This is a genomic window from Sphingobacterium multivorum, assembly GCF_900457465.1.
GTDB lineage: Bacteria > Bacteroidota > Bacteroidia > Sphingobacteriales > Sphingobacteriaceae > Sphingobacterium > Sphingobacterium multivorum.
On sequence record NZ_UAUU01000002.1, the window covers coordinates 634,386 to 692,056 of the forward strand.

At 39.4% G+C, this 57,671-nt stretch carries 52 protein-coding genes and 1 pseudogene (2 of these 53 cut by a window edge); 32 read left to right on the forward strand and 21 right to left on the reverse strand.

The window, feature by feature from the left end:
• From DTA23_RS02865 to DTA23_RS02940, 17 genes are all read left to right on the forward strand, one after another.
• A protein-coding gene (locus tag DTA23_RS02865; protein ID WP_112373777.1) for a c-type cytochrome crosses the window boundary here: on the forward strand, window positions 1-931 show its 3' portion. 50 nt of this gene lie to the left of the window's left edge; 931 of the gene's 981 nt are visible here — the last part of the coding sequence; the start codon falls outside the window, past its left edge; the stop codon is at window positions 929-931.
• 31 nt (window positions 932-962) lie between these two features.
• A complete protein-coding gene (locus DTA23_RS02870; RefSeq protein ID WP_070562276.1) occupies window positions 963-1,433 on the forward strand; it encodes a DsrE family protein in 471 nt (156 codons plus the stop codon).
• Between the two features lie 4 nt (window positions 1,434-1,437).
• Window positions 1,438-2,352 carry a substrate-binding domain-containing protein gene (locus DTA23_RS02875; protein ID WP_112373778.1) on the forward strand — a complete coding sequence of 305 codons (915 nt, stop codon included), beginning with the start codon at window positions 1,438-1,440 and terminating at the stop codon, window positions 2,350-2,352.
• A gap of 66 nt (window positions 2,353-2,418) precedes the next feature.
• On the forward strand, window positions 2,419-3,210 hold the full coding sequence (locus DTA23_RS02880) for a lysophospholipid acyltransferase family protein (protein ID WP_112373779.1): 792 nt from the start codon (window positions 2,419-2,421) through the stop codon (window positions 3,208-3,210).
• Window positions 3,192-3,950, forward strand: coding sequence for an ABC transporter ATP-binding protein (locus DTA23_RS02885; protein ID WP_112373780.1), 759 nt, complete (start codon window positions 3,192-3,194; stop codon window positions 3,948-3,950). The genes DTA23_RS02880 and DTA23_RS02885 overlap by 19 nt, the downstream gene beginning before the upstream one ends.
• Before the next feature lie 122 nt (window positions 3,951-4,072).
• Window positions 4,073-4,294 (forward strand): DUF2795 domain-containing protein, encoded by a 222-nt coding sequence (locus DTA23_RS02890; RefSeq protein ID WP_028072584.1) that lies wholly within the window; start codon window positions 4,073-4,075, stop codon window positions 4,292-4,294.
• A gap of 151 nt (window positions 4,295-4,445) precedes the next feature.
• Window positions 4,446-4,913, forward strand: coding sequence for a hypothetical protein (locus tag DTA23_RS02895; protein WP_146752998.1), 468 nt, complete (start codon window positions 4,446-4,448; stop codon window positions 4,911-4,913).
• Window positions 4,914-5,274: 361 nt separating this feature from the next.
• Window positions 5,275-6,264 carry an anthranilate phosphoribosyltransferase gene (trpD, locus tag DTA23_RS02900; protein WP_070562080.1) on the forward strand — a complete coding sequence of 330 codons (990 nt, stop codon included), beginning with the start codon at window positions 5,275-5,277 and terminating at the stop codon, window positions 6,262-6,264.
• Window position 6,265: 1 nt separating this feature from the next.
• Window positions 6,266-6,892, forward strand: a complete 627-nt coding sequence (locus tag DTA23_RS02905) for a phosphoribosylanthranilate isomerase (RefSeq protein WP_112373782.1) — start codon at window positions 6,266-6,268, stop codon at window positions 6,890-6,892.
• The gene (trpB, locus tag DTA23_RS02910) at window positions 6,889-8,073 is read left to right on the forward strand and encodes a tryptophan synthase subunit beta (protein ID WP_070562076.1); all 1,185 of its coding nucleotides are present in this window, start codon (window positions 6,889-6,891) and stop codon (window positions 8,071-8,073) included. Before DTA23_RS02905 ends, trpB begins: the two co-directional genes overlap by 4 nt.
• Window positions 8,074-8,076: 3 nt before the next feature.
• Window positions 8,077-8,838 (forward strand): tryptophan synthase subunit alpha, encoded by a 762-nt coding sequence (gene trpA, locus DTA23_RS02915; RefSeq protein WP_112373783.1) that lies wholly within the window; start codon window positions 8,077-8,079, stop codon window positions 8,836-8,838.
• 250 nt (window positions 8,839-9,088) lie between these two features.
• Window positions 9,089-10,435 carry an IS5 family transposase gene (locus DTA23_RS02920; protein WP_112373584.1) on the forward strand — a complete coding sequence of 449 codons (1,347 nt, stop codon included), beginning with the start codon at window positions 9,089-9,091 and terminating at the stop codon, window positions 10,433-10,435.
• Between the two features lie 56 nt (window positions 10,436-10,491).
• Window positions 10,492-10,593, forward strand: a complete 102-nt coding sequence (locus DTA23_RS28390; protein ID WP_256602678.1) for a twin-arginine translocation signal domain-containing protein — start codon at window positions 10,492-10,494, stop codon at window positions 10,591-10,593.
• On the forward strand, window positions 10,583-11,329 hold the full coding sequence (locus DTA23_RS28395) for an alkaline phosphatase family protein (RefSeq protein ID WP_256602679.1): 747 nt from the start codon (window positions 10,583-10,585) through the stop codon (window positions 11,327-11,329). The genes DTA23_RS28390 and DTA23_RS28395 overlap by 11 nt, the downstream gene beginning before the upstream one ends.
• 196 nt (window positions 11,330-11,525) lie before the next feature.
• Window positions 11,526-12,953, forward strand: coding sequence for an alkaline phosphatase family protein (locus DTA23_RS28400; RefSeq protein ID WP_112373784.1), 1,428 nt, complete (start codon window positions 11,526-11,528; stop codon window positions 12,951-12,953).
• Between the two features lie 169 nt (window positions 12,954-13,122).
• Complete coding sequence (locus DTA23_RS02935; RefSeq protein WP_146752999.1) at window positions 13,123-13,722, forward strand: HYC_CC_PP family protein; 600 nt, start codon at window positions 13,123-13,125, stop codon at window positions 13,720-13,722.
• A 263-nt stretch (window positions 13,723-13,985) separates the two neighbouring features.
• Window positions 13,986-16,571: a TonB-dependent receptor domain-containing protein gene (locus DTA23_RS02940; RefSeq protein WP_112373786.1), complete on the forward strand. Its 2,586-nt coding sequence runs from the start codon at window positions 13,986-13,988 to the stop codon at window positions 16,569-16,571.
• A 55-nt stretch (window positions 16,572-16,626) separates the two neighbouring features.
• On the opposite strand, the gene DTA23_RS02945 is transcribed toward DTA23_RS02940, so the two are convergent.
• Together DTA23_RS02945 and DTA23_RS02950 are read right to left on the reverse strand one after the other, a co-directional pair.
• Entirely contained in the window at window positions 16,627-17,205 is a 579-nt protein-coding gene (locus DTA23_RS02945; RefSeq protein ID WP_112373787.1) for a Maf family protein, read from the reverse strand.
• Between the two features lie 2 nt (window positions 17,206-17,207).
• Window positions 17,208-17,726, reverse strand: a complete 519-nt coding sequence (locus DTA23_RS02950) for a KdsC family phosphatase (protein WP_070562067.1) — start codon at window positions 17,724-17,726, stop codon at window positions 17,208-17,210.
• Between the two features lie 924 nt (window positions 17,727-18,650).
• Between DTA23_RS02950 and DTA23_RS02955 the strand changes: the two genes are divergently transcribed.
• The 7 genes from DTA23_RS02955 to DTA23_RS02985 all read left to right on the forward strand — a co-directional run bounded on the left by DTA23_RS02955 (window position 18,651) and on the right by DTA23_RS02985 (window position 27,897).
• The gene (locus DTA23_RS02955) at window positions 18,651-22,076 is read left to right on the forward strand and encodes a hybrid sensor histidine kinase/response regulator (protein WP_112373788.1); all 3,426 of its coding nucleotides are present in this window, start codon (window positions 18,651-18,653) and stop codon (window positions 22,074-22,076) included.
• The gene (locus DTA23_RS02960) at window positions 22,064-22,903 is read left to right on the forward strand and encodes a CheR family methyltransferase (RefSeq protein ID WP_236560115.1); all 840 of its coding nucleotides are present in this window, start codon (window positions 22,064-22,066) and stop codon (window positions 22,901-22,903) included. Before DTA23_RS02955 ends, DTA23_RS02960 begins: the two co-directional genes overlap by 13 nt.
• Before the next feature lie 6 nt (window positions 22,904-22,909).
• On the forward strand, window positions 22,910-23,470 hold the full coding sequence (locus DTA23_RS02965) for a chemotaxis protein CheB (RefSeq protein ID WP_070562064.1): 561 nt from the start codon (window positions 22,910-22,912) through the stop codon (window positions 23,468-23,470).
• 22 nt (window positions 23,471-23,492) lie between these two features.
• The gene (locus DTA23_RS02970; RefSeq protein WP_112373789.1) at window positions 23,493-25,094 is read left to right on the forward strand and encodes a hybrid sensor histidine kinase/response regulator; all 1,602 of its coding nucleotides are present in this window, start codon (window positions 23,493-23,495) and stop codon (window positions 25,092-25,094) included.
• Between the two features lie 176 nt (window positions 25,095-25,270).
• Window positions 25,271-25,804: a plastocyanin/azurin family copper-binding protein gene (locus DTA23_RS02975; protein WP_070562060.1), complete on the forward strand. Its 534-nt coding sequence runs from the start codon at window positions 25,271-25,273 to the stop codon at window positions 25,802-25,804.
• 215 nt (window positions 25,805-26,019) lie between these two features.
• Complete coding sequence (lpdA, locus tag DTA23_RS02980; protein ID WP_070560648.1) at window positions 26,020-27,426, forward strand: dihydrolipoyl dehydrogenase; 1,407 nt, start codon at window positions 26,020-26,022, stop codon at window positions 27,424-27,426.
• Window positions 27,427-27,492: 66 nt separating this feature from the next.
• On the forward strand, window positions 27,493-27,897 hold the full coding sequence (locus DTA23_RS02985) for an acyl-CoA thioesterase (protein WP_046674085.1): 405 nt from the start codon (window positions 27,493-27,495) through the stop codon (window positions 27,895-27,897).
• Between the two features lie 168 nt (window positions 27,898-28,065).
• Here DTA23_RS02985 and DTA23_RS02990 read toward each other — a convergent pair whose 3' ends face one another.
• On the reverse strand, window positions 28,066-28,365 hold the full coding sequence (locus tag DTA23_RS02990; protein ID WP_046674086.1) for a DUF3817 domain-containing protein: 300 nt from the start codon (window positions 28,363-28,365) through the stop codon (window positions 28,066-28,068).
• A gap of 245 nt (window positions 28,366-28,610) precedes the next feature.
• On the opposite strand from DTA23_RS02990, the gene lpdA (DTA23_RS02995) reads away from it, so the two are divergent.
• A complete protein-coding gene (gene lpdA, locus DTA23_RS02995) occupies window positions 28,611-29,999 on the forward strand; it encodes a dihydrolipoyl dehydrogenase (RefSeq protein ID WP_070560650.1) in 1,389 nt (462 codons plus the stop codon).
• Between the two features lie 81 nt (window positions 30,000-30,080).
• Here the strand turns inward: lpdA (DTA23_RS02995) and DTA23_RS03000 are convergent, their stop codons facing one another.
• The 4 genes from DTA23_RS03000 to DTA23_RS03015 all read right to left on the reverse strand — a co-directional run bounded on the left by DTA23_RS03000 (window position 30,081) and on the right by DTA23_RS03015 (window position 32,980).
• Complete coding sequence (locus tag DTA23_RS03000; protein ID WP_070560710.1) at window positions 30,081-31,085, reverse strand: LacI family DNA-binding transcriptional regulator; 1,005 nt, start codon at window positions 31,083-31,085, stop codon at window positions 30,081-30,083.
• 127 nt (window positions 31,086-31,212) lie between these two features.
• A complete protein-coding gene (locus DTA23_RS03005) occupies window positions 31,213-31,743 on the reverse strand; it encodes a hypothetical protein (protein ID WP_070560652.1) in 531 nt (176 codons plus the stop codon).
• Between the two features lie 77 nt (window positions 31,744-31,820).
• Entirely contained in the window at window positions 31,821-32,300 is a 480-nt protein-coding gene (locus DTA23_RS03010; protein WP_070560653.1) for a hypothetical protein, read from the reverse strand.
• Between the two features lie 29 nt (window positions 32,301-32,329).
• Complete coding sequence (locus tag DTA23_RS03015) at window positions 32,330-32,980, reverse strand: ABC transporter ATP-binding protein (RefSeq protein ID WP_172462322.1); 651 nt, start codon at window positions 32,978-32,980, stop codon at window positions 32,330-32,332.
• A 172-nt stretch (window positions 32,981-33,152) separates the two neighbouring features.
• Between DTA23_RS03015 and sucC the strand changes: the two genes are divergently transcribed.
• The 3 genes from sucC (at window position 33,153) to DTA23_RS03030 (ending at window position 36,884) form a co-directional block, all read left to right on the forward strand.
• Window positions 33,153-34,346 (forward strand): ADP-forming succinate--CoA ligase subunit beta, encoded by a 1,194-nt coding sequence (sucC, locus tag DTA23_RS03020; protein WP_046674091.1) that lies wholly within the window; start codon window positions 33,153-33,155, stop codon window positions 34,344-34,346.
• Window positions 34,347-34,669: 323 nt separating this feature from the next.
• Complete coding sequence (asnS, locus tag DTA23_RS03025; protein WP_112373791.1) at window positions 34,670-36,115, forward strand: asparagine--tRNA ligase; 1,446 nt, start codon at window positions 34,670-34,672, stop codon at window positions 36,113-36,115.
• Window positions 36,116-36,263: 148 nt separating this feature from the next.
• Window positions 36,264-36,884, forward strand: coding sequence for an L-threonylcarbamoyladenylate synthase (locus tag DTA23_RS03030; protein WP_070560659.1), 621 nt, complete (start codon window positions 36,264-36,266; stop codon window positions 36,882-36,884).
• Between the two features lie 678 nt (window positions 36,885-37,562).
• On the opposite strand, the gene DTA23_RS03035 is transcribed toward DTA23_RS03030, so the two are convergent.
• From DTA23_RS03035 to tilS, 5 genes and pseudogenes are all read right to left on the reverse strand, one after another.
• On the reverse strand, window positions 37,563-37,889 hold the full coding sequence (locus DTA23_RS03035) for a DciA family protein (protein ID WP_070560660.1): 327 nt from the start codon (window positions 37,887-37,889) through the stop codon (window positions 37,563-37,565).
• Window positions 37,882-38,985: a DNA replication/repair protein RecF gene (recF, locus tag DTA23_RS03040; RefSeq protein ID WP_070560661.1), complete on the reverse strand. Its 1,104-nt coding sequence runs from the start codon at window positions 38,983-38,985 to the stop codon at window positions 37,882-37,884. Before recF ends, DTA23_RS03035 begins: the two co-directional genes overlap by 8 nt.
• Window positions 38,986-39,018: 33 nt before the next feature.
• Window positions 39,019-39,138, reverse strand: a pseudogene (locus DTA23_RS31025) (DUF4834 domain-containing protein); the annotation flags it as partial.
• A 289-nt stretch (window positions 39,139-39,427) separates the two neighbouring features.
• Window positions 39,428-39,922, reverse strand: coding sequence for a hypothetical protein (locus tag DTA23_RS03050; RefSeq protein WP_070560665.1), 495 nt, complete (start codon window positions 39,920-39,922; stop codon window positions 39,428-39,430).
• Between the two features lie 192 nt (window positions 39,923-40,114).
• Window positions 40,115-41,446 carry a tRNA lysidine(34) synthetase TilS gene (gene tilS / locus DTA23_RS03055; protein ID WP_112373792.1) on the reverse strand — a complete coding sequence of 444 codons (1,332 nt, stop codon included), beginning with the start codon at window positions 41,444-41,446 and terminating at the stop codon, window positions 40,115-40,117.
• A gap of 54 nt (window positions 41,447-41,500) precedes the next feature.
• Between tilS and DTA23_RS28405 the strand changes: the two genes are divergently transcribed.
• Together DTA23_RS28405 and DTA23_RS03060 are read left to right on the forward strand one after the other, a co-directional pair.
• The gene (locus DTA23_RS28405; protein ID WP_256602689.1) at window positions 41,501-42,409 is read left to right on the forward strand and encodes an OstA-like protein; all 909 of its coding nucleotides are present in this window, start codon (window positions 41,501-41,503) and stop codon (window positions 42,407-42,409) included.
• A gap of 8 nt (window positions 42,410-42,417) precedes the next feature.
• Window positions 42,418-44,073 (forward strand): hypothetical protein, encoded by a 1,656-nt coding sequence (locus tag DTA23_RS03060; RefSeq protein ID WP_256602690.1) that lies wholly within the window; start codon window positions 42,418-42,420, stop codon window positions 44,071-44,073.
• 158 nt (window positions 44,074-44,231) lie between these two features.
• Here the strand turns inward: DTA23_RS03060 and DTA23_RS03065 are convergent, their stop codons facing one another.
• From DTA23_RS03065 to DTA23_RS03100, 8 genes are all read right to left on the reverse strand, one after another.
• Window positions 44,232-44,807 carry a non-canonical purine NTP diphosphatase gene (locus tag DTA23_RS03065; protein WP_112374049.1) on the reverse strand — a complete coding sequence of 192 codons (576 nt, stop codon included), beginning with the start codon at window positions 44,805-44,807 and terminating at the stop codon, window positions 44,232-44,234.
• 147 nt (window positions 44,808-44,954) lie between these two features.
• Window positions 44,955-45,614 (reverse strand): hypothetical protein, encoded by a 660-nt coding sequence (locus DTA23_RS28410; protein ID WP_236560113.1) that lies wholly within the window; start codon window positions 45,612-45,614, stop codon window positions 44,955-44,957.
• 91 nt (window positions 45,615-45,705) lie between these two features.
• Window positions 45,706-46,686, reverse strand: coding sequence for a deoxyhypusine synthase family protein (locus tag DTA23_RS03075; protein ID WP_046674101.1), 981 nt, complete (start codon window positions 46,684-46,686; stop codon window positions 45,706-45,708).
• A 196-nt stretch (window positions 46,687-46,882) separates the two neighbouring features.
• Window positions 46,883-47,128, reverse strand: coding sequence for a hypothetical protein (locus tag DTA23_RS03080; protein ID WP_146753000.1), 246 nt, complete (start codon window positions 47,126-47,128; stop codon window positions 46,883-46,885).
• A 7-nt stretch (window positions 47,129-47,135) separates the two neighbouring features.
• Window positions 47,136-47,588 (reverse strand): TonB-dependent receptor, encoded by a 453-nt coding sequence (locus DTA23_RS03085; protein WP_146753001.1) that lies wholly within the window; start codon window positions 47,586-47,588, stop codon window positions 47,136-47,138.
• Window positions 47,589-47,764: 176 nt separating this feature from the next.
• Window positions 47,765-49,183: an N-acetylmuramoyl-L-alanine amidase gene (locus tag DTA23_RS03090; RefSeq protein WP_112373795.1), complete on the reverse strand. Its 1,419-nt coding sequence runs from the start codon at window positions 49,181-49,183 to the stop codon at window positions 47,765-47,767.
• Window positions 49,176-49,547 (reverse strand): BlaI/MecI/CopY family transcriptional regulator, encoded by a 372-nt coding sequence (locus DTA23_RS03095; protein WP_070560671.1) that lies wholly within the window; start codon window positions 49,545-49,547, stop codon window positions 49,176-49,178. Before DTA23_RS03095 ends, DTA23_RS03090 begins: the two co-directional genes overlap by 8 nt.
• Before the next feature lie 251 nt (window positions 49,548-49,798).
• Entirely contained in the window at window positions 49,799-50,896 is a 1,098-nt protein-coding gene (locus tag DTA23_RS03100) for a mandelate racemase/muconate lactonizing enzyme family protein (RefSeq protein WP_112373796.1), read from the reverse strand.
• Between the two features lie 303 nt (window positions 50,897-51,199).
• Here DTA23_RS03100 and gltB point away from each other — a divergent pair, with 303 nt between their 5' ends.
• Together gltB and DTA23_RS03110 are read left to right on the forward strand one after the other, a co-directional pair.
• Window positions 51,200-55,714, forward strand: coding sequence for a glutamate synthase large subunit (gltB, locus tag DTA23_RS03105; protein ID WP_046674106.1), 4,515 nt, complete (start codon window positions 51,200-51,202; stop codon window positions 55,712-55,714).
• Window positions 55,715-55,731: 17 nt separating this feature from the next.
• Window positions 55,732-57,192, forward strand: coding sequence for a glutamate synthase subunit beta (locus tag DTA23_RS03110; protein WP_112373797.1), 1,461 nt, complete (start codon window positions 55,732-55,734; stop codon window positions 57,190-57,192).
• 148 nt (window positions 57,193-57,340) lie between these two features.
• On the opposite strand, the gene DTA23_RS03115 is transcribed toward DTA23_RS03110, so the two are convergent.
• A protein-coding gene (locus tag DTA23_RS03115; protein ID WP_112373798.1) for an esterase-like activity of phytase family protein crosses the window boundary here: on the reverse strand, window positions 57,341-57,671 show its 3' portion. 959 nt of this gene lie beyond the right edge of the window; only the last 331 of its 1,290 coding nucleotides appear in the window; the start codon falls outside the window, past its right edge; it ends in the stop codon at window positions 57,341-57,343.

Here is a 57,671-nt window from a genome sequence, read left to right on the forward strand (position 1 = left end):
CGTCGCATTGGTCATTACTTGTACAACTTTATGTGTGTTTCCACTCAAACATGAGAATCGGAAAAACCAAGCAGATGCTATTGATATACACAACGACTCCCTTATTACACACGTTTCCCAATTTAAGGAAATCTCCTTCAAAGATAGCCCCGAAGGTGAAATGGCCAGTTATGGTGAAAAGCTAATTAAAAACACATACGATTATTTTTATGATGGTGAGGTCAAGATTGGAAACAAGCTGGCCTGTAGCAGCTGCCATCTCAATGGCGGCACAAAGGCTTTTGCTGCTCCTTACGTCGGGCTCACCAATGTCTTTCCAACCTATATTGGACGAGAAAATAAGATTGAATCACTTGAAGAGCGCATCAATGGTTGTTTTGAGCGGAGTATGAATGGTCGAGCTATTCCCGAAAACGGCAAGGAAATGAGGGCTATTGTCACCTATATCAAGAACATCAGCGTGAATACAGTTAATAAAGGTCGGTTGGCAGGCCAAGGATTTATAAAAATGGATATTCCCAACCGTGCGGCGGACCTGAAACATGGTCAAGTGGTCTTTGAGAACAAATGTGCCAGTTGTCATGGACGCGACGGACAGGGGCTGCCTCAAACAGCTGGCAAAGGATATCAATATCCACCCTTATGGGGTAAAGACAGCTACAATGATGGCGCGGGGATGGCACGATTGCTTACCGCGGCCCGTTTTATCAAAGCGAATATGCCTTTAGGCGCAACTTATGATGCACCTCAGTTGAAAGACGACGAAGCCTATGATGTGGCGGCGTATATCAATTCTTTCGATAGACCTCAAAAAACAGATAAGCAATTGGACTATCCTAATCTAAGCAAAAAGCCCAAAGATAGCCCCTATCCACCTTATGCCGATAACATTAGTATAGAACAACATAAACTCGGACCTTTTAATTTTTAAACATACATATCCCTTTAAATCAATAATAAATATGAAAAAACAATTTACAATCGCTTGTATTTTATTAGCGATAATGACTATTCAAGCGAAAGCACAGGACAATAAATTGTTGCTCGATAACCATCAATACAGCGGTGCCGTTGCGAAGAAAAAAGCGTATAAAGCTATCTATCAACTGGACAGCAATGATCCAAAAACAATTGAAAAAGCAATTCGCAATATTAACAATGTCTTGAAGGACCCGCGATTAAAAGGGCGTTTACAAATTGAATTGGTTGCATTTTCTGGCGGTACCGAAGCTTACCTAAAGAAGAACAGCCAATACGAGAAACCCTTGAAAGATCTCGTCGAGAAAGGCGTTATCGTAGCGCAATGCCTGAATACGTTGGAAGAGAAACATATTGCCAAAGAAGAGCTATTTGATTTTATAGGTTATGTTCCTAGCGGAAATGGTGAATTAATCTTACGCGCAAATGAAGGTTGGGTTATCGTTAAACCATAGTATAATGAGAAATTTTCTACTGCTTGGTCTAACAATAGCATTATTGGGTGTCCAGGAAATTAAGGCACAAGAACATCGTTTTGATCCGCCCTGGAATACTCCACCAGAATCGGCGCTAAATTTTACGGTACCTGGGATAGACAATATTCCAGATTTATATGGTGATATCGAGAATCCGCAGCTTACCGTTTTTTTCGCTGGCAATCAATTTATGGTCGTCGATGATCTACTCGCATCATTCAAACAAGAATACCCACAATACGAACGTATTTTTGTTGAAACACTGCCACCAGGCATTTTAGCCAAGCAGATTAAAGGCGGTTCAATTACGATAGGCAATCTCCGCATTACGCATAAACCCGATATTTACACGGCGAGTAAACGGGCGATCAACGAAATGGCAGACTATTTTAGCCATACGCAGGTGTATTGCTATAACAATATCTGTTTGATGGTTCCAAAAGGAAATCCCGCTAATATCAGCACATTGAATGATCTGGGGAATGACAAAGTTCGTATCAGCATGCCTAATCCCCAATGGGAAGGAATTGGGGAGCAGATCAAAGCATCCTATAGAAAAGCCGGGGGCGAACAACTCGTCAAAAAAATCATGGAAGATAAGGTCAATGACGGCAGCACTTATCTGACTAAGATCCACCATCGCGAAAGCCCCATGCGTGTATTGTATGGACAGGCTGATGCGGCTCCAGTTTGGGCTTCTGAAGTCGTTTATCAAAAACTAATTGGCCATCCTGTCGAAGGGATTACCATTCCTGATGCGCAAAATACAACCGCAACTTACGTTGCTGCAAAATTGAAAAACGCACCGCATACGCAGGCTGCAGATGACTTTTTAAAATTCATGGACTCGCCAACAGCCAAGCGTATTTACAAGAAGTATGGTTTTACAGTAGACTAAAAAAGAAAATGGATAATTAATTATCCATTTTCTTTTTTTACTTTAGGTCAAAATTAGTTGACTTGTATGATCCTATTGCTCAAAAAACTCCATCGGTATTGGTATTTTATCAGCGTTCTACTTGTTTTTCTTCTGTTTTTCCCTTACATCTATTTTTTAGCACGACGTCCCGAAAAAAATTATGCTCGGATTGCCCGTATGCGACGCTGGGTATCAGTTGGTGGTTCGGCCTTAGCTGGTGTATTTTTTAAGGTGAGCTATGAATCAAAAATAGATTGGAACCGTTCCATGGTATTGTGTCCCAATCATACTTCGGTCTTGGATATAACAGCCCTTACCTACTTGTGCCCAGCTCCTTTTTCATTTATTGGAAAAGCTTCCCTGCTTAAAAACCCGGTTACACGCATTTTTTTCAAAACAATAGATATCCCGGTCACAAGAAGAAGTAAAGTATCTTCTTTCAAGGCTTTTCAACGTGCCAATGAACTCGTCCGAAGCGGAAGAAGTGTGGTTATCTTCCCAGAAGGAAAAATCGACGATGGTTTCCCCCCAAAGATTCACGCATTTAAATCCGGAGCCTTTCGAATTGCTATTCAGAATGACGTTCCCACAGTACCCATTATTATAGAAAATGCCTGGGATATCTTTTTCGATGACGGCTCGAAAAGAGGGTCTCGGCCGGGAATAGTTAAAATACATGTATTCAAGCCGATAGAGACTAAAGATTTTAACGATGATAATGCATCGGAACTAGAAAAAGTTGTATATGACAAAATGCATTCCTATTGGATTATGAAGAATAAATCGTATTTTCATAACCTAGAGAACCTCCAAAAAATATGTCAGGAAAGATCTTAATCGAAATCAAGGATATTGCCAGAGAGTACCAAATTGGTGCAGAAACAATTCATGCCTTAAGCTCCGTTACACTCAACATCAATAAAGGAGAATTTGTTGCCTTAATGGGGCCTTCAGGATCAGGCAAGTCCACGTTAATGAACATTCTCGGTTGTTTGGATACCCCTAGCCGGGGAGAATATATCCTCAACGGGATTAATGTGAGTGACATGACTGACGATGAACTCGCCGAAGTAAGAAACAAAGAAATTGGTTTTGTCTTTCAAACGTTTAACCTATTACCAAAGAATACAGCACTTGAAAATGTTGCACTTCCCCTAATTTATGCGGGCTATAATAAAGTTAAACGTGAGGAAAAAGCTACTGCAGCATTGGAAAGTGTCGGCTTAGGACATCGTATGGATCATAGGCCGAACGAGCTCTCAGGAGGACAACGACAACGTGTGGCTGTTGCAAGAGCGTTGATCAACGATCCATCCATTATACTTGCCGATGAGCCAACAGGAAACCTTGATACCAAAACGTCTATTGAAATTATGGGTCTACTGGAAGAAATTCACTCCAAGGGCAATACCATTATCCTAGTGACTCATGAAGAGGATATCGCATTACATGCACACCGTATTGTACGCATGCGAGATGGCTTGATCGAAAATGATTATCCAAATCCTGATATTAAATCCGTGTCCCCAAGACTTAATGCGTTAAACGAAAAGGGAAGTGATTTTGAGAATATCTAAAAATATTATAACGTTAAAAATCAACTACTTACATTAAAACCACAAAAATAACACGTGATTTACTTGCTTAAGTTAAATTAAATCATAGTTTTGCGAAAATAGAGAACTTAAATTGTTTTTATATGTATTGGACATTAGAATTAGCTTCGCATCTAGAAGATGCACCATGGCCAGCAACAAAAGATGAATTAATCGATTACGCTATTCGTTCGGGTGCACCTGTTGAGGTGATTGAAAACTTACAATCTCTTGAGGACGATGGTGAGCCATATGAAAATATCGAAGAAATTTGGCCCGACTATCCAACAAAAGACGATTTCTTCTTCAATGAAGATGAATACTAAAAAATAAAAAACGCCTTTTTAATAAAGGCGTTTTTTATTGAAAACATCCCCCTCTTTTCGGAGACACCTCAGTATGGTGTATACCGATTAGCTCCCGAGTTTTTTTATTCCCTGGTTTTAATCCATTTAGATGAAGCTAAGTCTTACAGATATGAAGATAAAATTAAAGCTGTTGTTGTTTCTATTGATTAGCTGTATGGTCAGCCAAAGCTTATTTGCTCAGGAACAACAAACATCCAATGAATATATTGTTGTTTTAAAAAGGTTTGTCCAACGTTTACATGATCCTAGTCTAGCTACTGATATTATACTAAGTCAAGATCTAATCACATCAAAAAAACTAAACGAAGACCTGCAAGAATACTTATTGGCAAGCATCGATGAAATCAGGATAAATGTACAGAGCAAAAATATCAACCAACTGGAATATCTTAGCTTTGCTCAAGCGGGAAGAAAAGAAACAAGTGATATCGATCTCGAAGGTATTGATCCACAACAAGTCTACTTTGTCAAATACCTCAAGCGTTTTGTATTTGCTGCCGTTATTCGTGATAGAAAAATAGCTTCTTTTACATTAGTCTCTAAAGGTAACAATAAGGCTCATTTTGTATTCTATTAATTTTCATCTTGTTTTCATCGCCCCCATTTTATCAGATACCTGCTCTTATAACCCTTAAATATCACGCTCAGGCTTACATAAATGCGCGCTTATCAGGTTTTATTTTACAGCATATTTGTGAGCAATATTAAGCCAATGATGCTTTCTTAAAAATTTTTCAATAAAAACACTTGCATTTTATAATTCTATCAACCATATTTGTATTAATAAAAACAACAATGATAACAACTGTCTCAAATAAAGCTTGGTGGTGGCACAACGAATAACGTTGTGGCAAATTCCTATTGCATTATTTGATTAATACGTCAAGATATGATGGGCTTGCCTAAATAAGGTAAGCCCTTTTTTTATTTAAATTACCATGAAAGAAATTTTAGCGCATTTATTTGAATACAAGACATTTTCTCGGCAAGAGGCCTACGAGATTCTAACCAACATTGCCATGGGCAAATATGACAGCCACCAAATTGCGGCATTTATGACCGCTTATGGTATGCGCAGCATTCGCGTTGAAGAGCTTGGAGGGTTTAGGGATGCGATGTATGATTTATGTCTCAAACTGGATTTTGATGGTTATGATTTAATTGACCTTTGCGGTACAGGTGGGGATGGTAAAAATACCTTTAATATCTCGACAATAGCATCTTTTATCACAGCTGGGGCTGGTTACCATGTCGCAAAACACGGTAATATCGGGGTATCTTCGAGCTGTGGTTCTTCCAATGTCATGGAATATTTAGGCTATCAATTCAGCAACGATAAGGCTGAACTACAACGCCAGCTTGATGAAGCCAACATCTGTTTTCTCCATGCACCATTGTTTCACCCTGCAATGAAAACTGTTGCCCCGATACGTCGTGCATTGGGTGTTAAGACTTTCTTTAACATGTTAGGGCCATTGACAAATCCTTCCAATCCTAGATTTCAGTCTGTTGGTGTATTTAGTTTAGAATTGGCAAGACTATATGGTTATTTATACCAAAACACCAACAAACAATATTCCATTATTCATGCTTTGGACGGTTATGACGAGATATCCATGACCGGTGATTTTAAGTTAATCAACAACCAAGGGGAAAATTACTACAACATGGAAGAGCTTGGTTTCACCCCAGTCTCAGCCCAGGAGCTGACAGGAGGTGAAACGATAGCGGATGCCGCCCACACATTCTTATCGATATTGAACAATCAGGGTACAGATGTGCAGAACAATGTTGTTTTGACCAATGCCGCATTTGCGATCAAGACCTTTAACCCCGAAAAATCTTTTGGCGACTGTTTTTATGAAGCAGAAGGTTCATTGATGGGAGGTAAAGCTTTACGAAGTTTCCAAAAACTAATCAAAAAATAAAATGGCGGTCAAAGTAAAAGTTTGTGGTATGAAATATCCCGACAATATAACCGCTGTAGCTTCCTTGGGCATCGATTATATGGGATTTATATTTTATGATCAATCCAAACGTTATGTTGGTCAAAGCTCCTCCGCATACATTAAGGAGCTTGACGGTCTAAGCAAAGTCGGCGTTTTCGTCAATGCTAGCCTCTCAGCAATTCTAGATAAAATAACTGAATTCCAACTAAATGTAATTCAATTGCATGGCGATGAATCTGTCGAATTCTGTCTTGAATTGAAAGAAAAATCAGGGGTTATCATCTTGAAAGCCTTCGGAGTTGATCAAAACTTTGACTGGATACAGCTTGATCCTTACGCTAAAGTTGTGGACTACTTTTTATTTGATACCAAAAGTAGTTCCTATGGTGGTACAGGAGTACAATTTGACTGGTCCCTATTGGACCAATACAAACTTACTACCCCCTATTTTCTCAGCGGTGGTTTAGATCCCGAAAATATCAAAACAGCGCTAGAAAGAAATGATCCACGACTATATGCCCTGGATTTAAATTCAAAATTTGAAGTAGAACCCGGCTTAAAAGATATTGCGCTATTAAGCCACAGTATAAATACAATTAAAAAATGAGTATATATCAAGTCAATGAAAAAGGATATTATGGTCCCTTTGGAGGAGCCTATATCCCTGAGATGCTCTATCCAAATGTGAAAGAGCTACGTGAAGAATATCTCAAAATTATCGAAGAAGAGAGCTTTCAGGAGGAATTTAACCAACTGCTCAGCGATTATGTCGGACGTCCTTCTCCATTATATCATGCCAAGCGTCTATCTGAAAAATATGGAACTACGATTTACTTAAAACGGGAGGATCTTAACCATACCGGAGCGCATAAAATCAACAATACCATTGGCCAAATTCTATTAGCGGAACGCCTGGGCAAAAAGCGCATCATTGCGGAGACAGGCGCAGGACAGCATGGCGTAGCCACAGCGACCGTCTGTGCGCTCAAAGGTATACAATGTGCAGTGTACATGGGAGAAGTTGATATTCAACGTCAGGCTCCAAATGTAGCACGGATGAAAATGATGGGTGCCGAAGTTATTCCGGCAACATCAGGGTCCAAAACGCTAAAGGATGCTACCAATGAAGCTTTGCGAGATTGGATCAACAATCCTGTCGACACCCATTATATCATTGGGTCTGTTGTGGGACCACATCCTTATCCCGATATGGTTGCTCGCTTTCAGTCTATTATTTCTGCCGAAACGAAAAAACAGCTCTTGACAAAAACAGGAAGAGAAAATCCAGATATTGTATTGGCCTGTGTCGGTGGAGGCTCCAATGCGGCAGGTATGTTCTATCATTACCTCGATGAAGAATCGGTTCAATTGTATGCCGTAGAGGCCGCTGGCCACGGTGTTGATTCAGGCGAATCCGCTGCTACAACAGCATTAGGAAAAGAGGGAGTTTTACATGGAAGCCGATCTATACTTATGCAAACAGCGGATGGCCAGGTCATCGAACCTTACTCCATATCGGCGGGACTCGATTATCCCGGTATTGGCCCCCAACACGCTTGGTTATTCAAATCCGGTAGAGGTAACTATGTCAGCGTAACTGACGACGAAGCGATGCGTGCAGGTCTTGAGCTTACGCGATTAGAAGGTATCATACCGGCTATTGAGAGTTCTCATGCGCTGGCTTATCTGGAAAAAATACCTTTTAAAGGCGATGAGACTGTCGTTGTCTGTCTTTCTGGACGTGGTGACAAGGATCTAGATAATTATATGAAATACTTTGATTTTTAAGGCATGAATACAATTGAGAAAAAAGAAGGTACCCCCCTTTTATCGATATATTTTACAGCTGGGTATCCAACATTGGACAGCACAATCCATATTGCAAAGAAATTGGAAGATGCCGGCGCGGACTTTCTGGAAATCGGTTTCCCTTATTCCGATCCAGTGGCAGATGGACCTGTCATTCAGCACAGTTCTGAAATTGCCTTGGCAAATGGTATGACTGTAGAAAAGTTATTTAATCAGTTGAATGACCTGCGTAAGCATGTCAGTATCCCCGTATTTTTGATGGGCTACTTTAATCCTGTACTTCAATTTGGTGTGGAAAGATTCTGTGAAGCATGTAAAAATGTAGGCGTTAATGGTGTCATTATACCCGACCTACCAATGGATGAATACGAAGAACTTTACAAAGAGACTTTCGAGAAAAATGGGATCGCCAATATATTCATCGTAACACCGCAGACTTCTGAAGAACGCGTCAGAAAAATAGACAGCCTTTCTAGGAGCTTTATTTATTTACTTTCTTCCAATGCAACGACGGGTAAAACACTTGATGTTGGAGACGATACAGCAGCTTACTTTAAGCGGATACATGATCTCCAATTAAAAAATCCATTGATCGTTGGCTTCGGTATCTCCGATAAACCGACCTTTCAAAAAGCAAGCAAGCATACGGCGGGTGCCATTATAGGTACTGCATTTGTAAAACGGTTAAAGGAACCGGATTATCTCGACCAAATCCCAGCATTTATCTCGTCTATCAAAGCTTAACCTACAGGCTAAAAATTAGCAAAGCCTTATTTTTTTAATAAGAGTTCGATCTAAAGTCTTTTTTCTTGGATCGAACTCTTATTTTTAAGACGGTTTTGAAAATGTATTTTTTCAAAGAGAATATCTTTGCTGCCTTAATTAGTCTCTCCTTAAACCACCTATAATTTACTGATTATTAGTATTTTGGGTTTAAAATAGCTTGTTTTTTATTGCAAGAATTTGTATCTTCGAGCTTTAAAACCTTGCAAATATGTTGGGGAAAAATCCAGAAAAGAAGCCAGAATTATTCCGCCCAATGTTGGTGGATTTTATTGACCACGAGCATGAACTTGTTCTACTTTCAGAAAAAATAGATTGGAATTATTTTGAGAAAGAATTTTCGCCCTTGTATTCCAAAGTGGGCAATCCGAGCCATCCGATTCGGTTTATGGTGGGTTGTTTGCTACTGAAACATTTGTATAATTTGGGCGATGAGACGTTGGAAAAAGCCTGGATCATGAATCCTTATATGCAGCATTTTTGTGGCAGGGTTTTCTTTGAACACGAATTTCCTTGTGACCCGAGTAATTTTGTTCATTTCCGAAAAAGAATTGGCGAAAAAGGTATCGAAAAAATCTTTGCCTACAGCGTAAGAATGCACGATGCCAAGACGAACACCTCAAATTTTGTTTTGTCCGATACTACCGTTCAGGAGAATAATACCTCTTTTCCTACCGATGCAAAATTGTGCAAAAAAGTGATCGATTATTGCAACAAAATAGCCGGAAATGAAGGCATAAAACAAAGACAACGCTACACAAAAGTCAGCAAACAAATGGTGCGCAACACCTACAACGGAAAACATCCCAAGCGGGCAAAAGCGGCAAGGAAATCTCAAAGACAGCTCAAAACCATCGCCATGAGACTGATTCGTGAATTGCAACGGAATTTTAATGCAGAACAGCAAGAATTTTATAAAGATTTAATGACATTGTACACCAAGGTTGTCACACAAAAAAGAAACGATGCCGATAAAATTTACAGCATTCACAAGCCTTTTACCCGATGTATTGCCAAAGGAAAAGCGCATAGCCAGTATGAATTTGGGAATAAGGTAGGTTTGATAACCACCGCCAACAAAGGCAAGAAAATCATTCTCGGGATTAAAGCATTTTTGCAAACTCCTTACGATGGTCACACCATAGAACCACTTTTGGAACAGATGGAAACCGGTGGTCAAAAGCTCCCAAAAGAACTCCTTTACGATAGAGGTGGCAGAGGAAAATCAGAAATAAAGGGCGTGAAAATCTCCATCCCAAGCACTCCAAGAAAAAAAGACACTGCTTATCAAAAGCAGACAAAGCGCAAAAAATTTAGAACCAGAGCGGCAATAGAACCTATCATCGGACATTTAAAAACCGATTTTAGGCTGGCAAAAAATTACTTCATGGGAGAAACGGGACCACAAATCAATGCATTACTAGCTGCAACCGCTTGGAACATGAAGAAAATGATGGAACTACTGAAACAGAAAATTATTTTCTTATTTTATAAGATACAAATTATGCTGTTTTCTAATCCTGTTTTTAAAAATAAATTAAATAGTGGGTTTTGTTAAGGAACGACTAATTAACCAAGCAATAGGCGGCCCGTCAAATCTATACTGATATAACCATGGATACACGAAGAGATTTTTTAAAGAAAGCGGCTATGCTTGCCGGGGAGCATCTCTCTCCCATGTTATTCCATCCGCTATGCGAAGGCGATGGCTATTAATCCAGCATTGGGCAGCACCTTTTATGATGCCGAGCACGTCGTTTTATTAATGCAGGAAAACCGTTCATTTGATCATGCCTTTGGAACACTACGTGGTGTAAGAGGCTTCAATGACCCAAGAGCTATCCGTCAACCCAATCGAAATAAAGTATGGTTTCAGACGCAAAAATCCGGAGAAACATTTGCCCCCTTCCGATTGGATATCAAAGATTCAAAAGTTACCTGGATGGGCTGTCTTCCGCACAACTGGACCGATCAAACCGACGCAAGGAATAAGGGTAAAATGAACAGATGGTTGGATGTAAAACATTCTGGATTTAAAGAATTTGCCGATCTACCGTTGACTATGGGACATTATACCCGTGAAGACATTCCTTTTTACTATTCTCTGGCAGACTCTTTCACAATCTGTGACCAACACTTTTGTTCGAGCATCACCGGCACGAATCCAAACCGGCTTTATTTCTGGACGGCCAATATCCGGGAAAATCTGACAGGAAAAGCCTTAGTTTGGAATGGAGACTCCGAGTTTAGCGGGAAAGCAACATGGACCACTTTTCCCGAACGCCTTTCGGAATTAGGCGTAGACTGGAAAATCTATCAAAATGAAATTTCTTCAAGCAGTGCTGGTTATAGTGGAGAGGCAACAGCTGGCTCGCCAATTTTGGTTGTAATCCGATGGAGTACTTCCCACAATATCAAGTCAAATATCATCCCCGCTATCGTCAGCTCCTAACTCTAAAAAAGAAGATCTCGAGCGCAAAATTAGCGAAACACCAGCTGCCGATGCACTTGAAGATTTAAAGAAAAATCTCAAGCATATTCAAGAAGAATTACAGCGATATACAGCCGATAACTTTGAAAAGCTCGACGAGCGGACAAAAGATATTCATCGCCGTGCCTTTGTTAACAACAGTGCGCAGCCAGATTATATGGAATTGGAAACAATGCATTATCAAGAAGGAGGGCAACAGCGCGAGTTACAGATCCCTAAAGGAGATGTCCTGTATCAATTCAGAAAAGATGTTGAGGAGGGTAAACTTCCAACCGTATCTTGGTTAGCTCCGCCCCAGCTTTTTTCTGACCACCCCGATTCTCCTTGGTTCGGCGCATGGTATGTCAGCGAAATTATGGACATTCTCACCCAAAATCCAGAAGTTTGGAAAAAGACAATTTTTATACTTACCTATGATGAGAATGATGGGTATTTCGATCACTTTGCACCCTTTACAGCACCAAACCCTGATGATACAGAAAGTGGAAAAGTATCCGAAGGAATAAACCCTGCGTTGGAATTTGTACGCCGCGATGAGCAATATTATCCTGAAAGCGGCAGAGAAAGCAATATCGGTCTTGGCTATCGTGTACCGATGATTATTGCTTCTCCGTGGACCAGAGGCGGTTGGGTCAATTCACAAGTGTTTGACCATACCTCCAGTTTACAATTCCTGGAGAAGTTTATTAATCACAAAATCAATAAAAATATAAAAGAAACTAACATCAGCACTTGGCGGCGTACCGTATGTGGAGACTTAACTTCAGCATTTAGACCCTATCATGGCGAAACCATGAACAAACCTATTGTGCTGGAGCGGGAACCTTTTATCCAAGAGATTCACCAAGCCAAGTTCAAAGGTCTTCCCATGGGGTTCAAAGCGCTTAGCGCAATGGAGATCAAACAAATAGAGCAAGACCCCGGCAGTTCACCCTATTTCCCAAAACAAGAAAAAGGGCTTCGGGATTCATGTATCCTTCCTTATGAACTTTATGTGCATGGCGAATACCAATCCAAAGGGGATTACCTGGTCACATTTGAGGCTTCAGATAAAATTTTTGGCAAACAGGCCGCAGGCGCACCATTTACAGTTTACCATGCTGCTAGCTACAAAGGAGAAGTTGGAACCTCCAGAAATTATGCGGTTGCTCCAGGAGATTATGTAACAGACCATTGGCCGCTAGATGCCTTCGACAAAAGAATGTACCACCTCGAAATCCATGGTCCAAACGGATTTTATCGGGAATTTAAAGGCGACGCGGATAATCCACATGTAAAGATCCGATGTACGTATGAAAAAAGTAAAAATGAAGCAGCATTTACTGGCCGTTTGTCTTTCTCCTGTACAAACAATGGAAAAACAACCGAGCAACTTATTTTTGAGGATCTCAGCTATGGAAAAGAAAAAAGAAGTTTGCAACTTAAAGGTGGACAATCCATCACGATACATTTTGAATTGGCTAAGCAAAACTATTGGTACGACTTCAGCCTTACTTGCAGTGGTTTTCTAAACTTCGAAGAACGATATGCAGGTCGTGTAGAGATTGGAAATGCCGGAAAAAGTGACCCTTTATTAAGCCGATAAACAACACGAATGGGAGCATCTAGAAAATGTTCCCATTCTTATAAAATCTTCCTTGAGTAGTTAAATTTAAGGGACTAATCTACATAGGCTGTTTCCCTGTAAAGTGCTCCTAAAAAGACTGAACATACTGTACTATTCCTGTATACGGCGAGCCAGATGGTAAAATCCCTTGTACAATAGAATTGCCCCAACAATCAAAAAGATAGCTAGCAAATACGAGCTGACCGGATTGATAAATAATAAATTCATAACTTTGGTAAATTTTAGTTTTTCATTTGTTACTACAAGTTATAACATTTATCCAAAATATTACAAAAAAAAATTACATATTTTCTTTATTTTTGCTTCGATGAAGAAAATTGCACTATTAATCGGCCTATTTTTCTATTTGCTCGCAGCAAGTGGTGCCTCAGTGCATCTTCATTTTTGCCAAGGGGAAACACAAAGTGTATCGTTATCGGAAAGCCATAATATCGCCTGCCCTCTGTGTGCCAAGTCTGCAAAAAAACAGCAGAAACACTGTCATGAAACAGGAAGCTGTAAAGATGTTAAGATCGAAGCACAAAAGCTCGATAAATTCAGCAGAGTAACACAAAATCTTGATTTTAACCATTTTTCTCCTGCAATAATTACGCTTCATTGGATACTTAATTATTATCATTTCGCTGGGGAGGAAGACGATTTTTCTAAACTAACGTATACCGATTTTGCGAGCTACAATAGACAGAGCCCTCCTGTTTTTATTCTCAATCAAAATTTTAGAATTTAATATCACCTCTTTTCACTGAACGCAGTTCATTTTCTTGAATTGATCGAAGTCCACTATAGTTTTTATATCTCGCGAGAATAGCAGACTGTTATTCCCAACATTCATCTTTTCGTAGCTTATCACGGAACAAAAAAGTGGATTTTAAATCATTCAGCAAAAAAATTGTAGAACTGAAAAAAATAAATCCGTACCCCTTGCATGTGGTTGCGCGATATCATGAAGGTAAAATTAAATGCTAGTTGAAGCGAATACTCTTAATTAAAATGATGAATCAAATTTTCAAAAAAATATATACAACGACCATTCTATCCTTATTTTTTCTGGCATTTGTACAGGCACAGATCGACAGTACCCGCACACTTACAGTGGCTGGAAATTGCGCTATGTGTAAAAAACGTATTGAAACGGCCGCAAAAATGCATGGCGTAGAAACGGCCGTTTGGAATGCAGGAGACAACCTATTGCAAATCAAATATAACCCCCAAAAAGTTCAGTTGGAGGCAATCAAGAAAAATATTGCTCAGGTTGGTCATGATGTTGACAACCTGGTGGCCACTGATGAATCCTATGCTAAACTCCATGAATGCTGTATGTATCCGCGACTGGAAAATGGCAAAGTACCCGAAAAGAAAGCGGTGACAACCGATAACCATGATCATCCACATACCGTTACCGGTGTTGTTGTTGAAGAAAATGAAAAGGGGGATCTTAAACCCATCATTGGCGCCAATTTACACTGGGCCAACCTTCCAACCAAAAACACAAGGACAAACGAAAATGGTGTATTTAAATTGGACCACAAAGAAGGGTTCAACAAATTGGTTGTAAGTTATGTAGGGATGAAATCTGACACCATCACCATCAAAGATCTGCATGAAGTCATTATGATTACAGCGAAGGGTAATGTGTTGATGGAAGTCGAGGTTAAAGGAACACGACGCTCAAATTATATTGACCGTATGACACCTGCACGACTAGAAGTTCTTACCGGAAAAGAGTTATTCAAAGCCGCTTGCTGTGATTTAAGCGAAAGCTTTGAAACCAACGCCTCCGTCGATGTCGTCAGTGCTGATGCAGTAACAGGCAGTAAACAGATTCAAATGCTAGGCCTTAGCGGTATTTATACCCAATTAACCGTTGAAAATTTACCTGGGCCACGTGGGCTCGCTTCTCCTTTAGGTTTAAATTCTATTGCAGGGACATGGATTGAATCTATTCAAATTGCGAAAGGTATCGGTTCCGTAGCCAACGGTTTCGAAAACATGGCGGGACAGATCAACGTCGAATTGAAGAAACCTCAAAATTCAGAAAGATTGTTTTTTAATGCCTATGCGAACAACATGGGACGTACAGATGTCAACTTAAATCTTTCACAAAAAATTGGTCAGCATTGGTCCACTGCAGTGCTCCTGCATGACAATTTCATGTACAATAAATCCATGAACTTTAGTCACAACGGATTTAGAGATATACCCGTTGGCAATCTATTCTCTGGTGTCAACCGCTGGTTTTATGAAAATGGAAAAGGGCTTATGGTACAATTTGGGGTTAAATATCTCAATGACGACCGTACAGGCGGACAGATTGATTTTAACAAAAAGACAGATAAGGGTACCACAAATCGCTACGGTTTGGGATTTGATATCGAACGCGTAGAAGGTTTTGCTAAAATTGGTTATGTGTTCCCCGAAAATAAGCACCGCAGCATAGGTCTCCAGCTTGCAGGATCAAACTACAATCAAAAAAGCTATTTTGGGCTCAATAACTACGATTCGGAGCAACAAAATGGATATGCTAATCTCTTATTTCAAGATATTATCGGGACAGTCGCCCACAAGTATCGCGTTGGTGCCTCCATTAATTATGACAATTACAATGAGTGGTATTTAAAAGATCAAAACTTCAAAAGGAAAGAAGTGGTTTCGGGAGCATTTGCAGAATATACCTATAGTCCATCAGAAAAATTTGATGCCATTATTGGTCTTCGCCAAGACTACAACTCCCTGTATGGATGGTTTACAACACCACGCATCCATTTACGTTATGCCCCGCTTTCGGGAACAACAGTTCGAGCTAGCTCAGGAAGAGGTCAACGTACTGCAAATATATTTGCGGAGAACACGGCAGTATTGGCTAGTAGCAGAAAATTGGTTATCCAATCGCCTAATATATACGATAAGGCTTATGGCCTACAACCTGAAGTCTCCTGGAATAGCGGAATAGCGATAGACCAAAGTATGCGGATCTTCGGACGTGAGGCTTCGGCATCAGTTGAATTTTTCCATAACAGCTTCTCTAATCAGGTCGTGGTCGATTACGAAAATCCCCGAGAGATCAATTTTTATAATTTGAATGGAAAATCTTTCTCCAATAGTTTGCAAACAGAATTTCGCTTGATGCCAGCACCACATTTTGAAACGAGGTTGGCCTATCGCTTACTTGATGTTCAAACTGATTTTGAAAGTGGCAGAAAGACCAAACCGCTATTGGCCAAACACCGTGGTTTTGTCAACCTGGCATATAATCACCATTCTGGCTGGAGTGTAGATTATACATTGAATGTCGTTGGACAAAAACGCATTCCATCAACAGCAGAGAACCCCGTTGAATATCAAATGCCTACAGCGTCAAAGGCTTATGCGACAATGAATGCGCAGATTAGCAAAACTTTTGGGAAAGAGAAAAACTTCACCGTGTATGTGGGCGGAGAAAATCTGTCTAATTATTTCCAAAATATGCCAATCCTCGCCGCGGATCAACCCTTTGGAAACTATTTTGATACGTCAATGCTTTGGGGTCCTTTAACAGGACGCATGTTCTACACCGGCGTTCGTTATTTCATCAAATAACAGGTAAGCTAAAAAAAATCAAAGAGTAATAAAAAAGCGGCAAAAGCCGCTTTTTTTACATTAACTTTTTCAATTCTTGATAAAGCTTTGCCGTGGGTAATCCGACCACATTATTGTATTCCCCTTCTATCTTTTTTATGGCGATTAAGCCGATCCATTCCTGTATTCCATAAGAACCTGCTTTATCTAGTGGCGAAAATTGAGTAACATAATGATCGATTTCATCCAGCTCTAGTTCGTAAAAATAAACAGTTGTCGTCTCGACAAAAGTGCTCATCTTACCCTCCCATGAGATCGCTACAGCAGTCAGCACCACATGTTTCTGACCAGACAAGTTTGTTAGCGTTTCTCTAGCTTCCTGTTCATCTTTAGGCTTACCTAAGATTTCGCCCTTATCCGATACCACAATAGTATCGGCACAGATAACCAAACAATCTTTTTTATCCGCAAATGCTTCCGCTTTACAAATAGCAATTTGACGAACGACCTCAGCTGCAGACAAATTCGGATCCACATATTCTGCCGTTTCCCGTACGTCGACTTCAAATGTCAGTCCAAGCCCTGCTAACAGCTGCTTTCTCCGTGGAGACTGAGACCCTAATATAATTGTTCTATTTTTTAGATTTTTCAACATCCCTATATGCTTTTTACCGTTTCATCCTCATACCAGTTGCCTTGTACTTTCATTACCTTTTCGATCAATTCACGTACAACTCCCTTTCCGCCACAAAAACCAGACACATAATGTGAAATTTTCTTGATCTCTTCTACTGCATCTGCCGGAGAAACAGCTATCCCAACGGACTTCATGCAGCTAAGATCAGGGATATCGTCGCCGATGTACATCAATTGATTTAATTCAAGCTTGTAATCACAAGCAAGTTCTTTCATTTTAGAAAGCTTGTCCGTAACTTTTGAATAGACTTCTTTGATCCCCAAACCTTTCATCCGCTGCTCGACACCCTTCGAACCTCCACCTGTGATAATAAAAATCGGATAACCTTTCTTGATCGCCAACTGCATGGCATAGCCATCTTTTATATGAAATGTACGTAACTGATGCCCTTCTTCATTAACTTGCACAGTACCATCAGTCAGCACACCATCTACATCCAATACAAATGCTTTTATCGATTTAAATTCAGTCAATACCATAAATATATTTTTTGTAAAAGTAAGGCATTTCGAGTAATAATTCGCGAAGCGATACTGATCTAATTGACAACACTGTCAGATAATTATTCAGATAAGCCAAAATATCATTTGTGTGTCACAACATAGTTGTATTAGCAACTTATTCTTAAAAATATTTGGATGCTACGGTATATTTACCGTATCTTTGTAGAAGATAATTAAAGGTTATCTCGCTATGAAACACTAACAGCAAGCAGTCAGAAGAGTTATTGACTTAAAGTTTGCATAAGATTTAAAAAACAATCATTTTTAGTTTTCACGGCACAACACGGCAACTAATTTAGTTTAGAAGCCCTTAAAAAGTCTTTTCATAATTTAGGTTTATAATTGGTTAGTAACGAACCCTGGTGCCCATCATCAGGGTTTTGTTTTTATAAGTATTTTTTCTTCTTCTATTTTATAGATTCTACTATTTGATGATTATCATAATATCTTATTATCAATAATCGAAATAACAATCGGTTTGACAGACCTTCATATCACTTTAAAGCTTACTACAGTTTTCCATCTATTATTATACAGTGATCAGTCACTCAATATTCAGTTCATACTGAGTAATCACTGAACAAGCACTGAACAATCACTGAACGAGCACTGAACAAATACTGTTAGAATATCAAACCTGATCACTACTTGCCCCCAATTTGCTGCGACTAAGAATGAAAAGACAAAAAATGATCTAAGTTACGCTTATGCAACAAAAAGTCGATGTTGTGCGCAAATAGATTGGTGGGATCCTTGACGGCTGTACAGGTTTGTTTCTATGCTGACTTTTGATTATTTTAGGAATAGCAAGTTTTTTTGTTATTTTACATATATCTTTTTCCCCAGGTACCATCGAAACACAATACCTACAGAAAAGTAAAACGATAAACTCATTCTCACATGGATCGAAAAAATTATAGAAAGCAAATTACCATTGGAGTGATCATTTCTTTTTCGCTTATCTTCCTTTCAGCCCTATATTTTTTCATATCGCTGCATCATAACTTAAATAACGAGCGAAGTATTGTTCGTGTCGCCGAAAATAGATTCAATATCATTAATGAAATCAAATCAAGTGTAGACGAGGTAAATGACATCAAACTTGATTACGTGAATAAGAAAGACGCTTCACTATTTATTCCTTATAAAATGGAATTAAAAAAAATGGATGAACTGTTACGATCTTTAAGTCTAAAAGATGATTTCTATCATGTTCAGCCAAACAGCACTGAAAACATCCGAAAGGATATTGTTGCATTTTACGACTTTGAGCAGGATATTGACAACACGAAGGAAACACAATCCATATCCCATAATATTCACGAGCGAAAAGCCGCGATATTAAATCAGATCGATCTCATGTCGAGAGACTTATTGGATCAACGGGCAAGACTCTTAGAAAGATCTAGAAATGAACTACAACTGGCCCAGTACATTACTTACCTTTTTATCGCTATTGGATTAAGTGGATTTTTCTATATTCTCGCCAAAATTTCCTCGATCTCTAGATTTCTGAGGTCTACAGTGAAAAGTCAGCAAGAATCCAATAACCGCCTCCAACTATTGCAAGACCAGACCAACAGTGATAACTGGATTTTGAATGCTATAAATGGCATCGACGAACAATTACGCGGTGACTATACAGACAAGAAAATTGCCGAAATAAGCCTACATGCTATTGCTTCCACGACAAAAGCATTAGGTGGGACTATTTATATTTTCGATGACAACTATCAGGAGTATCAGCTTTGCCACAAAATTGGCATTTCCTCCACACAGTTTATCAAACGAACGTTTAAGGAAAACGATGGTATTTTGGGCGAAGTCGCAAACAATCATGAAGTCGTTAAAATAAAGGACGTCGACCACAAGCATCTTATCTTAGAAACCTCATTATCCGACCGCTTAGAAACTGAGATTTATATTGTACCCTTCTCTTATGAAAACCAGTGTGTCGGTATCATGGAAATTTGTTGCCCAATTATTAATGCGAAGGACGAGCAACTGCGATTTAACTTCTTGGATAAAGCAAAAGATAACATTGCCGTTATCATAAAAGTAGCCCAAACGCATGGAAAGCTTGCTGATCTTTATGAGGAACTTCAACAACAAACAGAGGAATTAGAGACTCAACAGGAGGAATTGAGAACAACCAATGAGGAGTTAATCCATAAGACACATTTGTTGGAGGCTTCTGAGGAAGAGCTTAGAGTACAGCAGGAAGAGCTTATCCAAACCAATAATGAGCTGGACGAGAAGGCCAAATTGCTCTTTGCACAAAATGAAGATCTGGAAAAAGCCCGTCAGGCCATAGCCCAAAAAATAGAGGAAGTAGAGCTGTCGAGCAAATATAAATCTGAATTTATGGCCAATATGAGCCATGAATTGCGGACACCACTCAATAGTATTCTCATTCTTGCCAAATTACTTCAGGATAACAAAAAGAAAAACCTCAGTGAAGACCAAATAAAGTATGCTTCTGTTATTCATAGTGCCGGCTCAGATCTCCTACATTTAATTAACGAATTGTTGGATCTGGCAAAAATTGAATCGGGGAAGGTTGAAGTCCAAAAAGAACGTATCAACACGTACGACCTTGTCAATTATATTAAAGATTTTTTCAGCGATACCGCAGCGTCGAAAGATATTCACTTCTTACTCGATGTCAATGTAAATGCACCGCAGGAATTCATTGGTGATGAACATCGTATACAACAAGTCCTCAAGAATTTATTATCGAATGCGTTCAAGTTTACAAGTGAAAAAGGCGAAGTTTCTTTAGGAATAATAGCTGAAGCAGAAAATCTTCTTTTTACGGTCAAAGATAACGGGATCGGGATCGCCCCTGAAAAACAAGAGCTTATCTTTGATGCTTTTAAACAGGAAGATGGCTCAACGAGCCGTAAATATGGTGGCACAGGTTTAGGCTTATCGATATGCCGCGAAATTGCTAGCTTATTAAAAGGGAAAATAATCTTATCCAGTAAGGTTGGTGAAGGTAGTATTTTCACCTTCAGTATCCCGCTAGAACAAGAAATTCAGGTTCCGAAAGTACCATCTATCGAAAAAGAAAGTAATCCGCCAACACAAATTCCGAAGGAAAATCCTATAGTCGAAAAAACAAAGTCAATCGACAACGATGGAAAACATAATAAACTGCTGATTATTGAAGACGATTTCATTTTTGCAGATATTCTAAAAGACTACGCCGAACAAAACGGCTACGATGTATACATCAGCTATGATGGGCAAGATGGCTTACAAAAAGCACAGAATTTACGCCCTGCCGCGATTATCCTAGATATTATGTTGCCTAAAATGGATGGCTGGGAAGTTCTTCGTAACCTCAAAAAAATCGACAGCACCAAAGAGATTCCTGTGCACATGATGTCGGCAGGAACATTTTTACATGACGAACCTATTTCTGCCGGGGCCATCGGGTTTATGGCTAAACCTGTGTCAGAAGAATCTTTGGCTGAAACATTCTTAAAAATAAAAGCATCGACTAGTCATCCACTGAAAAAAATTCTGCTGGTGGAAGATCAGGAAATCCAAAGCGATTTCATCAAACAATCTTTGGAAGAACAGCACATTCAGATATTTCAGGCCTTCAATGCCAGACAGGCTCTTGATTTATTAGATCAAGAGAAATTGTTTGACTGCATCATTATGGACCTAAACCTTCCTGACAAATCGGGCATTGAACTCCTGAATGAAATCAAATCGAACGATCAATTTAGGGATTTACCTATTATCATCAATACGGCAATGGAACTCACCACAGAGCAGACTTCCGAAATTTTGCATCACAGCCAAGCGATGGTCCTTAAGTCAGCGAAATCAAATAATCGCCTGATCGATGAAGTTAATTTATTCTTAAATAAAATCCGCAGCAATAAGCGCGAATACAATATGTTCAATCACGCCGGAGCTTCTGTCATTGCTGAAAACAATTTAGCTTCCAAAACAGTACTACTAGCAGATGACGATATGCGAAATATATTTGCTCTTAGCACGGCGTTTGAAAGCTATGATATGAACATTGAAATTGCCAACAATGGTCAGGAGGCATTAGATATTCTTGAACGAAATGAACAGATTGACCTTGTCTTAATGGATATCATGATGCCCGTGATGGATGGTTATGAAGCTATTGAAAAAATAAGGGCAAACAAGAAATTTGCAAACCTTCCAATTATTGCTGTGACAGCGAAAGCCATGAAAGGTGATCGGGAAAAAACAATTGCTGTTGGTGCAAACGATTATATTAGTAAACCGGTTGATGTTGACAAATTAATATCCCTAATGCGCGTATGGCTGAGTTAACTGATAAAATAGTAGCAATGATCAATTTTGAAGAGTTAGAAGAAGTTATTGATATAGTCAAAAATCTCCACGGATATGATGTGTCCGGCTATACAAGAGCTTCTTTAAAAAGACGTGTGACTAGAATAATGGAACTTAACAAGCTCAATCTACAGGAGCTAAAGTCCAATTTGATCAATCAGCCCGGATTCAGCACCTATTTCCTACAGGAAATTACAGTCAATGTGACTGAAATGTTTAGGGATCCCGATTTTTATAAAGCTGTAAAAACGGATGTATTTCCCTATCTCGCAACTTATCCACATATCAAACTCTGGAGTGCAGGTTGTTCGACTGGCGAAGAAGTCTATTCGCTAGCCATCTTATTAGAAGAAGCAAATCTTTACCAACGGGCGTTTATCTATGGCACCGATATTAATGGCAAAGTGTTAGAAAAGGCAAAACGCGGTATTTATTCGCTTACGAAAGTTAAGGAATACTCGGAAAATTTTATTAAGACGGAACCGAAAAACTCATTGTCAGATTATTATACAGCGATGTACAACGCCGCTACCATTAATAATAGTCTTAAAAAAAATGTCCTTTTCTCCATACATAGTTTGGTATCCGATGGCGTTTTTAATGAATTTCAACTGATTACCTGCCGTAATGTATTGATCTATTTTGATACTGAATTGCAAAATAAAGTCCTGGATTTATTCTATCATTCACTTTGCCATCTGGGCTTCTTATGTTTGGGAGCAAAAGAATCTTTAATCAACTATAAAGATGCTGCTAAATTTAAGATCGTAAACAAAAAACAGAATATTTACCAAAAAATTGGGTAGTAGGTAATGGAAAGAAAAATTCTTTTATTAGCGGGGTCTGCAGGTGGGTTTAGTGTGATTCTAAATATTTTAAAGTCATTGGAACGGCCAATTCGCATACCCGTTATTGTCATCGTACACAGAAACCCTAAGTATGCTTCTAGTATTGAGGACACGCTATCTAAAGCACTTGTTCAAAAAATAAAAACTGCAGATGATAAGGAAGCGATAGAAAATGGAACGATCTATTTTGCCCCTGCAGGCTATCATCTTTTAGTTGAACCAGACTATAGCTTTTCTTTGGATATCTCAGAACCTGTTCAATATTCCAGACCATCAATTGATGTGACTTTTGAATCCGTAGCCGAAATATATAAAGAAAATTGTACAGCTATTTTATTCTCTGGGGCGAATCAGGATGGTGCACAAGGATTATTAATGATAAAACGATACGGCGGGAAGACATTTGTACAAGACCCTGTGACTGCTGAAGTTCCCATCATGCCCGAAGCAGCTATTCAACTCGATGCGCAGGAACGCATTTTGAGCATTCAAGAAATAAAGGACTACGTCAAACAGTTGACTTAAAATTGTATTTAGATTTGCTAAAATGAAGAAGGTAAATATATTGATTGTCGATGATAAAATTGAAAATATTATCAGTCTAACAGCATTACTGGAGGATATCGAAAATATAAATATAGTGACGAGCACAGATCCCAACGAAGCTTTAAAAATCTGTTGGAAAGAGGATATTGATTTAGCACTTGTTGACGTACAGATGCCCGAGATCAATGGTTTTGAATTTGTTTCCTTCCTAAAGAAGAATCCGAAAACAAACCATATTATCCCTATCATGGTAACAGCAATCTCAAAAGAAGACAAATACCTTATTCAGGGACTAAATAGTGGAGCTGTAGATTATTTATATAAACCGCTAAATCCGGAAGCAACCATCGCGAAAGTAAAATCTTTTGTCCAGCAATTACTGATACAGCAAGAAATTAAAGAGAAAAACATAGCCTTAGAAGAATCAAAACAGGCGATTCTCAAAGCTAAAGAAGAGGCCGATCTTGCTCGAAAATCCAAGGAAACCTTTTTGGCCAATATGAGCCATGAGATCCGTACCCCGATTAACGGTATTATGGGCATTACACAGATGCTAAAAAACTCGCAGCTCACGCTAGAACAAGAAAATTGGATCAATAAATTGGATTCTGCCTCTCAAAATCTGTTGACTATTATCAACGACATACTCGACCTATCGAAAGTTGACTCGGGCATGATGAAACTTAATATGGAATCTACCTCTGTACATGATATTACGGATGATCTAAACAATCTCTTCATTGATAAAGCGATCTACAAAGGCCTGAATTTTTCAATTGATGTCGATGAGCGGATCACAAGCTATTTTCTAACAGATCCACTTCGATTAAAACAAATATTGACCAATTTTATATCCAATAGTTTTAAATTCACTGCAGAAGGGTCCGTTGTTTTAAAAATTCAGCTTCTGACAGAAGACAACCATAGTATCTGTTTACGGTTTCAGGTGATAGACACAGGAATTGGCATCGTAGAAGATGCCTTGGAAAAAATATTTATTGCGTTTGAACAGGGAGAGGATAGCATTACCAAAAAGTTTGGTGGTACAGGATTGGGATTGGCGATTGTAAAACGTATTGCTGCCCTGCTCAACGGTCGGGTTTTTGCTTCAAGCGAATACGGTAAAGGAAGTATATTTTCCTTTGAATGTACTTTCGACAAAATCAAAGACAAACCCGTCGAGAAAGAAACGCAGGTACTCTATACAGAATTACCCAAGTTCAACTTTCCGATGATTCTCATTGCTGAAGACAATGAATTAAACAGTTTTATGCTGGCGAATATCCTGAAGAGCTGGAATTGCGATATCACTTTGGCGACAAACGGCCTCATTGCGTTAGAAGAAATCAATAAGAAAAAAATTGATCTGGTGTTTATGGACGCCCATATGCCACTCATGAGTGGTTTTGAAGCAATCAAGGAAATACGTCGAAACACGAATCCGATAATCGCAAACATGCCGATTATTTCCATTTCAGCCTCTGTGCTTCAAGCCGAACAACAGGAAGCGCTCGATGCAGGAGCCAATGAAGTTGTCGGAAAGCCGTTTGATCCTATCAAATTATATAAAACAATTGATACTTTATTGTCAAAATTGAAATGATAGTTTCAATTTATCAATGAAATCATTAATTTTAGAACATAAACAATATGTTTTGATGTTATTTCTCATGAACGCACATTCAGAAAGGAATCAAGTTCGTCATAACTTCATCACTAAACCGCTAGAGGCTGCGGAAATGCCTACAATAAATAAAAGATAAACAAACAATCATTCAAATGAAAAAACTTTTTATGATACCAGCAGTTGCAGTTGCTTTATCAATTGCATCTTGTGGTGGAAACAGTGACAAGTCTGAAAAATCAACTGGTACAGAAGCGACAACTTCAACCGAAAGCCAAGCAACAGAAACAGTGCCTGGTATTGAAAACGTAGCTATTTCCAACAGCTTATCTTTAGAAGGTAACGATCAAATGAAATATAATAAGGATCTTTTCCGTGTAAAAGCGGGTGAGCCAGTAGAATTATCTTTCAAAAATGCAGGTACTATGCCGAAAGAGTCCATGGGACATAACGTCGTTATCCTAAAACCAGGTGTTGATCTTCCAACTTTTGGTGCTGAGGCTGCTGCAGCTGCTGCAGACGAATATATTCCAAAATCAGCTTTATCTTCAATTGTTTCCCACACCAAATTATTGGGACCTGGAGAAACTGATAAAATCACATTTACACTTGAAAAAGGAGTTTATACGTTTATTTGTAGCTTCCCTGGTCACTATGGTGTCATGCAAGGAAAAATTGTTGCAGAATAACAAATAAGTAAAAAAAGGATATTCATATTTTGAATATCCTTTTTTAGATTTATCCCCTTTATAAGCACCGCCCCGTTCCTCCCCAAGGTGCATAATTTCCATTCTTTTATCAAAAAAATGTAAAGTAAGGGTCTTTGGTCACAAATCGTAAGTTTTGATTTCCTATCCCATTAATAATCATTAAATTTGTGCTACAAAAAAATAAAACGTAATCAATGCAATACGACGTAATTGTAATCGGAAGTGGTCCAGGCGGATATGTAGGAGCTATCCGTTGTGCCCAATTAGGATTAAAAACAGCTGTTATTGAAAAATATAGCACATTTGGTGGTACTTGTCTTAACGTTGGATGTATTCCTTCAAAAGCGCTTTTAGATTCTTCGGAGCATTACCACAATGCTGCGCACAATTTTGATGCATTTGGCATCAGTTTGAAAGATCTGAAAGTAGACATGGCAAAGATGATTGCTCGTAAAGACGATGTCATTGCCCAAAATACTGCCGGTATCACCTTCTTATTTAAGAAGAATAAAATTGACAGTTTTCAGGGTGTGGGTTCATTTGTGGACAAAAACACCATCAAAATAACGAAAGCAGATGGTTCTACAGAGCAGATCACTGCTAAAAATGTAATTATCGCAACGGGATCGAAACCGACTTCATTGCCTTTCTTACCTGTTGATAAAAAAAGAATCATTACCTCAACCGAAGCACTTAACCTAAAAGAAATACCAAAACACCTTATTGTCATTGGTGGTGGTGTTATCGGTTTGGAACTCGGTTCTGTTTATGCGCGTTTGGGTTCAAAAGTATCTGTTGTTGAATTTGCAAAATCTATCATCGGTACAATGGATGGTGGCTTAGGAAAAGAACTACAACGTGTTTTGAAAAAATCATTGGGCATGGAGTTCTATTTAGGTCATAAAGTGACTGGAGCTTCCGCGAAAGGTAAAGTTGTAAAAGTAACTGCTGAAGATCCAAAAGGACAAGAAGTAACTTTAGAAGGCGACTACTGTATCGTAGCCGTTGGTCGTACCGCGTATTCTGAAGGTTTAGGATTAGAAAATATCGGCATCACAGTAGAAGAAAGAGGTAAGAAAATCCCCGTTAATGCCCATCTGGAAACAGCAGTGCAAGGTGTATTTGCAATTGGTGATGTGATCACTGGAGCAATGTTGGCACACAAAGCTGAGGACGAAGGTGTATATGTTGCAGAATATATCGCAGGTCAAAAACCACATATTGATTATAATTTGATTCCAGGTGTTGTTTATACTTGGCCTGAAGTTGCTTCTGTTGGCAAGACGGAAGAACAACTTAAAGAGGCTGGTGTAAAATACAAAGCTGGATCATTCTCTTTCAAAGCTTCTGGTCGTGCAAAAGCATCGGGTGACACCGACGGTTTTGTAAAAGTACTGGCAGACGCGACAACTGACGAAGTATTAGGTGTACATATGATCGGTCCTCGTGCAGCAGATATGATTGGTGAGGCAACCGTAGCTATGGAATACCGTGCATCTGCAGAAGATATCGCACGTATTTGCCACGCACACCCAACCTACACGGAAGCAATCAAAGAGGCGGCGCTAGCAGCTACAGCAAATAGAGCAATACACGCTTAGGCGATAAATATCGAAACGTAAGGGGAAAAGGAAACTTTTCCCCTTTCTCTTAACTACCTAAACACGATGAATTTTTACACAAGAAAGTGGGTCAAACCCGAAGACCTAAATCCCAATGGAACATTATTTGGCGGAACACTCCTGCGATGGATTGATGAAGAAGCGGTCATTTATGCTATCGTTCAATTAGGAAACCCCAAAGTGGTTACGAAATTTATTTCAGAAATTAACTTTGTAAGCTCAGCCAAACAAGGCGATATACTTGAACTGGGTATTGAAGCGATCAATTTTGGAACAACATCGTTAACGATGCGCTGCGAGGTCCGCAATAAAATATCCAGAAAAACAATTCTATCAATCGATAAATTGGTCTTTGTAAACCTGGATGAAGAAGGTAATCCTGCTCCCCACGGAAGGGATAGCATTACCTATGCGTATATGGGTATTGAGAAGACAGGTAGAGAGGATTAAACATCTCTCTCCTGTTCTTATTAATTGATATCTCCCGCAAAGGAGAGGGACACAAGTATTCGTCCATTGAATACAGGCGATTCCTCTGGTCTATTCGCAATCCAATTCCTTCTCTTACCTCTTCCTGAACCTTTATAAAAATCATGCATTTGAATTTTTATACAAACACTATGACTTCTGTCTTTTTCCTTCGATTTCTTTTTTAAGGTCCAATTCCACCCAAAAGCCAAAAATAGGGATCAAGGATGCTAAGAAATATTTTACCGCTTTTAATATAGGCCACTTGTATTCTACTGTTGACATAATCAGCATAACCACAAAAATAACAACAAAGAAGCCATGAATGGAACCGGCTATTTTGACAGCTTCGGGGATTCCCGCAAAATACTTCAAGGGCATAGCAATAAAAAACAAGCAAATGGTGGAGATAGCTTCCCACAAGGCGATCTGTCTGAATATTCTTAACATAATGATAAACTGTGTATTGTGAACTTCAAAAATAAGACACTAAAAACGCTTTAACTATTATTTTTCCCCCTTTGACCAGGATGTGACATTCAGCCAGAAACAGCGACAGTGTTTTATCAGAAACCGCCAATTTTACAATAAATAGTTCATATTCATCAGAAAAAATGCGTACTTTTGAATGAATATATGCTTCACATATTTTGTCATTTGAAGCTATAACACTCAACTACAGAATATTTATTTATATGAATTACGACATCATTGTAATCGGTAGTGGTCCAGGCGGGTATGTTGCTGCCATTAGAGCCGCTCAGTTAGGGTTCAAAACAGCGATTATTGAACGCGAATCATTAGGCGGAATCTGTCTAAACTGGGGCTGTATCCCTACAAAAGCATTATTGAAAAGTGCTCAGGTATTTGAATATTTAAACCATGCCGCTGATTACGGCATCAATGTTCAAGGTGGTGAGGCTGATTTTGACGCCATTGTCAAAAGAAGTCGCGGGGTTGCTGAAGGAATGAGTAAAGGTATTCAGTTCTTGATGAAAAAGAATAAAATCGACGTCATCAATGGAACTGCAAAAATTAAAAAAGGTGGTAAAATCGATGTGAAAGGAGCAGACGGTTCTACTAAAGAATATTCGGCAAAACATACCATCCTAGCGACTGGTGCACGTTCACGTGAATTGCCTAATTTACCGCAAGATGGTAAAAAAATCATCGGTTACCGTCAGGCAATGACACTTCCTAAGCAACCAAAGTCTTTAGTTGTTGTTGGCTCCGGTGCAATCGGTGTTGAATTCGCTTATTTCTATAATGCAATCGGAACAAAGGTAACGATCGTAGAGTTTATGGATAGAATCGTTCCTGTTGAAGATGAAGAAATTTCAAAACAATTAGAGAAAAGCTTAAAGAAACAAGGTATCACCATCTTAACGAAATCTGAAGTTCAATCCGTTGACACAACAGGTGAGTTGAGCAAAGTTTCAATCAAAACAGAAAAAGGTATTGAAGTTATCGAAGCAGAGATTGTCTTATCGGCTGTTGGTATCGCTCCAAATATCGAAAATATCGGCTTGGAAGAGGTTGGTGTAAAAACTGATCGCGGCCGTGTTGTTGTAGATGATTTCTACAAAACAAACATCGAAGGTGTATATGCTATCGGTGACATCGTTAAAGGCCAAGCCCTGGCTCACGTTGCCTCAGCAGAAGGGATCACATGTGTTGAAAAAATCAAAGGGCTACATGTTGAACCTATTGACTACAATAATATCCCAGGCTGTACCTATTGCTCCCCAGAAATTGCTTCTGTAGGTTATACTGAAAAAGCGGCAAAAGAAGCCGGCTATGAAATTAAAGTTGGTAAATTCCCATTCTCAGCTTCAGGAAAAGCTTCAGCTGCTGGTGCGAAAGATGGCTTTGTTAAAGTTATCTTTGACGCTAAATATGGTGAGTTTCTAGGCGCACACCTTATCGGAGCCAATGTGACCGAGATGATTGCAGAAGTTGTTGTTGCCCGCAAATTGGAAACAACAGGTCATGAAATGATTAAAACGATCCATCCTCACCCAACAATGAGTGAAGCGATTATGGAAGCTTGTGCTGATGCTTACGGTGAAGTGATCCACTTGTAGTATTAAAAAAAATAAAACTAAAAAGGGGAAAATCTAATGATTTTCCCCTTTTTAGTTTTATTGCCGAATGGATAATAGCGATTACATAACCAATCGTGACTTAAAGACGATCTGTTGATCGACAATTTCGGTATTGTCAATGCGTTCAAATAAGATTTCAGCGGCTTTACGCGCTTGCATGCCTGGAAATTGCTCTATGCGTCCCATTGGCGGATTTTCCATATATTGCCATAACGGATAGTTGGCATAACTAATAAAGAAAATATCTTGATTTAAGACAAGCCCCTTTTGTCTGGCTGCTTTCATCAAATCAAGTGTAACAAAGTCATTAAAAGATATAATGGCTGAAGGCCGCTCAGACATCGCGAATATATGATCCATCGCTTTCTCGTTTCCTTCCGTACTCAAATCCGTTTCGATGATATTCTTCTCCAGAATATCCATCCCATTCCTTTTCATTGCCGATAGGTAAGCTACTTTTCTGTCTTCACTAGCGGGCAGTGTTTTCGGCCCATTTACAAGCGCGATAACTTTGTGTCCACGGGCTACGAAGGCGTCCACAGCTTCGTTCATACCCGTAGAAAGATCACTTTGTACTTTATTGATATTGGGTAAACTAGGCACACAGTCAAAGAAAACAATCGGGATACCGGACGATTCCAACTTCTCAATAAATTCCAAATTGGTCGTCTTTTTACCTATAGACATTAAAATCCCGTCAACACGATGGTTTTTAAATGTTTTTAAAATTTGCTCTTCCCGATCAGGATCATCCAAGGATTGCCCCATCAGAACTGTATATCGGTGTTCTGATGCAACATTTTCAATTTCACTAATGGCGAAAGAAAAAAACGGTTCAGACAAACTCGGTAAGATTACAGCAATCGTAAAAGTTTTACGCTGCTTGAAGAATATAGCCGTCTGATTGGGTTCATAATTCAATTCTTCGGCCATTTTTTTAACCCGCATTGTTGTTACCAGTCCAATACTTGGGTGATCATTCAATGCTCTAGAAACTGTCGAAGGACTGATTTTGAGCTTCTTGGCAATTTCTTTAATCGTGGCAGGCTTGTTCACTTTATTCATAAATCCAAGGGCTTTATATAAAAATAGGGCTTTTATATCCCTAATCATAATTTTTTCTCAACAATATCGACAACGACTTTAATGGCAATTATTGTTGGTAGATTCAACAAAGATACTGACTGTAAACTTAGTCTACAAATTGAATTGCAGCCGTTTCAACGGTAAACTCCTTGGCGAGGAACTCCAATGGATCAATTTCCCTAAAAACAAGTTCATCTTTAAAATAAACCTTTATATCATCCCCATATTCACCCCAATCCACAAATTTAACTTTATTGAGTTGTTCTAGCGGATTTCCTTTCGTCAAAATACATACATGTTTATCTGCCGCTTTTAATTGCTTAAACAGCGTATTAATATGATCAAACAAATGTAACCGTAGCGGCAAAATTGCATTGACATGAAGCCGCTCAAAATTCTCTTTATATTTTGGATCAAATCCAAAAGTTTGCTGCGCATGTTCGAACAATAAATACTCACCTTGATGCTCAAGGTGATTTTTCATAAATTGAACCAAATCTGCTTGCGCAGGAACAGTCTCTGTAAATTCTATAAAACTAGCAAAAAGATAATATACTTGAAGTAAGTAATCCTTTTTAGGAAAAACAACATCATCCAATTCAAAAACATATACCTTTTTATCTTCTGGAAACATCATGATAAGTAAAAGCTTAAAATTAAGGGTTGTGTCGACATCGTTAAAACCTTAATGACACTGGCCACAACAATAAGATTCTATTTGGACACACAGATTAGCGCTAAGTCCTCGCCTGAATCCGAAGTGACAAACAATCCATCCAATGGCCTGTCAAATCTCGTCGAATCCAATAAATTGTTCCCCTTCGAAAGGAGTTTATAAGGCAATTCAGCAGGTGGATTTTCCATAACAGGAATAGTTTCAAGCTGCTGTTTATCGGGGACAAGAACGGAGATCTGATATTCCTCAAATAAAACCTTGGCAGTGGACAATGGCTCCAGCTCAAAACCACCCAGAGGCAAAACATAATCAACCTCTTGGTCTAAACTTAATTTGAGTATCTCATGCGCAAAAGTAGGAAGAAGACCTTTTGGAATTTTAGCATATTTCCCTGAGGCTAAAAGCAATTCGGGAATATCTTCTGAACTTGCATATAATATTTCGAAATCAGTCCCAAGTCTTTTAGCGATACGCATCGCCAAAGGTCTGGTCCCGAAAGTTATGAGTATTTTCTTCATTAAAAATATAATTATAATCCCGATTACTGTTACACGACTAACCCATCGCGCATATGAATCGTTCGATCCGAAATTCGGGCAAGCTCCTCATTATGAGTAACGATAATAAATGTCTGTTGAAATTTATGTCTAAGATCAAAAAACAATTGATGTAAAGCTGCCGCGTTCTCTGAGTCAAGATTACCCGAAGGTTCATCGGCCAAAATAATGGAAGGATCATTGATCAAAGCGCGGGCCACAGAAACGCGTTGTTGTTCGCCGCCAGACATTTCAGCGGGCTTGTGGTCAATACGATGAGAAACCCCCAATAATTCCAGCAATTCTCTTGCTTTAGCTTCCGCCTCGGATCTCCCTTTTCCCTGAATAAAAGCTGGAATACATACGTTTTCCAAGGCCGTAAATTCAGGCAGCAAATGGTGAAATTGAAAAACAAAACCGATATGTTCATTACGGAAAGCACTGAGCTTTTTAGCATTCAATTTTTGAACATCAACACCATTGATGAAAACTGTTCCCTGATCAGGCTTATCCAAGGTACCAATAATATGCAACAGTGTACTTTTTCCAGCTCCTGAGGCACCAACAATACTGACGATTTCCCCTTTTTCAACAGCGATATCAACACCTTTCAAAATTGGTAATGATCCATAAGCTTTGTGAATTCCTTTGGCATGTAACATCATAGGACAAAGATAAATAAATTTACGATACCACGAGTTTGAATAAATAAGCTGTTATTTCTCTATTCCAGCCATTTTATTTTGTCTAAATGTCAAAAAATAGATAAAAGAGCAACTTATCCCTTGTCTTATCCCCCAAAAAATTATATTTTTACGCCAAATATTTTTGCAAATGAACATTCACGAATATCAAGGAAAGCAAATACTAAAGAGCTTTGGTGTGCGCGTACAGGAAGGTATCGTAGCAGATACTCCAGAGCAAGCTGTGGAAGCGGCCAAAAAAATGAAAGAAGACTACAATTCTGATTGGGTTGTTGTTAAAGCTCAAATTCACGCTGGTGGCCGTGGTAAAGGTGGTGGTGTCAAGTTGGCTAAGAACTTAGATGAAGTCAAACAAAGAGCAACTGACATCATTGGCATGCAATTAGTAACGCCTCAAACTGGACCTGAAGGTAAAAAAGTAAACAAAGTTTTGGTAGCTCAAGACGTTTATTATCCAGGCGAGAGCGAAACAAAAGAATTCTACATGTCTGTATTATTAGACCGTGCTAAAGGACGTAACATCGTTATGTACTCTACAGAAGGTGGTATGGATATCGAAGAAGTTGCAGAAAAAACACCACACTTGATTTTCAAAGAAGAAATCGATCCAAAAGTAGGCTTACAAGGATTCCAAGCACGTAAAATTGCTTTCAATCTTGGTCTTTCTGGTGCTGCACACAAAGAAATGGTAAAATTTGTTGCTGCTCTTTACAAAGCATACGATTCTACAGACTCTTCTATGTTTGAGATCAATCCGGTATTAAAAACTTCAGACGACAAGATCTTAGCAGTTGATGCGAAGGTAAATCTTGATGAGAACGCTTTGTACCGTCACCCAGATTACGCTGCTATGCGTGACGTAACTGAAGAAGATCCGACGGAAGTTGAAGCTGGTGAATCAAACCTTAACTACGTTAAATTAGATGGTAACGTAGGTTGTATGGTAAATGGTGCTGGTTTAGCAATGGCTACAATGGACATCATCAAATTAGCTGGTGGTGAACCTGCAAATTTCTTGGACGTAGGTGGTACTGCTAACGCTGAAACTGTAAAGGCTGGTTTCAATATCATCTTAAAGGACCCTAACGTAAAAGCGATCTTAATTAATATCTTCGGTGGTATTGTTCGTTGTGACCGTGTTGCTCAAGGTGTAATTGATGCTTACAGCGAAATCGGTAACATCCCTGTTCCAATCATCGTTCGCCTTCAAGGTACGAATGCTGAAGAGGCTAAAAAATTAATTGATGAGTCCGGTTTACAAGTTTATTCCGCAATCTTATTGAAAGAAGCTGCTGAATTGGTAACAAAAGTATTAAAAGGTTAGTTCCTTTAATCATCATAACAAAAAGCGCGGATTAGTTATAATCCGCGCTTTTTTGTTTCTATCGGCTATTTCTGTACGCCACAACGAAAAAAAAGCACTTCCTACCGATCCGATATTTCATAGCAAAGTGAGCTATGTGTCGTTTCCCCTGCTTTGCGTTTTCACCCATCTTTATTTCAGAAAATATTTTTCCTTTGCACATTAACGAACCATCTTCAAGTGAATTAAATCAACATTTATAACCAATAAACCAACAGAATAGCTTATTTTTGTATTGCTTTTCTAACAAAGCATCTTTTACAAGTCAATCTCCAAAAATTAAGATGGAACACACAAGAATAAAGGAACTATTGAATGCCACAGAATTTGGCAAAGAGGTCGTTGTTAAAGGTTGGGTAAGAACTTTCCGTAACAATCAGTTTATAGCAATCAATGACGGTTCGTCAATCAATAATATTCAAGCAGTAGTCGATTTTGAAAATACACCTGAAGATATCTTAAAACGGATCACCACTGGAGCAGCAGTTCGCGTAAAAGGTCAATTGGTAGAATCACTGGGTAAAGGGCAAAAAGTTGAGGTTAAAGCGACAGAAGTTAGTATTATTGGCGACTCTGATCCCGAAAAATATCCATTACAGCCCAAAAAGCATAGCTTAGAATTTTTACGTGAAATTGCGCATTTGCGTTTCCGTACCGGAACATTCAATGCGGTTTTCAAAGTGCGTAATGCTTTAGCATTTGCAGTACACAAGTTTTTTCAGGAAAATGACTTTGTCTATATGCATACACCGATCATCACAGGTTCGGATGCGGAAGGTGCTGGAGAAATGTTTCAGGTTACAACCTTGGATTTAAAAAACCCGCCACGTAAAGAAAATGGAGATATCGATTTCAAAGAAGACTTCTTTGGGAAATCGACGAACCTTACTGTATCAGGCCAATTAGAAGGGGAACTTGGCGCTATGGCCTTTGGAAACATCTATACGTTCGGCCCAACATTTAGAGCGGAAAACTCAAATACAACACGTCACTTAGCCGAATTTTGGATGATCGAACCAGAAATGGCTTTCTATGAATTGGAAGACAATATGGATCTGGCCGAAGCTTTGCTGAAATATGTCATCAAATACGCTTTGGAAACTTGTCCAGAAGAAATTGAGTTCTTAACAAATCGCTTAATGGAAGAAGAGAAATCAAAACCAGCTGCGGAACGGTCAGAATTAAACCTGGTAGAGAAATTGAACTTTGTTTTAACAAACGATTTTGAACGCGTAACCTATACAGATGCCGTTGAAATATTAAAGCGTAGCAAACCAAACCAGAAGAAACAATTCAAATATTTAATTGATGACTGGGGAGCTGATTTACAATCGGAACACGAACGTTATTTGGTGGAAAAACACTTCAAAAAACCTGTTATCTTAACAGACTATCCACGCGAAATCAAGTCCTTTTATATGAAGCAAAATGAGCCGGATGCACAAGGAAGAAACACAGTCCGTGCCATGGACATTCTTTTTCCAGGTATTGGTGAAATGGTCGGTGGTTCGCAACGTGAAGAAAATCTTGATCGCTTACTCGATCGCATGGCTGAAGTTGGTATTCCTGCAGAAGAAATGGAGTGGTTCTTGGATACACGACGCTTTGGTTCAGTCCCACATTCAGGATTTGGTGTAGGCTTTGAGCGCTTGGTATTATTCACAACCGGAATGACAAATATCCGCGATGTAATACCATTTCCGCGCACACCGAAAAACGCAGAATTTTAATCTAAAGAACAACAGCCAAAACAAAATATTTTGGCTGTTGTTCTTTTATATATAGTGTATCTGAATGCAGATAATAACCATTGCCCTATTGACATCCTACAATAGGGCCTGAGATTAGACCTAATTCAGGTGCTTAACAAAAATAAAAATGCTCATTAAGATATATAACGATAACCCCAATCCCAGGGCAATAGAACAGGCGGTTGATATTCTTCGCCGTGGTGGTGTAATTATCTACCCTACCGATACCGTATACGGTATTGGCTGTGATATCACGCAACAAAAAGCCATAGAACGCTTATGTGAAATTAGGGGGCTAAAACCAGAAAAGGCGAACCTATCATTTATCTGCTATGATTTAACAGATATTTCGCAGTACACAAAATCCTTCGATACCTCCGTATTCCGTGTATTGAAAAAAGCATTGCCAGGACCCTTTACTTTTATTTTTAACGCAACAACTAAAGTCCCTAAGCTCCTAAGTTCCAAAAAGAAGACCGTGGGTATCCGTGTTCCAGACAATAATATTGTTCGTGAAATTGTCAGACAATTAGGCAACCCTATTGTGACAGCCTCCATTCACGATGAAGATGAAATTATTGAATATTCTACCGATCCAGAATTAATTCACGAAAAATACGAAGATCTAGTTGATGCTGTTATAGATGGCGGTTATGGCGATAATGTCGCATCTACCGTGGTTGATCTTACAGAAGGAACTTTTGAAGTAATTCGTGAAGGAAAAGGTGACTTGGAGCAATTCCTATAAAAACCAACTTTCAATAGAAATTCTACATACTGACCTATTTGCAAAATTTTCCCCAGCGTCATTGTTGGTAATTTGTGCATAAACTACTCCCGTCAACATACTTATTAACAAAACAAGCTACTTATTAACATAGAGAATGTTAATAAGTAGCTTAATGACCTATGCGTATCAACATAAAATGTGCACAAGTAACCACTTATCAACATGAAATTGTTAATAACACAAAGTATAAGGTTTCCAAAAAATGACAAAATGTGCAAAACTAAGTAGTTATACACATAAAAATGTGTATAAGTTAGCGGTCATCGACAAATTTGTTAAATAGCGTGTTTATAAAAAAGCTATACTAACAGATCCCTGTGGAAAGTTAAGAACTATATGCTATCCGTCCTTTTATCGCTATGTTGAAAAGGTCAATTCTGCGCTTTGTTTCTATAAGTAGTTTTCCAGGAAAAAACAATCCAAAACAATTCACCTTGGACAAATCTAACCTGTGCATTTCCGACCGGTTGCTTTTCAAACTGTTTGATCGTTGGGCTCCATTCCTCTTCTGCTGTCGCGTCAATGAGAATACTCGTTTTAATTCAATACGCTCGAAGTTTGAGAAAAGTTTTAAGGCACTAGCCTCAGATATAGGAAAAAAATATTAAAAGAGTTGCTCTAACATGAAAGGAGGTTTTATAAAATCACGACTTCTTCAATAATGACGTGACCTACATATTCATTTACTCTTCCTAGAATTTGTCTTCGCATAAGCGCCAATTCATTCTTAATAACAGCAGACTCTACCCGTACGAACAGTTTTTTATCACGAACATATAGCTGCTGTGTGCGATTAGCAATAGCCTTACCAATTAATTGAGGCCAAACAGATGCGATCGAAGTTTCATCAAATTTCCTTCGTAGCTTATAAGCCTCCAAAAGACGCTCAACCCCCTCTTTAATCGTCATATCGTCGCTTGACCGAATGAATTCTAGGCTTTTTTTAGTTTGCTTCTTATACATTGACTTGTCCTCCTTCAATATCAAAGATACGAACAGGGCGGCTGATTTCGTCAAAGATTCGCTGAATTCTCATGGAATCTGTATCCGTCAGGAAAATCTGTCCAAAATCATCTTCTGAAACCATCTGCATCAATTTATGTGTACGGCGATCATCAAGTTTATCAAAGATGTCATCCAAAAGAAGTAAAGGCTTAAAACCTTTTTTCTGTTGTAGATAAGAATATTGCGCAAGCTTCAGTGCAATTAGAAAAGATTTTTGTTGGCCCTGGGAGCCAAACTTTTTTAAGGGCATTCCACCGTGAATGGTAAAGATCAGATCATCTTTATGTATTCCCTGAGTTGTGCGTTCCAGAATACGGTCACGTTCCAAATTCTTCTCCAAAATATTTAGAAAAGAATCAGCCATTAAAGGCGATTCATAGTGTAAGTGAACAGACTCTGCATCCTCGGTAAGGAACTGATAGTGTCGATCAAACTCTGGCTGAAATTCCTCCATAAAAGACCTTCTTTTCTGGAAAATAATATTTCCTACTTCTTCAAGTTGAAAATTGAGAATTTCGATTAGGCCCAGATCCAATACACTGGTTTGACGCGCTTGTTTAAGGAGACTATTACGTTGGGCTAAAAACTTATTATAAATAATTAGGGTATCTAAATATTTATTATCTGTCTGGGAAATCACATTATCGACAAACTTTCTGCGCTCTTCACTCCCATCTGTTACGATGATGCTATCATTGGGAGATATCATGACCAAAGGAAATAAGCCGATATGGTCAGCGAGTCGGGGATAATCCTTTTTATTTTTTTTAAACTGCTTTTTCTGATTTTTCTTAAGGCTACAAGAAATGAAGTCACTAATTGATTCTTTATCAAACTCACCCTGTACCATAAACCAGTCATTACCTGATTTGATATGCTGCGAATCAATTGGATTGAAATAACTTTTACAGAGTGATAAATAGTGAATCGCATCCAAAAGATTGGTTTTACCAACACCATTATTCCCTGTAAACGCATTTACCTCGGGAAGAAATTCCAAAGATGATTCCGAGTAATTCTTGAAATTCAGAACAGAAAGTTGCTTCAGCCACATAGCACAAAGATACGCTATTTGGGTTGCTAAAAATTATTTTATTTCCTCAAAATCCACAAACTCACCAGCAGTTTCAGTCCCTTTACGTTCAGGGCCATCCTTCGGTGGAATGTAATCGACATGTACCTTCCCTTCGGGCTGAGACCTTTTACTTTCCTGTTGTCCTTGACCATTAAATTCATAATAAAATTTACCGCCTGATCCTTGGCTACCGTATGCTCCACCCTGCTGCTGCGCTTTTTCATCAACTTTTCAGCTGCCTTACGCATTGCAAATGGTAAAAATAATCTAAATAAGAATCTTACTACAAAGTAAACAGCGAATGCAATAAGTATAAATTTTAAAAATGCCATAGTTAATTCGTTGCTATTTTCTCAAATTTAACCAATAACTCGATAAACTGTTGTCTTTAAAATGTCAGATAAGAATTTATTAACAAATTTTAAGACTTTCCTAATCGCCCTTTTGTTTCCATAATTATTCGATAGAGCTCTTCTTGGCGCTGTGTTCCCAATACGTAAGTAAGACCATCTTTATCTGTTAAAAAAACAGCATTTTTGCCACCAGCAAAGAATTTAATCTTTCCTTTTGTATGCAGGTTATAAACCGGATTATTGAAAAAGAATGTGCTATAAGGCGCCTTTTCTATTTTTGTAATAGAGGCAAGATCGATTTTGACGACACGAGTAGACCATAGTCCACTAATCAGTATATGGTCTTGAAATACTTCCGTACGGAATAATACCATATACATCATGACAATGGACGTGATGATAATACCTACTCCTACGATAAAGAACAATTGACTCGATATCAAATGGTCTAAATTCAAATAAAATGCTGTGAAGCAAAAAAGTACGAGCACCAAACGCACGCTTATCCAAACACGGTCACGACCTAAATATTGATTTTCCGAATAAAGTACACCTTCTTTCATTTACTTAAGATTTAGCTATTAATTTGGAGACTTCACACCATTGTTTTCTAATAGCAGAGCTTCTCAATAACTTCGTTTTTACTTCTATAGATTTTGTCACCTCCAGGGCCCATTGTTTGGACTATCAAGCATATGGCATTAATTCTCAAAACAGAGACCCTTGGCGCTGATTAACATCAGCAATTTTTGCTGCTAATCAGTTTTGCAAACTAAAGTAAGGACTTTTTTTGTATTGGCGGTAATTTTATAACGATTGTCCATGCGATAATTGGCTACCCATAGGATATCTCCATTTCCATTCACTACGATCGGAATATTTTCTTTTTCAAATAAGCTGATCTTCTTATTGATAAAAAAATCGCTCAACTTCTTCCGCCCTTCCATACCTAAAGGATAAAAGCTGTCGCCAACTTTCCATGATCGAATCGTGAGCGGGAAAACTAATACATCATAATCCAGCTTTGCAACCTCACTCGCTTTGACGATAGCTAGATCCGCAGAAACATTGGCATGAAAACAATAGTGTTTCCACTCCACAGTTGAAGTTTCGGAGGTGATTAAAGCCTCGTCGGGAGAAATAAATTCCTTTTCACGAATAAAAAGCTCATTTCTATCCAAGAGCATATGGTAGGCATCGGATTGAAAAATACGCCCAGACTCTCTCGTCCAAGCCTGTTGAAGATCACTTAGTACCGCCTTTGAGAAATTAAAAGCCGAAAACAACTCATAGAGTAAAGGCAAATTATCCATATAGGGTTCCAGGTCTTCTTTCCGAACTCCCCAGCCCTCATCTATAGGATAAAACAGCTTTCTCCGGATAGGCTCCACAAATTGCTGCAACAGCTGATAAGATTCCTTAAAATGATTGATATTCTGCTCGAAGACTATCTCAAAATCTGGCTGAAGTTTTTTAAAATGTGGGATGATATCAATTCTTATTTTATTACGCGCATATTTTGTTGAAAAGTTGGATTGATCGTCTCGATAAGCAATCCCATACATATCAACAAAATGTTCAATCTCGCTTGCTTTCAGAAAAAGTAGTGGCCGAATGATGCGTTCCCGGATAGGGAAAATACCCTGGAGTCCTTGGAGACCCGTTCCACGTGAAAGGTTCAGGAGTACCGTTTCGATATGATCGTTCAGATGCTGGGCTACTGCAATTCGATCGAACTGCAGTTCATGTCGCAATTTCTCAAACCAAGTATAGCGAAGTTCCCGGGCCGCCATTTGAATCGAAATCTGATGGTCCTTTGCGTAAGCTTTTGTATCAAAGTGCTTCACGTATATTGGAACATTATTTTCCGTTGCAAATTTCCGAACTAAAGCTTCATCCTCATCAGATTCTGTTCCTCTTAATTGAAAATTGCAATGTGCAATCGCAATAGTATACCCTGCTTTTGCAAATAAATGTGCCATTAACATCGAGTCCTTTCCCCCACTCACCGTAAGCAATATTTTATCATGAGGCATCAACAAATGCTCCTTTTCAATATAGCCCATTAGTCTTTCCAGCACATTCATAGAACAAAGTTACGGTATATTTTGTCCGAATGATAAATTCAACTCTTAAAATTTGTGAAATCCAGTGAAGTAGCAATTAAAATCCATATTTTTGCCCTTGTGAAACAATACATTTATACACTTATTGTATTTATTTTAACTGGCTTGTCGGTCCAAGCACAGAAACAGGATGAACTAAAGCTTCTTTCGTCATCCCATATTATTACTGGGAAAGACGGCAATATTTTGTTTTACCGTCCAGTCTATGAACATGTAGGTTCAACGCTATCATCAGATAGTGGCTATTTACATAAAGACAACATTGGCCGACAATTTTTTGAAGCCTTTGGAAACGTAATCATTACTCAACCCGACGGTACACAGATATTTTCCAATAAATTACATTATGAAGCAGCAATGCAGCTCGCTACGCTTACAGGCGCTGTTCGAATGGTCAGCACTAGTGGATCGGTATTAACGACCGATCATCTTGTCTACAATATGCGAAGTAAAATCGGCAATTATTACAGCGGCGGGCGTATTCTATCAGGAAGCGATACAATTACAAGCCAGCGAGCTACTTATTTCGAAAATACAGGGGAATCTTATTTCAATCAAAAAGTTGTGGTTCGATCGACCAATGTAAAAGTCTACACAGACTCCATGAAATATAATGGTAATACACGCATTACTGATTTCTATGGTCCCACGAATATCAAGGGAAATAAAGGGGAAAACCTGTATACTGAAAAAGGCCGATACCATATGGCAACGGGCCAGGCTTATTTCTCTAAAAACAACCTCTACACAGAAGGGACAAAGTTTCTTAAAGGAGACAGCCTATTCTACGATAGACAAGTGGGAATCGGTAAAGCCGTAAAAAATGTGGTCTTTGTTGATACCTTAGACAAATTTTACGCCTATGGTGGATTTGGTTTGTACAACGGGAGGAACGAATCCATTACAATGACAGACAAACCCTGATTATTTCGGTGGTCAAAAAAGATTCAACACAAAAAGATTCTGTATCTTCTTTGTCTCCTGCCCAACAAAAATCGGAGAAAGAGCGAAAAAATGAAGCCAAGGAATTGAAGAAGATTGAAAAAGAACAAAACAAAGATGAACTCAAATCAAATAAAGCCACATCGCAAGTTGTTCTAGAAGAAAAGGAACATCCAGGTAAGAATATCAAAAGCGATAATAGTAAAACCCTTAAGGCTGATTCACAAGTCGATTCTGTTTTTATGACAGCCGACACCCTCTTCTCACAGATGATATTTCGCCGAGATTATATTGCAAAAGATTTTAAATTGAATCGTGAAGGTGGGGCTATTGAAGATGACAATGAAGTCGATTATGGTGACCAGGATTCCAGCTCAACAACAGTTGATTCTACTGGTACATCAGATAACACAAGAGTTAACCTTCACAAGGGAATAGACAGTTTGTCTAAAAAAGACAGTGACAAACCGGTTCTTGAAAAGAGCATTAAAAAAGTACAAGATACACTTATAAATAAAAAACCGATTGCACCAAAGAAAACACCAGTTATTGTCGGCGATCAAAACAAGATAGAAATTGAAAAAAACCTCAAGGCTGATAGTGTTTTGCGTAAAAAAGCGATCATCCCCAAAGGCGGTGAATCCGATAAATTGATGGGAGCAGCTTTAAAAAATGCCCAAGAGAATAGAAGAGATTCTCTCGCACAGGATACTGCTAAAACACGGATTATAAAAGCCTACTATAATGCACGATTATTTAAATCAGACTTGCAGGCTGTAGCAGATTCTATGTATTATGGTATGCAAGATTCGATGTTCAGGCTGATGGGAAAACCAATGATGTGGGCCGAAAACTCACAAATCTCCGGAGATACCATATTTTTACAGGTAAAGAATCAGAAATTGGACAATTCCTTACTCGTCGGTAATGCTTTCATGGTGAACGCAACAAGCGACTCATTAAAGTTCAATCAGATTAAGGGCCGTAAGATTACCAGCTTTTTCACCAATAACCGTATGGAACGTTTGTTTGTTGATGGCAATGCAGAAAATATCTTTTACAATATTGATGAAAAGACCAATGTAACCACTGAGCTTGTACATGATCGAAGCAGTCGTTTCAAGATCTTGATGGAAGATAATAAGTTGAAGGAATATGTATCTATTCGAAAAGTGGATGGCAAAGTCTATCCCATTGCTGAAGTCACGGCCGACAAAGAATTTCTTCCGAATTTCACCTGGCGTCCCGAAGATCGACCTAAATCAAAAAATGATTTATTAAATCGAAAAAGGGATCTTTCAAAAGCGTCATTTACGGTTCCGACTGCACCAGAAGGTGAAGAATCCGGGACAATGAAGTCTATTAAAAAAGGCGATAAAACAACGACTCCTCAAAAAGGTGCCGCTAAGAAAGCTGGTACTACCGAAACGCTCGAGGAAGAAAAAGAGGTGGGTGCTGCAAACAATAAAACAAACGCTGTAACCAAAACAGCTAAGCCATCTGAAACAACGGATAAAGTTAGCGCTACAAAAACAAATGTAAAGACCGCAACCGACAAAGCAGCTGCGAAGTCTGACTCAACAACCAATAAATCGGCGATAATACCTGCTCAAGATAGTATTCAAACAAAAGTAAAAGCTAAATAACCGTCAATACTGAGTCGCACAAAAAAGCAGCGCAAAACAAATTGTTTTGCGCTGCTTTTTTAATTTAAGGCTATCTCCTGATCGTATCAGACGCACTCATTCCTTAGCTCAGAGAAATGAAAATTTCTATTTATAACTCAAATGAGGTAGTTATTAACCTATTTCGTTTTTAAATATGTAGCAAGTTTACCAACTGCAATCGCTCGATGGCTAATGCTATTTTTTTCTGCCGCTGTCATTTCGGCAAACGTCCTATCATAGCCATTCGGAATAAAAATAGGATCATAACCAAAGCCATCAATACCTCTACGTTCTTCAATAATTTTCCCCTCGATACTTCCTTCAAAAAAGTGCTGCTGCTCATTCAAATATAATGAAATAACTGTTTTGAATCTCGCTGTACGATTGGTGTTATCGCCTAATTTTTGTAGGACAAGATCAATATTCTTTTCCATATCCCTTGATCCCGAATAACGTGCTGAATAAACTCCCGGTTCGCCATTTAATGCATCAATTTCCAAACCTGAGTCATCTCCAAAACAGTAAAGTCCATATTTATTAACCAAATAATCTGTTTTCTGCTTGGCATTTTCCTCAAAGGTCTCTCCTGTCTCTGGAATATCATCGCTACAGTCAATATCATTTAAACTCTTAATGATAAAAGCACTTCCCACGATCGCTTGGACTTCCTCCAATTTATGGGCATTATTGGTTGCAAATACAAGTTCTAGCATCTTCTTCAAATTTAGCTTTTTGTTTGTTCTTTCTCTTTGTTGACAGTGCTCCTCACGTTGTAGTATGTTACTATCTTTCCATGAATTCACGCCCCCAAAAATAAGCATTAATCCCCAATTTTTATTCAGAACAAGTATCTGATAAAATCAGGAAACAATAAAGGTCTTAAATTCGTTCCAGAACAGCTTCTTTTTATTTACATCGACAAACATCTCTTCAAAACTGAACGTATTAAAAACCGTTGCAATACGGCCTTTCATGTAGGAATTATGTTCAATAAATGGAAGTTTCAAAGACGCGGGTTCCACACCCAACAATATAATCTTAGTCGGTTGAAAAAACTGCATAATGCGCTTAAAATCATTAGGATTATGGGGATTTGCCAAATTGAGTACCGCAACGGTCTCTTTAGTCAATTTCAAGGCACCAATTGTTTTTTCAAAAGCGTCCAATGCTGCGGGAGAAAAGTAGGGATATTGCTCGTAGCGCAATATAAATAGTATGCCCTGATCCTTATTTCCTTGATAAATAAATTCACCTCCCAATACCTCCAGATTGTCAACAGTATCGCCAACCCTGCCGGACTCAATAGCCATAGCGGCCTGCTCCGCACCTACCCCCACTGCCACATACGAGGTATCCTTCGTTGTCGATGATGAGGGGGCAGCATATTGCACATGAGTACTGTTCTCCTCCTGTAAAGGATGTACAGACAGATCGGCTTTAAAATCAAAACCATTTCCAAAGATTGTTTCATCCATTAAGGTCTGAAGTGCAACGGGATTATCTGTTGTAAGATTGCTCATCGGGAAAAGAAATATTAGACCGTAAAGATAAAGAAGAAAAAGGGAAAAGAAAAAGGAGCGAAGAATCGCTCCTTTCTATATGTCAAAAAGATTAATGACCTAAGATATAGGAGAAAATTAATGGCGCAACGATCGTCGCGTCAGATTCTACGATAAATTTAGGTGTATCAATATCTAATTTGCCCCAAGTGATTTTCTCGTTTGGAACAGCACCAGAGTAAGAACCATACGAAGTAGTTGAATCCGAAATCTGACAGAAATAAGCCCAGAAAGGTACTTCTTCCCATTCAAGATCCTGATACATCATCGGAACTACACAGATTGGGAAGTCACCAGAAATACCGCCTGCGATTTGGAAAAATCCAACACCTTTACCTGCGGAGTTGTTACGGTACCACTCTGTCAAGTAAATCATGTATTCGATACCCGATTTTACTGTACTTGCTTTCAATTTACCTTTTATCACATTGGAAGCGAAGATATTACCTGTCGTTGAATCTTCCCATCCCGGACATACGATCGGTAAATTTTTCTCAGCGGCTGCAACAATCCAAGAATCTTTTGGGTCGATCTCATAATATTGTTCCAACACACCCGAGTTAACAACTTGATAAAGAAACTCATGTGGTAAGTAACGCTCACCTTTAGCTTCAGCAGCATGCCAAACATCCTCGAGATGTTTTTGCAGACGACGAAAAGCTTCCTCTTCTGGAATACAAGTATCTGTAACACGATTATAGTGATTATCCAATAGCTCTCTTTCTTGCTCAGCTGTCAAATCTCTATAATTCGGAATTCTTTTGTAGTGTGAGTGTGCGACAAGGTTCATCACGTCCTCTTCCAAATTGGCACCAGTACAAGAAATAAAGTGTACTTTATCTTGACGGATCATTTCTGCTAAAGAAACACCCAATTCGGCAGTAGACATTGCACCCCCCAAAGAGATCAACATTTTTCCACCATCCAACAGATGCTCTTCGTAACCTTTTGCAGCGTCTACTAATGCAGCTGCGTTAAAGTGACGGTAATTATGCTCAATAAATTGAGAAATAGGTCCTTTTTGAGTACTCATGATATTTTCTAACTTTTATAAAATAATAAGTACCGCAAAGGTACTGAATATAATCTATTTTCGTCCCAATAGAGATTTAAAACACGTATAGACCACATTTTTTTAACAAATGTAAAAGGAATCGTATTCCTAGGCTGCACTTATAAATGTTCCATCGGCTGAAAAATCATTTTGATAGACGCCTATCTCCTCATAATTATTGCGAAGATAATTCCAGTTTCAATTCAATAGACGACTGCTTGTCGATTCGATAACTCATGCCCAAACGACCATTTAATTCCTGCGTACTATTCGTCTCTTTATTCAGCTGTCCGATCACATAATGAACATTTTCACGATACGCAAGTTCACGCCTACGGTCAACATCAAAATAATTCGAAGAGCGTGCAACGGAAAAACTGGAGTTTAAGGTCCATTTCTTCATTCCATACTGCAGCCCCACGCCATTATTACATTTCCAAAGCCTTCCTTTTTGATGCTCCTAAAAAAACATTTCCTGTTAGACCTTTCAGGACATCCTTTTTGATACGAATATCAATTACTCCACCAGCCCCTTCCGCACTCCATTTTGCTGGTGGAATGGTCATGAGATCAATGCTCTCTAAAGAGCTTGCCGGGATAGATTTTAAATAGGCGATCAAAGAGGTTCCGTTGAGATAGGTCTGCTTGCCGTTGACGGTAATCAACACGCCCGTTTTTCCCTGTAAAGAAAAATTGCCTAATTCGTCTACCTGTATACTCGGAATGGCATTTAAAACAGCCAACGTATTTCCATTCAATAAAACGGGATTGCTGTCCGTTCGAATACGGACCCGATCCAAAAGTTGCTGTTCGAGAGGCCCTGATCCCTCAACAAGCACTGTATCTATCCTCCTTGAATCGGATCCAGTATTTCGCAGCATCGTGCTGTCGATTAATTGCTGTTTAGTTTTGGGGACTATTTGCGCCGATAACAGACATGGCAATGCCATGGATAACCCTATAAGTATCCTAAACTTCATGATATCTACGAAAATTAACGCTTAGTCTTCAAAGCTTTGGTCTATAGCCTGTGCTAGTTTATGGATAAATTCAGGTTTTACGTTTTTATCAATGGCATTGATGTTCTCCAGCTCAAGGAGAAGCGCCGGTATTTTAGCACCGCGTAAATTGCAAGCTTTGTATTTATCGCTGGAGTACCCGCAGCCAGTCCATTCTGTTGCAACATTTGGCCCAAACTAAACGCAAATTTGCGGTTAAGCTCTTCTAGCATCGTATGACTAACCCCCGACTGATATAATATTCGTATAGGAAGAGATTGTTTGCCCTTTACATTGTCGAAATGGATTGATAACAATAAATCCCCTTCAACGTTCGATCGGTCTCTGAGTAATTTATATTCATCAGCCGCTCTTGACAATACGACTTTGTGCCCCTTGCGCTCCAGCTCCTGTTTCAAAAGCAAACAGGTTTCCCAGGTCAATGATTTTTCTTCCAATCCGAAAGATGAAATACCACCCGTGTCTTTTCCTCCATGTCCGGGGTCAAGAATGATCGTTTTAGACCGATTACTTCCTTCTTTTAAAGAAGTAGAAAACCAAGTGCTCTTCGGTGGATTAATAAAAGAGTAAAATAACAGTGAAAGACCTAGTAATGGAATGGTCAATACGTACTGCCATCTTGCCTTTTTGGAGGAAGGTTTTGACATCATAACCTGTACCCGCTCCACCAACTCATGTCTATTCTTAAATAAACTACTCTGCAACCCAGTGGGACATGGCTGCTGTGTTTGAGTCAGTAGAAAACGGGCATAGCCGCTATTACCATATCGATTGGCCAACACCTCATCAACCTGATATTCATGCAGCAAATACAGCTGTCTACGCAACCAATAAACAAATGGATTTAGCCAATAAAGGCAACGAAAAATTTCTATCAACCATTTATCCCGGCAATGGTTAAAAACAATATGCTGACGCTCATGCTCAAAAATCAATTTACCTTCTGGCGTATCGAGCTGATCCTCTTCCATAACAATGACATGCTGCACAGAACAATTCGCATAATGTCCAAAAGGAGCAACCATTGTAAATCCGTCAAATTTATACTGACTTAACTGTCCAATTCGACGGTATAAGCGGATATAGCGAAACGCAAAGCGGCACAACAATACAAAAGATACAAGCAGATAACCATAAGCAATGCCATATCCGATCGAAAAGGAGTGCCAGAAAGAATCGGCCATTTCTACTTCTGACACGAGACCACTCGCAGTTCCGATGGAATGAGTTAGTGTATTGGATTGTCCAAAAGCGAGAGCCGGACTTGCCGACGGAAGAAATAATTCGCCCAAACGTACAGTTCCAAATGGCAGAAGCAGACTCAACAAACATAAACCTAGGATAAAATAACGGTTCCATTGAAAAAATGAAAGCTGTCTGAATACCAGAAAATAAAGAACTGCCCCGATGACCAGACTGCAGTTAACTTCAAATAAATAATAAAGTAAGCTATTCATGATCTTCTTGTTTTTTGATGAGTTGTTCTATTTTCTGAATATCCTCCGCCGAAAGCTTCTTTTCTTTTACCATAAAAGAGAGTAAATTCTCTACCGAATCATCAAAATAATGATCGAGCACTCTCGAGAATGATAATTTCCGGTATTGCATCTTTGAAATCAAAGGATAATATTGGTAAGTTTTTCCGAAGGCCTTATAACCTACATACCCTTTCTTTTCCAATATTCTTACAATCGAGGAGATTGTATTATAAGGAATTGAACTGCTTGGATCCAGATACTCAATAATATCTTTGACAAAGACCTCGTTGAGTTTCCAGATCACCTGCATGACTTCCTCTTCTTTTTTTGTTAATTCTTCCATAATTTGATGCGTTGTTTATACTAACATAAAGCTATAACTTATTTTTCAGTTTTACAACTTAAAAATAAGTTATAAAACTGAAAAATAAGTTCATCGAAGGAATTCAATCAAAAAAAAGGCAATTAAAACCTACTTTTTCAACAACTTAGAGAAAAACAAATAGGCCGCTATCAAAAAGATAACGATTATAATCAGGACAATAATCTCTTGTGTCCCTATTCCCCAGTTCATACTATTCATATTTTTTCAATTTAAATGATCCATTTCTCGCATTGATCTAAAAATGTCTGTTCCATATCTGCTCCGATTCCAATTTGGTCTGAGATATGTATTTTGTATCCATCATATTGAATCCCACCTATAACAGGGTCCTTCAGATGGCCAACCATACAGGTGTCCAGATCAAAAAACTTGACATTCGGTGCAGCATAAGCGAAATGTACTTTAGCTGCTAAAGCCAAGCGAGATTCCAACATCCCTCCGATCATACAAGTAATACCGTATTCCGCGGCAATATGATTAATTTTTAAGGCTTCCTGTATGCCTCCTGATTTCGAAAATTTAATATTGATATAATCGCAAGCATCCGCTTTGCAGAGACGCTCTGCGTCATGGTGAGAATAAACGGATTCATCCGCCATCACGGGAACAATTGTTTCTGCACGCAATTGCGGTAAATATTCGTCGTCCCATGTACGCATCGGTTGCTCGCAAAATTGTATCTTATAAGGTTCCAACCCCTGTAATGCTTCTAATGCCTCCTCATAAGACCAGCCTTGGTTTGCATCAACACGAATAGGCATTTCCAATCCAACAGCCTTACGTATTTCACGTATACGCGCAATATCTGTTTTTGGATCCTTTCCCAACTTAACTTTCAACATGACCGCACCTTCGCTCTGTAAACGTTTTGCTTTCAACGCCATCTCTTCTGGAGACGCAATTCCCAAGGTGATATCTGTCGTAATCTCTCGCTTCGCTCCCTTTAGAAATTGATAAAGTGGCAGACCAGCATGTTTGGCCGCCAGATCATGCAAGGCCATATCAAAAGCTGATTTGATCGTCTTGCTACCGGCGATATATAGGTCCAATTCTGCCAAACGCTCTTCTATAGCCAAAGGATCGCGCCCCTTCCAAATCTTTGCAAAATCCCGTGCCAGAACTAAACAAGTATCTTGTGTTTCTCCTACGATCATCGGAAAGGCAGAACATTCGCCCACACCATATATATTAGCATCTGTATATATACGTATAAAAGTATTTTGCGCATAATCCATCGTCCCTGTTGCGATAACAAAAGGTTCCATAGGAATGCTTAGTCGATAAATTTCAATTTCAGTTATTTTCATCTCACTCTTTAGTTAAGCCATGTCGATACAGCATAAAGGATATGCAATACTTTGCCTAATTTATATATATTCTTGCAATCTTGGGATGATTTTTCCATATCCCACAAAAAATATTGCCAAATGTTGCACTATTCAGCGATGCATCAAACTGAATTGACTGCGGCGAATATCAAATACAATATCGGCAACAAAACATATCAAAAGGAATGATAAAATCAAACTAAATACATTTTCATTATAATATTTATAATATTTCCGTTTTTTATTCCTATATTAGCAATGTATAATATTTGAAAAGGAAAGATGATTCAACAAAGACCGAAAACGGAGGGCCTCTACGACCCTAATTTTGAGCATGACGCCTGTGGGGTAGGCTTTGTCGCCCATATCAAAGGGAATAAATCACACGCACAAGTAAAAGATGCATTAACCATGTTGGAGAATATGGAGCACCGTGGTGCTTGTGGCTGTGACCCAGAAAGCGGTGATGGAGCGGGTATCATGATCCAGCTTCCCCATGAATTTTTATGGGAAGAATGTATCAACTTGGGTATACAATTGGAAGAGCCAGGTTATTATGGCACAGGTATGGTCTTTCTTCCAAAAGAAGAAGACATGAACAAAATATGTCGGGATTTGATTGAGGAAGCGGCAGCAGAAAGGGGTATGAAATTCCTTGGCTACCGTCCAGTACCAGTCAATCGTGAAGGTATTGGACCAACAGCGCTCAGTGCAGAACCTGAAATAGTCCAATTTTTTGTTAGCAGACCGGACGGCGTTTCAAACACTGAAGAATTTGAACGCAAACTTTTTGTACTACGTCGCCTGATCATTCAAAAAGTTAAACAACAACAAGAATACCCTCTCCCCCTTTACTTTGCATCGCTTTCTTGCAAAACAATTATTTACAAAGGTCAATTAACAACATACCAGGTCGGAACTTATTATCTTGATTTACGCGATCCTCGTGTGGTATCTGCTTTTGGCTTAGTTCACTCGCGCTTTTCCACCAATACTTTTCCTTCATGGTCCCTCGCTCAGCCATTCCGTATGCTGGCACACAATGGCGAGATCAATACATTGACAGGTAACCTGAATTGGTTTTACGCAGGTATGCGCGCTTTATCATCGCCGTATTTTACGGAAGAAGAGATGGAAATCTTACTTCCTATTGTTGACCGTGGTCAATCAGATTCTGCCTGCCTTGACAATGTAGCCGAGCTGCTTTTACATAGCGGACGTAGTCTCACCCATGTGATGTTGATGTTGGTCCCTGAGGCTTGGGATGGCAATACGCAAATGGATCCTTTAAAACGTGCTTTCTACGAATATCACGCAACCTTGATGGAGCCTTGGGATGGTCCTGCAGCACTCTGCTTCACCGATGGCAAGCATATTGGTGCTACATTAGACCGCAACGGCTTACGCCCGCTACGTTATGCCGTAACCTCAGACGACCGCGTCGTTGTTGCTTCTGAAGCAGGGGCACTTCCGATCGAGGAGTCTACCATCATCAAAAAAGGCCGTCAACAAGCAGGCAAGATTTTCCTTGTCGACATGGAACAAGGCCGTATCCTCACCGATAACGAAGTAAAAGATCAATTGATCAACCAACAGCCTTATAGTGATTGGTTGGACAACTATAAAATTAAGCTAGAAGAACTGGAAGAACCTCGTGTAACCTACACCTATCTTTCCAAAGATTCTGTTTTCAAATATCAAAAGACATTTGGTTTCTCCCGCGAGGATCTAGAAACCATCCTGACCCCAATGGCATTGACAGGATACGAACCAACAGGCTCCATGGGGTCCGATGTTCCGCTAGCCATTCTTTCCGATCAACCACAACATATTTCAAGTTATTTTAAGCAATTTTTTGCCCAAGTAACCAACCCACCGATCGATCCGATTCGCGAACGCTTGGTCATGAGTTTAGCAACATTTATCGGTAACGCAGGCAATATCCTAATCGAAGACAAGAAATTCTGTCACTGTGTAACCTTACCGCATCCGATCCTGACCTCCAAAGAACTGGAGAAATTGCGTTCGATCGATACAGGATTGTTCCAAGCAAAAACCATCCAGTCTTACTTCCGCTCAGATGGTAAACCTGGATCATTGGAAGCCGGTCTGGAACGCTTGTGCCGCTATGCGGATGATGCTGTACGTGATGGTTTTGAAGTACTTATTCTTTCGGATCGTGCGATTGACTCCAAACATGCAGCTATACCTTCATTACTTGCTGTTTCGGCAGTCCATCACCACTTGATCAAAACAGGTAATCGTGGTGCTGTAGGCCTAGTGGTCGAAGCCGGTGATGCTTGGGAAGTACACCATTTTGCCTGCCTATTGGCATTCGGTGCCACAGCGATCAATCCTTATATGGCCTTGGCAAGTATCCGTACCATGAAGGAACAAAACACCTTGGATACCGAACTGACTTGGCCTGAACTATCCAAAAATTACGTCAAAGCCGTTAACAATGGTTTGTTGAAAATTTTCTCCAAAATGGGGATCTCCACATTGCAATCCTACCACGGTGCACAGATCTTTGAGGTACTTGGTATTGACAAGTCTGTTGTCGATAAATTCTTTTGCGGAGCTGTCTCACGTATCGGCGGTATGACCTTGGATGATCTGGCTAAAGAAGCTCTTTCAAAACATTGGCGCGGATTTGAAAAAAGCCGTACTCCACAAAATCTATTGCCAGAAGGCGGTATTTATCAATGGAAGCGTCGTGGTGAAGGCCACCTTTGGAATCCAGACACGATTCACCTATTGCAACAAGCCTGTCGCACTGGAGATTATGCGACCTATAAAAAATACGCGCAGAAAATCAATGAGCAAAAAGAACACATGTTTACCCTTCGCGGATTGTTGGACTTTGCAAAACATCGCAATTCTATTCCATTGGAGCAAGTAGAACCTGCTAGTGAAATTCTAAAACGTTTCGCAACCGGTGCGATGTCTTTTGGATCAATTTCCCACGAAGCGCATAGCACCCTTGCCATCGCCATGAACCGCATCGGCGCAAAATCGAATACCGGTGAAGGCGGCGAAGATGAATTGCGTTATCAACCGCTTCCAAATGGAGATTCTATGCGCTCGGCAATAAAACAGGTTGCCTCGGCTCGTTTTGGTGTTACTTCCAACTATCTGACACAAGCAGACGAACTACAAATCAAAATGGCGCAAGGTGCCAAACCGGGAGAAGGAGGTCAATTACCCGGCCCCAAAGTGGATGCCTGGATTGCAAAAACCAGACACTCTACACCGGGTGTCGGTCTAATTTCACCACCACCCCATCACGATATTTACTCCATCGAAGATTTAGCGCAGCTGATCTTTGACCTAAAGAATGCTAACCGTCAAGCAAGAATCAACGTAAAGTTGGTCTCTAAAGCGGGTGTTGGTACCATTGCTGCCGGAGTGGCGAAGGCCCATGCCGACGTGATTCTTATCGCAGGTTTTGATGGTGGTACAGGTGCATCCCCGATCAGTTCAATCAAACACGCTGGATTGCCTTGGGAATTAGGGCTTGCAGAAGCGCATCAGACACTTGTTAAAAACAAATTGCGCAGTCGCGTTGTGTTGCAGGCGGACGGTCAGGTAAAAACAGGTCGTGACATCATCATCGCCACACTATTGGGCGCTGAGGAATGGGGCGTATCTACAGCAGCATTGGTTGCCGGTGGCTGTATCATGATGCGTAAATGCCACTTGAATACATGCCCTGTGGGTGTTGCAACGCAAGATCCAGAACTGCGTAAATTATTCTCTGGAAAACCAGAAGATATTGTCAACTTATTTACCTTCCTAGCAGAGGAAGTCCGTGAAACGATGGCTTATCTTGGCTTCCGCACCATCAACGAGATGGTCGGGCGGGCTCAGTTCTTAAAGAAACGGGAAAATATAGACCATTGGAAAGCTAAGAAAATTGATTTCACAGACATTCTACATGTGGAACGCAACGAGCCTGGACAATCGTTATACAATACCGAAGAGCAGGATCACGGTATGGCCATGATTTTGGATTGGGGCTTATTAAAACAATCCAAGTTGGCTTTAGAAAGCAAAACGCCTGTATTTGGCACATTTAAAGTAAAAAACACAGACCGTACCATCGGAACCATGCTGTCCAATGAAATTTCAAAACTTTATGGTTCAGAAGGTCTTCCAGACAATACCATCAATTTCAAATTTGAAGGTTCTGCCGGACAGAGTTTTGGTGCATTTTCAACGAAAGGTCTTTCATTTGAATTACAAGGTGAAGCCAATGACTATGTTGGAAAAGGACTATCAGGAGCTCAGTTAGCCATCTATCCAGTTGCAGAAAGTGCTCTAGTACCGGAAGATAATATCATTATTGGCAACGTTGCACTATTTGGAGCAACATCTGGGCATCTATTCGTCAACGGACAGGCCGGTGAACGCTTCGCCGTCCGTAACTCTGGTGCAACAGCTGTAGTTGAAGGTGTTGGTGACCATGGCTGTGAGTACATGACAGGGGGGCGTGCGCTGATCTTGGGTGCTACAGGTCGTAACTTTGCTGCCGGAATGAGCGGTGGTATTGCGTGGATCTACGACATTAATGAAGATTTCCGCGAAAACTGTAATCAGGAAATGGTCGATCTGGATCCATTGGAAAGTGAAGACGAAACCGCAATTATCGCCTTACTGAAACGTCATATCTTGCTCACCAATAGCCGTAGAGCAGATTTCATACTACAAAATTGGTCAAGAGAAAAAAATAAATTCATTAAGGTATTCCCGAGAGAATACAAAAATGTCATTCGTCAAAAATTAGTTGAAGCATAATATAGGAAGCACAGATCATGGGAAAAATTACAGGTTTTAAAGAATTTGAGCGCGTGCTTCCAACAAAAGAAGCTGTGGAAGGTCGCGTACAGCACTATAAAGAATTCAATAAAGGGTATTCTGAGAACGAGCTCAATAAGCAGGCCGCGCGCTGCATGGACTGCGGTATTCCATTTTGTCATTCAGGTTGTCCACTGGGCAATGTCATCCCTGAATTTAACGATGCCGTATACGATGGAAAATGGGAAGAGGCCTATCAGATTTTGTCCTCCACCAATAACTTCCCTGAATTTACAGGTAGAATATGTCCGGCACCATGCGAATCAGCCTGTGTACTTGGTATACATAGTACTCCGATCACTATCGAGGAGATCGAAAAACATATTATCGAGATTGCTTTTAAAAAGGGTTATGTCAAAGCACATAAAAGTTATTTAAAAACAGGCAAACGCGTCGCCGTCGTGGGCTCCGGTCCAGCCGGACTAGCGGCTGCTGCTCAGCTCAATAAAGCAGGACACGATGTTGTTGTTTTCGAACGTGATGATCAGGTTGGAGGATTACTCCGCTACGGTATTCCGGATTTTAAATTAGAAAAATCGGTAATCGATCGCCGTGTCAATCTCCTGAAAGAATCGGGAATAGAATTCAAGGTGAATTCAGAAGTTGGCAAAGACATCAGCTTTTATGAATTAAAAGCTTATGATGCTGTTATATTGGCAACAGGCTCTACCGTTCCATGGCACATGCAATTACCAGGGCATGAAGCTAAAGGCATACATTTTGCTATGGACTTTCTGACCCAGCAAAATAAAGAAGTAAGTGGAATTGCTATCGAACAAGACCGCATCCTGGCAACAGACAAACATGTTGTTGTCATCGGTGATGGTGATACCGGATCAGACTGTATTGGTACATCCAATCGTCATCGTGCAAAAAGTATCACACAGATTGCCCGCAAACCTACACCTTCTAAACAACGTCTAAAGAACAATCCTTGGCCAATGGACAAGCTCACATTCGGAACCTCCTCTTCTCAGGAAGAAGGCTGTGAAAGACTTTGGGCTACAGAAACGCAAGAATTTGTTAAAGATGAAGATGGCCATATCAAAGCTATAAAAATCAAAGAGGTTCAATACGAAGTTGATGAATTTGGAAAAAGAACCCGCTTAGGAGAATCCGAGATCCGTGAAATACCAGCAGACCTCGTCTTATTGGCTATTGGTTATCAACACACTGAACATACGCTCCTAGAACAATTGGGTGTACGTGTCGATGAAAAAGGAAATATCCTTGCAAATGATAAAGACTACCAAACGACAATTGATAATATCTTCACTGCTGGAGATTGCCGTAAAGGCCAGTCGCTTGTTGTTTGGGCCATCTCTGAAGGACGCGAATGTGCTCGAAAAGTAGACGAATACTTAATGGGGTATTCAGAGCTTGAAAGCAAGGACTTCCTGGCAACAATAAATGCTTAAAAGAAGGAAGTTCTCAATAGAGAGATCATACCAGTGATATGCTAAGCTACGTTTAGACTTCGTAACAAGGATAAAAGCTTGGACAGCACAAAACATAGAAAGGTCCGTTGAGAATTCAACGGACCTTTTTATAATTAATAGTTAGTCACTATTTCAATGGATCCTTAAGTTTAACAAAATAAATACTGTTTTTGTCTACAGCCTTTATATAAGGTAATATTTTCGTCGCATAAAAACCTTTTCCCGTTACCCCAAAATCATCATCATTACATACCGCGATCAGAGATGGATTAATGACAGCCAGGCCCTCAGCTTTATCATGCGGATACAATTCCTTGATATCCGTCATTAAATCGGCGACCAATGTCTTATTGACTGGTTTAATATTATATTTTGCCAATGTAGCCGCGTCTTTGAGTTCCTCCACAGTTTTACCATCAAATAATTTCCCCGTTGCCGTATTATTCGCATCTGAGATA

Bases quoted from the DNA above. Each gene is read 5' to 3' on its own strand.
- DTA23_RS02870 (WP_070562276.1), top strand. From the start codon at position 963: ATGAAAAAACAATTTACAATCGCTTGTATTTTATTAGCGATAATGACT.
- DTA23_RS02875 (WP_112373778.1), top strand. From the start codon at position 1,438: ATGAGAAATTTTCTACTGCTTGGTCTAACAATAGCATTATTGGGTGTC.
- DTA23_RS02880 (WP_112373779.1), top strand. From the start codon at position 2,419: ATGATCCTATTGCTCAAAAAACTCCATCGGTATTGGTATTTTATCAGC.
- DTA23_RS02885 (WP_112373780.1), top strand. From the start codon at position 3,192: ATGTCAGGAAAGATCTTAATCGAAATCAAGGATATTGCCAGAGAGTAC.
- DTA23_RS02890 (WP_028072584.1), top strand. From the start codon at position 4,073: ATGTATTGGACATTAGAATTAGCTTCGCATCTAGAAGATGCACCATGG.
- DTA23_RS02895 (WP_146752998.1), top strand. From the start codon at position 4,446: ATGAAGATAAAATTAAAGCTGTTGTTGTTTCTATTGATTAGCTGTATG.
- trpD (WP_070562080.1), top strand. From the start codon at position 5,275: ATGAAAGAAATTTTAGCGCATTTATTTGAATACAAGACATTTTCTCGG.
- DTA23_RS02905 (WP_112373782.1), top strand. From the start codon at position 6,266: ATGGCGGTCAAAGTAAAAGTTTGTGGTATGAAATATCCCGACAATATA.
- trpB (WP_070562076.1), top strand. From the start codon at position 6,889: ATGAGTATATATCAAGTCAATGAAAAAGGATATTATGGTCCCTTTGGA.
- trpA (WP_112373783.1), top strand. From the start codon at position 8,077: ATGAATACAATTGAGAAAAAAGAAGGTACCCCCCTTTTATCGATATAT.
- DTA23_RS02920 (WP_112373584.1), top strand. From the start codon at position 9,089: ATGTTGGGGAAAAATCCAGAAAAGAAGCCAGAATTATTCCGCCCAATG.
- DTA23_RS28390 (WP_256602678.1), top strand. From the start codon at position 10,492: ATGGATACACGAAGAGATTTTTTAAAGAAAGCGGCTATGCTTGCCGGG.
- DTA23_RS28395 (WP_256602679.1), top strand. From the start codon at position 10,583: ATGGCTATTAATCCAGCATTGGGCAGCACCTTTTATGATGCCGAGCAC.
- DTA23_RS28400 (WP_112373784.1), top strand. From the start codon at position 11,526: ATGGAATTGGAAACAATGCATTATCAAGAAGGAGGGCAACAGCGCGAG.
- DTA23_RS02940 (WP_112373786.1), top strand. From the start codon at position 13,986: ATGATGAATCAAATTTTCAAAAAAATATATACAACGACCATTCTATCC.
- DTA23_RS02945 (WP_112373787.1), bottom strand. From the start codon at position 17,205: ATGTTGAAAAATCTAAAAAATAGAACAATTATATTAGGGTCTCAGTCT.
- DTA23_RS02950 (WP_070562067.1), bottom strand. From the start codon at position 17,726: ATGGTATTGACTGAATTTAAATCGATAAAAGCATTTGTATTGGATGTA.
- DTA23_RS02955 (WP_112373788.1), top strand. From the start codon at position 18,651: ATGGATCGAAAAAATTATAGAAAGCAAATTACCATTGGAGTGATCATT.
- DTA23_RS02960 (WP_236560115.1), top strand. From the start codon at position 22,064: ATGGCTGAGTTAACTGATAAAATAGTAGCAATGATCAATTTTGAAGAG.
- DTA23_RS02965 (WP_070562064.1), top strand. From the start codon at position 22,910: ATGGAAAGAAAAATTCTTTTATTAGCGGGGTCTGCAGGTGGGTTTAGT.
- DTA23_RS02970 (WP_112373789.1), top strand. From the start codon at position 23,493: ATGAAGAAGGTAAATATATTGATTGTCGATGATAAAATTGAAAATATT.
- DTA23_RS02975 (WP_070562060.1), top strand. From the start codon at position 25,271: ATGAAAAAACTTTTTATGATACCAGCAGTTGCAGTTGCTTTATCAATT.
- lpdA (WP_070560648.1), top strand. From the start codon at position 26,020: ATGCAATACGACGTAATTGTAATCGGAAGTGGTCCAGGCGGATATGTA.
- DTA23_RS02985 (WP_046674085.1), top strand. From the start codon at position 27,493: ATGAATTTTTACACAAGAAAGTGGGTCAAACCCGAAGACCTAAATCCC.
- DTA23_RS02990 (WP_046674086.1), bottom strand. From the start codon at position 28,365: ATGTTAAGAATATTCAGACAGATCGCCTTGTGGGAAGCTATCTCCACC.
- lpdA (WP_070560650.1), top strand. From the start codon at position 28,611: ATGAATTACGACATCATTGTAATCGGTAGTGGTCCAGGCGGGTATGTT.
- DTA23_RS03000 (WP_070560710.1), bottom strand. From the start codon at position 31,085: ATGAATAAAGTGAACAAGCCTGCCACGATTAAAGAAATTGCCAAGAAG.
- DTA23_RS03005 (WP_070560652.1), bottom strand. From the start codon at position 31,743: ATGATGTTTCCAGAAGATAAAAAGGTATATGTTTTTGAATTGGATGAT.
- DTA23_RS03010 (WP_070560653.1), bottom strand. From the start codon at position 32,300: ATGAAGAAAATACTCATAACTTTCGGGACCAGACCTTTGGCGATGCGT.
- DTA23_RS03015 (WP_172462322.1), bottom strand. From the start codon at position 32,980: ATGTTACATGCCAAAGGAATTCACAAAGCTTATGGATCATTACCAATT.
- sucC (WP_046674091.1), top strand. From the start codon at position 33,153: ATGAACATTCACGAATATCAAGGAAAGCAAATACTAAAGAGCTTTGGT.
- asnS (WP_112373791.1), top strand. From the start codon at position 34,670: ATGGAACACACAAGAATAAAGGAACTATTGAATGCCACAGAATTTGGC.
- DTA23_RS03030 (WP_070560659.1), top strand. From the start codon at position 36,264: ATGCTCATTAAGATATATAACGATAACCCCAATCCCAGGGCAATAGAA.
- DTA23_RS03035 (WP_070560660.1), bottom strand. From the start codon at position 37,889: ATGTATAAGAAGCAAACTAAAAAAAGCCTAGAATTCATTCGGTCAAGC.
- recF (WP_070560661.1), bottom strand. From the start codon at position 38,985: ATGTGGCTGAAGCAACTTTCTGTTCTGAATTTCAAGAATTACTCGGAA.
- DTA23_RS03050 (WP_070560665.1), bottom strand. From the start codon at position 39,922: ATGAAAGAAGGTGTACTTTATTCGGAAAATCAATATTTAGGTCGTGAC.
- tilS (WP_112373792.1), bottom strand. From the start codon at position 41,446: ATGAATGTGCTGGAAAGACTAATGGGCTATATTGAAAAGGAGCATTTG.
- DTA23_RS03065 (WP_112374049.1), bottom strand. From the start codon at position 44,807: ATGCTAGAACTTGTATTTGCAACCAATAATGCCCATAAATTGGAGGAA.
- DTA23_RS28410 (WP_236560113.1), bottom strand. From the start codon at position 45,614: ATGAGCAATCTTACAACAGATAATCCCGTTGCACTTCAGACCTTAATG.
- DTA23_RS03075 (WP_046674101.1), bottom strand. From the start codon at position 46,686: ATGAGTACTCAAAAAGGACCTATTTCTCAATTTATTGAGCATAATTAC.
- DTA23_RS03085 (WP_146753001.1), bottom strand. From the start codon at position 47,588: ATGCTGCGAAATACTGGATCCGATTCAAGGAGGATAGATACAGTGCTT.
- DTA23_RS03090 (WP_112373795.1), bottom strand. From the start codon at position 49,183: ATGAATAGCTTACTTTATTATTTATTTGAAGTTAACTGCAGTCTGGTC.
- DTA23_RS03095 (WP_070560671.1), bottom strand. From the start codon at position 49,547: ATGGAAGAATTAACAAAAAAAGAAGAGGAAGTCATGCAGGTGATCTGG.
- DTA23_RS03100 (WP_112373796.1), bottom strand. From the start codon at position 50,896: ATGAAAATAACTGAAATTGAAATTTATCGACTAAGCATTCCTATGGAA.
- gltB (WP_046674106.1), top strand. From the start codon at position 51,200: ATGATTCAACAAAGACCGAAAACGGAGGGCCTCTACGACCCTAATTTT.
- DTA23_RS03110 (WP_112373797.1), top strand. From the start codon at position 55,732: ATGGGAAAAATTACAGGTTTTAAAGAATTTGAGCGCGTGCTTCCAACA.